Source organism: Nostoc sp., assembly GCF_036916575.1.
In the GTDB taxonomy this organism is placed as follows: domain Bacteria; phylum Cyanobacteriota; class Cyanobacteriia; order Cyanobacteriales; family Nostocaceae; genus Nostoc.
On sequence record NZ_JBALGC010000147.1, the window covers coordinates 1 to 57,671 of the forward strand.

A 57,671-nucleotide genomic window follows, 5' to 3' on the forward strand; every position below is an offset into this window, starting at 1 on the left:
ATGGCAGTTCCTATCAAAACAAGCGCACGCATTACACCTCTACCATCTCACCTTTTATTTTTATTTCTAGGAATAATAAAAAGTGGGATGCTCCCTTCTTATTCTGCCATGTTTGTAACTTTTCTCACAGAAGATTTATATTTACTATTGTTGGATTAAGAGATAATAATTTGTGAGATTCACTGAGTACAATATTACTTTTAATACTACCAAAAAGTGCATTGGCAATAGGTGCAACTTCCTTTCGTGAAAATTGACTTAATGATTCTGTTGCCAAGAAAGCGGGTGCGATCGCGAATATGTTCGAGCAGTTTAGCAGCCCGTTCTGAATCTCCCAAAACCATTGCAAAATGGCATACTGAGTTTTTAGTTTATCTTGGCTTTGTTGCCCAAAGAATATTGTGGCATAGAGCCGAAGTAAGACGTTATATGAACAGGAAATTATATAACTACCCTTGCCACTTTTTTAAAGTGAATATCAAGTTTGACAACTTGTCTTTTGACGGAGAGCGCAACTTCATTTAAAGTGCCGCACTAGAGGAGTGCTGAGTACTGAGTACTGAGCAAAGAAGAAGAGAAAACAATTTCTTCTTTATTCTTCAAAATCTTTATTTTTACACTCATGACTCAGAACTCAGGACTTTTTTTATGCTAGATTTGTTGCTTATCTCAATCCTGGGGTTCCTGGGGAGTTTTGGGCATTGCTTTGGGATGTGTGGCCCTTTAACAGTGGCGTTTTCCTTGTCTCATCAGCCGAAACGGACATCATCTTTAGAAAAGTCCGACACTTGGCAACAGCAATTAAAATTTCATCTCCTGTTAAACTTGGGGCGGATGTTGAGCTATGCTCTAGTCGGTGCTGGCATTGGGGCGCTAGGTTCGGTATTGCTGCAAGGTGGACAGCTAGCGGGTGTTGGCAGCGACTTCCGGCGCTGGATGGCAATTATAACTGGTGTGATGCTGATTTGGTTTGGCTTAGGACAAGTAAAACCCGATTTGCTGCCGCGCATTCCCGTGTTACATCCCCTCTTGCAGGGTAGTTTACACGATCGCCTCAGCACAGCAATGGTTAAACTTTCCTTCAAAATCAAATGGTGGACGCCAATGCTTTTAGGAATGACTTGGGGTTTAATGCCCTGTGGTTTCCTGTATGCTGCCCAAATTAAAGCTGCTGAAACTGGCAATTTATGGATGGGTGGGGCAACTATGTTGGCTTTTGGACTGGGAACCCTGCCCACGATGCTAGGTGTAGGCGTCTCCACCTCTTTGGTAAGTAAAGACAGGCGCAGTCAGTTGTTTCGATTAGGTGGTTGGGTGACACTCACCATTGGCGTCATCACCTTGCTGCGGACTGGTGACACAATGGTAGATTACACCGGACACGCCGCTTTGTTTTGCTTAATTTTGGCGTTAATTGCACGTCCCATTAGTGGGTTGTGGGCTTCACCACTGCGTTACCGCCGCGCCTTGGGGGTGGGAGCTTTTGTGCTTTCTGTGGTTCACACCGCTCACATGATAGAACACTCATTGCAATGGAATTTTGCCGCTTTTGATTTTATGCCGCCAGAATTTCAGTGGGGTATGGCTGCGGGTGCTGTAGCATTGGTATTAATGTCCCCCGCCGCTTTTACGAGTTGGGAATCCTTGCAGAAATCTTTGGGCAAGCGTTGGCGACAGATTCATCTATTGGGTGTGCCAGCCTTGCTCTTGAGTGCAATTCATGCTGTGTTGATTGGTTCCCATTACCTGGGTTCCTTGCAATCAACTTGGGGAAATAAATTAGCGGCAGTACTGATGGGAATTGTTACTCTTGGTGTCTTGCTAGTACGTTCGCGCTTTTTTTGGTCAAAGTTAGCCGTAGAAAAGTTTTATGTTCCCCCAACCAAATCGCGGTAAATTATCTTTGTTTTCTGGCTCCATCCCAACGAGTCAAAAACAGAGACATTACCCATTCAAAGGCATTTCCTGGCATCAAGGAACAATAAAGTATTTATTATTCCTGAGTTGCTTAGTCATTTCAATAACTAATCTTTACCCTGCTGCTGCTCATCAGGTAGAAGTAGCAGCAGATGTCGGTGGCACCCTCCACATTGAACCAAATGATAACCCCCGGGCTGGAGAATCCTCCCAAGTCTGGTTTGCACTTACCCGCAAAGGTGGAAAGGTGATTCCCTTGGCACAGTGTAATTGTCAATTGGCTGTTTATGCCGAACCCTATGCAGCCGGAGAGCCACCACTCCTAGAACCACAGTTAGAATCTGTGGCAGCTGAACGTTATCAAGGTATCCCAGGTGCGGAAGTTGTCTTTCCCAAGCCAGGTATTTATGAGTTGCAACTAAATGGTAAACCAGTCTCTGGGGCAAGATTCAAACCGTTTAAGTTCAAATTTGAAGTTACTGTGGCAGGCGGGTCTACACAAGATACACAAAATCAGCGAGATGTCAATGGCGATTTAGGAGAAGGTGAATCTCAGAATTTACCACTTTGGGCGATCGCACTCCCAATCCTCGGATTTATCGGCATCTTGGTTGTCGTACTACGAAGCATGAGAGGGAGTGGGGAGTAGGGAGACATCTTTCTTTGTGTCTTTTTTTGTGTGAGTCAGTTCACCAGATCGTTTGCATATGAGGGTAGGTCATAATTTTTGCATCACAAGTTACCAGAGGAATTTTATATTGCCTGGCGATCGCAACTAGAATTCTGTCTGCTGGATCTTTATGAAAATTATCTGGTAGCTGTGTACTAGCGATCGCATCTAGAGGATTTAAAGACTCTATGATAATGCCTGAGTGTGTTTGCGCCAACGCATACCATTCATCAATCGGCAAGGGTAACGTTAGTTTTCCAATACTGAACTTGATTGCAATCTCCCATGCTGAAATAGCAGACACCAGCAAGCCACTTTGTGGTTCTTCTGAATCAATTGCGGCTTGCGCCTGACTCGATAACTGACTTGGATCGTGCAGTAACCAAAGCCAAATATGAGTATCTAACAAAATCATTCGCCTAAGGTTTCCCAAAGTTCCGGCATAGATTCGTCAAAATCTTTTGCAATCACAATCGTCATTCCTCGCAATGGGTAGCGATCAGTAGAAGTTCGTTTTGCTTAACAAGGCACAATGCGAGCAACTGGAATGCCATCACGAGTAACCACAACTTCAGTTTGAGTCGCTGCCACCTCATCAAGTAGCGCTGTGAAGGTAGTGTCTGTGTCTTGAATATTGAGGTACTTCATCTGGCAAATTTTGTGCGATCGCTTTTACGCCTTAATTCTAAGCGATTCTTTGTGCAACTGCCTTGAGACATTTTCGTGTCTACCCTTTCTGTCTGCCTTCCTTGTAATCTGGTTAATAATATACAAGTGTTGGCGGCTGCAATTCCCCCAACACTTATAATTGTTTACTTTTAATTTCTTTTACCGATGTCGCTTTTGATGCCACTGCCACGCATCAGCAACAATATCTTTGATCGATGGGTACTGAGGTTGCCAGCCTAAGATTGTTCTGGCTTTCTCGCTGGTGCCAATGAGAATTGGGGGATCGCCAGGACGGCGATCGCGTTCCTCGACTGGTATGGAAATTCCTGTCACCTGTTCGGCTGCTGCAATTACTTCTCTGACAGAGAAACCGCTGCCATTACCTAAATTGAAAACTTCGCTATCGCCACCTTTTAATAAATATTCCAATCCTAAAATATGGGCATCTGCTAAGTCGTTAACGTGAATATAATCTCGAATACAAGTACCATCGGGCGTGGGGTAATCGGTGCCGAAAATTGAGATGGATTCTCGTTTGCCTAAAGCTGTCATCAGCACCAAGGGAATCAAATGGGTTTCTGGGTTATGATCCTCGCCGAGTAAGCCACTGGGATTAGCACCAGCAGCATTAAAATAGCGGAAACGCACTGATTGGAAACCGTAAGCAACATCAAAATCAGAGAGAATCCGCTCTACCATCAGCTTTGTAGCGCCATAGGGATTAATCGGATTTTGGGGATGGGTTTCTGGAATAGGTACAAATTCCGGTACACCATAGGTGGCGCAGGTAGAAGAAAAAACAAATTTCTTTACAGATGCCGTCAGCATCGCTTCTAACAGGGTGAAAGTACCAAGGACGTTATTGCGGTAATATTTAGCCGGGTCAGTCACCGATTCTCCTACGTAGGCATAGGCAGAAAAGTGCATCACAGCCGCAATATCATGGGTTTTAAATAGGTGATCTAGCAAGGCGCGATCGCCTGTATCCCCTACTATCAGTTCTACCTCTAAAACCCTTTCTACCAGGTCACGATGCCCATAGACCAGATTATCTAGTATGACAACGTTATAACCCGCTTGCTTCAAAGCAAGCACTGTATGAGAACCAATATATCCAGCTCCCCCCGTTACCAAAATCGTAGGCTTTCCAGGCGACATAGTTTTTCCTTTTGAGTGGATTACTCAATTAATTTAGTTTACCGGTGTCACATTACTCTTCTGGAAAATTATAAATAATAGACGCAGTGTCAAAAAATTGCACTAAAATCACTACGACGGTAGTCTTTGGGTGTGAGGTTTGAGATATTTTAAGTCAAACAGTGCGATTACAACTTGACAATAAAATAAATCCATTTCCCGAAACCTCTAGTTTGACCTTTACGGGTGACGCTCCTAGCGTCGCGATCGCTAAGAAGTCTCTAGTTGTTTTATTCAGGGAAACCATACATAGCAGTTCCTTTTGGGGAGCCACTTCTTCAACTAGGGTTCCTCCGGTTGAAGAAGTGGCGTGGAAACCCCGTTCAAAGCGGACTGCCTCACCACCACACTGGCTCACCGCACCAGAAAATTTGAGAGTTAATCTATGTTTCTATTGCTAAGTCGGGTACTGCTGTGGCTGCTGATTGGCACTATCGTATATTCTCTGTTCCAGCGATTTTATCCCTCTGGAACTTTTGTCGGGCGATTGATCTTAGTCGTTATCTTGGTAATCATAGCCCTATCATTTGTTAACCCCAATGAACCAGCTGTAGCGTCTTTATCGAGGCTGCTGTCTTTTCCACTTAAGCCTCTAGGAGCCTCTGTTTTACTAATGATTTTTGCAGCTCAGAGAATCAAAGGAGGCGGGATAGACAAACCAGGAGGATACTTGATCGGTTGGGCACTGACGATTCTGCTGTTAGCAAGTACACCAGCAGTCGCTTATTTACTTTATCGGGCACCTCTAGCAATGTCAGGTGAAACCTATGTAGCAACTGCTGCACCAACATCTGGGACACTGGTGGCACTAGGGCAACCAACCACCACAACAAACATCTCAGATGTGACAGGCGATCGCATTTTTTCTTATAATTTGAGAGTGCCTCCCTATGTATTACAAGGAAGTCCTCAAGATATTCGCGCCCGCGGTTTACGTCTTGAAGACTTTGTACCGAATGCGGAAACGTTGCAATTGACAACCAGAACTTGGGAAACTTATCTCTTTGAAATTTACAGGTTCTTGCGTGTTCAGCGGTAATAAAGTAAAAAAGAAAAACTAAAAAGGTGACAAGACCACGCCCTAGTACCGCATTCCCCACAGGGTAGCGGTACTAGTAGCTAGATTAATTGAGGCTGTGATTGCCACCAGAACACCAAGAGTTTAAGTAGACCTTACCATTCGGCTTTGGGCGAAAGGGAAGGGCAATAACTATCCAGTTAAAAGAGGTAACAAAAGCGTAAATTAAAAGCGATATTCCCTCTACATAGCTGCCTTCTGGACTAGCAGTTAATCTAGGATGATAAAGTTGCAAAATTGCTTTAATGGCAAAATCTCGACGAATCGCTAAACTCAGTGCTTACCTACGACCCTATTGGCAAGAAGTGTCCTTGGGGATTCTCGCTTTGTTGTCTGTCAATGCACTGGGCGTTTATATCCCTTGGTTGATTCGTGCTGGTGTTGATAAACTCTCGACAACCTTCAGCTGGAACCAAATACTACATTACGTAGTTATCATTGTCTTGCTCAGTTCGGCGATGTGGCTAATGCGGATGGCATCCCGCATTTGGCTATTTGGGGTAGGGCGTCAGGTGGAATTTGACCTAAAACAACGGATTTTTGAACACTTACTCAAGTTAGAGCCGGCTTATTTTGCCAGTAATACTGCTGGTGATTTGATTAGTCGAGCTACCAGTGATGTAGACAATATCAAGCGGTTATTGGGTTTTGCGGTTTTGAGTTTGGCAAATACGGTGTTTGCCTACGCCCTGACACTGCCAGTAATGCTGGCGATTAGTGTGGATCTTACACTAGCCTCCCTGGCAGTGTACCCTTTTATGTTCTTGTTGGTGAGTCTGTTTAGCGATCGCTTACGCAAACAACAAGCAGCAGTCCAAGAGCAACTCTCTGACATCAGCGAACTCATCCAAGAGGATATCAGTGGCATTGCCTTGATTAAAATTTATGCCCAAGAAGCAAACGAGCGTCGAGCCTTTGCTAAGAAAAATCAGCAGCTATTAGCTGCTAACTTGGAATTGGCAAAAAGCCGAAATACACTGTTTCCGCTAATTGGCGGGCTAGCTAATATCAGTTCGCTGGTAATCATTTGGCTAGGGACAGCCCGGATGTCTTCTGGGACCCTTGAGGTTGGCGACTTTTTAGCACTGTTACTCTATGTAGAGCGTCTAGTTTTCCCTACTGCCCTTTTAGGATTCACAATTACTGCTTACCAACGGGGTGAGGTTAGTATTGACCGTCTTGAATCTATTCTCTCTGTCACACCGAAAATTCAAGACACAGCCGATGCTATACATTTACCAGTGGCAGAATTTAAAGGGGAACTGACAGCTAAAAATCTCACCTACAATTATCCTGGTTCCACTACTCCAGCTTTAGCAAATGTTAACTTTACCATTCATCCGGGAGAAACCGTGGCAATTGTTGGGGCAATTGGTTCGGGGAAATCCACTTTGGCGAATGCTTTGCCACGTTTGTTAGATATTGAATCAGGACAATTGTTTTTAGATGGGCTGGATATTACTAAGATAGCTTTGGCTTCTTTACGAAGTGCGATCGCTTACGTTCCTCAAGATAGCTTTCTATTTAGCACTACAATCAAAAATAATATCCGCTACGGTGATCCACTTTGCGAACAAGAGCAGGTAGAATCTGTCGCTAAACTTGCCCAAATTGAATCAGAAATTAACAATTTTCCGCAGCAATACGAAACTCTTGTTGGTGAACGCGGTATTACTCTTTCTGGCGGTCAGCGACAACGTACTGCCTTAGCTAGGGCGATGCTGGTTAATGCTCCAGTGTTAATTTTGGATGATGCCCTCTCTAGTGTGGATAATCAAACAGCTACGCAAATCCTCAAAAATCTCTCTGGTGGTACAGAGCGCAAAACAGTAATTTTTATTACTCATCAATTATCGGCGGCGGCAGCTGCTGACCGAATTTTTGTGATGGAAAAAGGAAGAATTGTTCAGATAGGCAATCATTCACAACTGGTGCAACAACAGGGTCTGTACAGAACTTTGTGGAGTCAGCATCAAGTTGAGGAATTACTGCACTAGTACCGCAAGGCGGAAGTCACTCATTCAAAAGTATTATGAAATAAGCTCTTTAGGGCTTTTCAATGGTCTGCTTATTTACGCTGTGCTGTACTAGTACAATATTTAACATTACAGCTATTTTACAGCAGTTTTCATGTATTTGAACCACATCTGTTGTAGGGGCACAGCATTGCTGTGCCCGTAGAGCGTGGTCTATTTACCTGAAAATAGCTGTAAGTTAATTGAACCACAGATTTTTATCGGGACACGGCATTGCCCATAGGTGTCAACTTAAGTGTGTTTCTGCACCGCTTCAAGGCACAGAGTTCATCATTAAAATTCCGATTCTGATCAAGTCTGTTTGATGGTAATTTGGTCTATCCATAGCCACAGCATCTGTTGAAACAATAAACCGACACGGATATTGCCTCCAGGTTCTCCACCATCTTGATCGTCGCTGGGTGCAATATCAACAAAGTCGTATGCTGGACTACCGATATTTTTAAGCGCAGTAATCAGTTTTTGGTAAGTCTGGTTGGCGTTAACAACGTTATCATTGATTGGCCCGTTGTTATCCTGAACTTCAATTGAACCTATTTTCTAGATTAGTCTTTTTCCTAATAGAGTTCAGTTAAGATAAGTTTTAAGTTGGGTAAAGGTGAGCATCCCACTTGGGAAGAAATACCAGGATAAAAGAAAATCACGGCTACATTTGCGGCCGATTAGATACCGTCTTAAATGTCAAGTCTTAATCATTACTGGTAGCGATGCCTACGGCGGCAAGCTACGCAGCCCGTTATCAGAAGACTTTTGCAATAATCGTGGTTTTGCATAACTTGATGAAGCTAGTGTAATCTGGCGTGATTACTACGTTAGTTTTTTTAGGTATGTGGGTAGTATAAATTACCGAAAAAACTAATTTGGCATATGGTAATGTTCAAAACTAAATTATCAGAATCCCCTGCTTCGGGGGAGTTTTACACCTTGAAGTTAATGTATCGCCATATTGGGGCGATCGCAGCTCTAATTTTAATTAGCTTACTAAGTTCATTGAATGGAACACCAGTCGATCATGTCATCTCTAACCCCTGGGAAGGCTTTCTCTGGGGACTGGCAGATCCAGTAATTGGTTTGGATTGTTTAGCTGGTATTGTTGCTATTGGCTTACTCTCATCTGTGTTTGTTCATGGCGCTGTAATCGCTGGATGTTTTGTCTTAGCAGCAGTCTTGGGCATTGTAATTCATTTATTCCAGCTAAATTTACCAGGCACAGAGATAGCCATCGCCATTTCTACCATCGTTTTTGGTACTATGCTGATGATGCCAAATCAACCAAACTTTATGGTACTTGCTTTGGTGGGCGTTAGTGCTGGTTTATTTCAGGGTTACGCTGATGCGGAACCTCTTATTGGGACAGGAATAATGCCACTAGTTGCCTATATACTAGGCATTACCTTAACTCTGTTTGCGGTTGCCATGAGTGCCAGAGAAATTGGTGGTGCGATGGGTATGGGAGAAATAAACCGAATTTTACCCTGGAAAATTAGCATTGCTGGCTTTGCTTTCTGTGCGATCGGCATCGTGTTTTTGAGCAATTCAATAATTTAAATCACTATTTCAATTCAGTGGAATACATTGATTTGTGGGGGCGTACACTTAGCTGTGCGCCTCCACTGCGTGTTCATGGTAACTGAAACTTCAGGGATTTCCAAATAAAAAATACTCAACTACTTCTTGTGGGGTGGGCGTCTCGCCCGCCCGTAGCCAAACGCGGGCTTTTGTGCCTACCTCACAAGATTGGATAATTTATTTGTTGGAAATCTTTTACCTCTGGAAGTTGTCCACAAGCAGCACAGCATTTTAGTGAATAAGCTGATGCACCTCTGCGCTAATCTAGAGGCTATATCTAATTAAAGCTTATGACACCTGAAGAAATTGCGGCTACGCTAAGAGAATTATTTGACACAGCAACTATTAATGCGAACGCTCCTGGATCGTGGCAAGTAGACACTTCTAGTTTTCGGCTGTTGGTGCTGCTTTCCGAAGATAATACTTGGCTGCGAGTTTTACTGCCTATTGTGCCCGCAGAGTCAGGGCAACCATTTTTAGAACAGTTCCTAGAAGCCAACTTTGATGACACTCAGGAAGTACGTTACGCTTTGCATGAAGGGGTAATTTGGGGGGTATTTCAACATAACAGTGGCACTTTAGTGAGTGCAGATTTGTCCAATGCAATTAACCGACTTGTATCTCTCCATCAGGCTGGATTAAATAATGTCTTTAATCGATTAATTGAAAGCCGTATGCGGCAAATTATTCAGGCAGCAAAACAACAAGGACAATCTCTGCAAGCTACTATGCAAAGCTTGGAACGCTTTTACGCAGAAGGATTAATGGGCGAAATAAATCAAACCTCAGAGGCGCGAGAAGAAGTTCTAGCTGTTTGGCGGCGTCGGTTAGAACGCCTATGGAATGAGGGTTGATTTAAATTTTTAATAGGCATTTATATCCACGCCACGTTTCCATATCAAACCAATTTACAGATATACCTATTCATCATGGATATCATTGAAATCCTCAAAGAAGACTATCAAAGATTCCCAGTAAATCAAACTTACAGCATTTACGCTCCAGATGTTTATTTTCAAGACCCACTGAATAAGTTTCGTGGCGTTAAACGCTACAAACTGATGATTAATTTCATCGAGACTGTGTTTTTAGATCCCAAAATGGACTTACATAACATTCAACGTTTAGGAGACGCAATAAAAACTGAGTGGACACTCAGTTGGAACACCCCTCTCCCCTGGAAACCACGAATCTCTATTCCTGGTTGGAGTGAATTAGGTCTTAACTCTGATGGTTTGATTGTCTCCCATGTCGATTATTGGCATTGTTCACGCTTAGACGTGGTAAAGCAGCATTTCTTTGCTGCAAAAATGTAAACAATTAAGGCTTGCTCTAATTTCCTCCTTTTGTTCTCCCCTCTGTCTGCAAGGGTATGCTCAGAGCGGCCGCATCTTGTCAATAAGAGTACTCTATTATCAATAGACTAAAAAATCATCTCAATAATCTTTAGTAAAAATGCACTTTTCTGCATATACTATTAAGTTTTTCTCCGATAAACTATTGAGATAAATATTAATATCTATCCTACAAACCAGTAATTGCGAGGGTAAGATTAAGCAGGAGTCAATCAATTTTGGATTTTGGATGAGAGGATGAGAGGATTTTTTCCGCCCACACTCGAAGAAGCTCAAAGTCAAAAGTAATTAATTAATTAATTTTGAATGAGTGACCTTTGACCTTTGACTTCCTCAAGGGGGCGGTGAACCAAATAGTTCTTTGTTCTTTAATCTAAAATCTAAAATTGGCAGTCAAAAATATAAAACTTTTTGTATTATTTGCTGCATAATAATCTAAAAATAAAATTATTTAGTTACAGAATTCATACAAATATCTTGATTTAACATTTAGTTAAAGAAGATATCCAAATAGCAACTATTCTCATCTGTACTTACCTGAACAAAAGTATTTAATTACCAATTTATAACGTGAGAGCAGAGAAATTATGGTTGAAGTTAATCTGAATAAATTAGCAATGAACCAAATACAATTAGAGTCTCAAAACTTAAAACCAAAAAAAATATTGGTTGTTGATGACCACCAAATGATTTTAACTGGAACCCTCGATGTATTGAAGCGGCAATATCCAGACACGGAATTTCTTCAAGTTAAAACTGCACGAGATGCTTTGGAAGAAATAGCTCAGATTCAAGCAAAACAGGAAGATATAGAGCAAGAAAAAGCACTTTTAAATTTGATTGTGGTAGATTTATCGATTCCTGCTAGCCAGGGAATTACTGCGACTACTGATACTGGAATTGAACTGATCAAGCAGCTACTCAAACAATATCCAGAGCAGAGTTTTTTGGTACAAAGCAGTTATGTTAAAGCTTTGGTGCGGATAAAACATGAAATCGACAACCATCAAGGGGGATTTGCGATCGCAGATAAAAATTTGCCCGAATCGGAAATGTTAATCCGCACGAGTTTAGCACTTCAAGGGGGAACCCATACTAAAGATATTAAAACAGCAATTGAATTGAAACCAGAATGGTTGCAAGTTTTGCGTCTGGCATTTGACGAAGGATTGATGGATAAACCTATAGCTGACCGTATGTATAAATCTGAACGTGCTATTCGTAATTACTGGACGAAAATCCAGGATGTGCTTGGTGTGTACCCGGAAGACTGTAAGGAATGTGGAAAAAGTTTGAGAATCCAAACAGAAATCCGTGCGCGTGAAGAAGGATTAATTGATTAGGAGATGAGAGTAAATGCCTAGAGATTGGGATAAAATTACTACAGAATTAAAAATATGGCGCTATGCAGCACTGCCAGGAATTATTGTGTTGATACTGGTTATCTTTGCTCGTATGGCTGGTTCATTACAAGTTCTAGAATGGATGTTATTCGATACATTTTTACGTCTGCGTCCACCCGAATCTGTTGATGAACATGTGGTAATTATTGGTATTGATGAAGATGATATTGCTAAAACCGGACGATATCCTATACCCGATGGTGAAATTGCAGATTTACTAAACAAGCTGGAAACTTACAAACCTCGTGCGATCGGACTTGACCTTTTCAAGAACGTTCCTGTTGAACCAGGTTATAATAAACTTGTGAAAACTTTTCAGGATAATCCAAATATATTTGGTATCGAAAAAGTTCAGAAACCTCAGATTCCAGCACCAAATTTTATTCCTCAAGAAAGGACTGGGATAGTAGATATTCACAGTGATAATGATGGCAAAAATAGACGCTATATTTTATGGACACCAAACCCCAATAATATTCAAGAAGACCGTTTTTCTCTAGGTTTTAAACTCGCTCAATTTTACTTACAATCACGGGGAATCAATGATGAAAATGCTAAAAAAGACCCAGAGACAATACGGTTTGGTAATACTGAATTACCCCGTGTAGTACCAAATTTTAGTGGATATGTTGATCAAGAAAGTACAGGTGAACTACAAATATTAATCAACTTTCGGCGCCAAAATCAGCCATTTCGCATTCTTTCACTCAATGATATTAAAACAGATAAAACCAAAAAAGGTAAGATTGACCCTAGTTGGTTGTGTGACAAGATTATTATTGTTGGTAATTTATCTCCTAGTGTAGGAGATAATTTGTATACATTAGCAATTCCTGGAAGGAAAATAACTGGTCAAATATATGGAGTTGAGTACCACGCACACGTAACTAGCCAAATTGTTAATGCTGTTTTAAACAATCGCCCGATGTTCAAATCTTGGGCAGAACCTTGGGAATATATATGGATAATAATTTGGGGAATTACTCCGATCGCAATTGGACGCTTTACCCAATCTATTATGAAAAATCTGTTGGCTGTAACAGTAGTGGGTTTGTGCGTTGCTGGTAGTGGTTACATCAGTTTGCTATTGTGGGGAGTTTGGGTTCCCGTGGTTCCAAGTTTGCTAACTTTGGCAATAAATGGTGTGGGATTGAGTGCATTTGCATTCTTTCAGCATGATAAACTTTTACGTGAAAAAAATGACCAACAAAAGCGCACAATTGAATATACATTTAATCTTATTCATAATGGGCCATTGCAAACCCTCGCCAACGGATTACAACAATTAAGGAAGCAGAATTTACCCAATGAGCCATTAATTTATCAGTTTGAAAAGCTCAATTCTGAGATTCGTGAAATTGGTGAGTATTTAAGGGTGGAAGCACTGACGACTCATGAAAGTTTAAGATTAGGAAGTGGATTAAAAATAGATTTAAATCGTCAGATACACGATTTGTTTTACGAAGTATATTCCAGCACTCTCAAACGCGACGATCTAGAATATTTAAAAACTCTTAAAATAAAAACGCGCACATTTGAACCAATTAATGATAAATACTTAAGTATGGAACTCAAGAGGGAACTATGCTTATTTTTAGAAGAAAATTTGTGTAATGTGGGTAAACATGCACGAGGAGTAAAGTGTATAGAAGCATCTGGGATTTGCGTAGACGGGGAATACTCACTCTGTATCAAAGATGATGGTTCTGGGTTAACTGCACTCAGCGAAAACAAAGGTACAAAACAGTCTCAAAGCCTTGCCAGAAAATTAAACGGAAGCTTTAAACGCGAGACTGTCAAACCAGGAGGTACAGTGTGTAAATTGATTTGGAAATTAACTACAAATGTCCAGCAAGTAAATACTCAAAAACCTGATTTTAAATCTTGGATTTTAAAAAGTTTTCATATTCCCTAGCTTGATAATTAACTAACATCAACACAAAAAACTAAGAAATATCTATGAAACTTCGTAATTTTTCGTTGTTTCAATCGTTGTCTTCAAAAGCGAACCAACGCCGACTGGTAAGTATTTTTACTTTAAGCTTGTTTTTGTGGACTATACCAGAAGCGAATGCAAAATTCAAACCCCGCACTCGCAAAACTCCTAGAGAATACTCTGGTCGTGGTGGTTCGCGAGGTTGTCCTGGTGATATCGGAATTCCTCTGACTTTACTAGCACCGCAGACTTATGTGGGTGAAACTGCATCCAAGCGTCCTACATTTGCGTGGTTTATGTCAACAGCACGTACTGTTGATTTTATGTTGTTTGAGTTAAAGCCAAATCAAAAACCGCAGATAGTAATGAAAACAGAGAAATTGAATTCATTACCAGGAGTGAATAAATTTGTAGTTTCTTCTACGCAACCGCAACTTACGGTAGGAAAAGAGTATTTCTGGCAAATTTCGATGCTTTGTCCAAGTGGTTTAACTTTTGTACGTGCAGAGTTTGAAGTTGTGAACAGACCTTTGCCACTTAAAAGAAGCATTAAATCTACTAATAATTCAACTCAAAAAGTTGCCGATTTGGCAGAGCAAGGACTTTGGTATGATGCGTTTGCAGAAGCACTTAAATATTCCAGTCAGGATAAATTAGGAGAATTAGGTTCTAATTTAATTCAAGAATTAATTGAGCATGAAAGCATAGAAGACCAGCCTAATGTCAGCGAAACAATTAATAGGCGCATCAAGAATTTGCAACTGATTTATCAGCAATAACGTTGATTGCGTAGACGCTCCGCGGCTTGTCGTCAGACATCGCGTTATTTTTAGAGATGTTGCATTGCAATATCTCTAGATAATTAAACCCAATTACCAATCAAAATGAACGGCGACCAAAATGCCGGACTTGCAAACTCCGATTCTTCTCCAGTTAACTTTATCATCTTAATTTGTGCTTGACGTAAAGCTTCAACTTTTGTCATTCCTGGCTTTTTTAAATTACGATAGAACTCTGCAATTAAAAGCGCTGTTGATTTATCCTGGACTGACCATAATGAAGCAACTGCACTTTTAACACCAACTTGTAATGCAACTCCAGCTAAACCCAATGTAGCGCGATCGTCTCCTAGTGCTGTTTGACAGGCTGTGAGTACTAATAATTCTAACGTATTTGCTTTACCACGAAGGTTACTTAAAGCAGCTTCGAGTTCGCTAATTGTGAGTTTCCGGTTATTTCCAGTGATGATAAATGTATCTTCAGGAATTGTTCCAAATTGCGCGTGACTGACTATATGAACAACAGGGAAAATGTTTTTATTACCTAGTTCTGTTCTCAAAGTTTCTGGAGCAAATTTTGCATCAATAAAAAATATACTATTGGGAAAAACTTGTTTAACGGCTTCGATTTCCTTCTCAGCATAATCTAATGCTTGAAATTCTTGTCGATCTATAATTGCTGCTTTCGTTAAACCTAGACTAGAGCTTTTTCTATGTGGCGATCGCTCGATTTTGGCAAAGTCAAGCGAATACTAGGAGTTATTCCAACTGCGTATTGTTCGATTAAATATTTTTGTGCTTGAGCATCGAAAAGTGCAGCCATTGGAATACTACGTAGAAAGCCATCTTGAACAAATACTAATGTTTGAATATTTGCTGCTTTTAAATCTTTTACAAAAGGACGAATTATCAAATCGTACAGTTGACTTGCTAAAGTGCGATCGTAGCCATCAGGACGAGCTTGACCCAAAATTAGTGACTTTTGAAATGCTTTAATCTGCTTTTGTAATTCTTCTTTTTGGATGATTTTATTGCTTGCTTGCACCCAACGAACCAACGTTTCTCCTGGTTGAGTTTTCCTTGGCGGTAAGGTGAGCAGCAATGCTATCTTATCATCAAAAATAATTGAACTCAAAACTGCGGTGTTCTTATCTATTATTTCATCTACTCTCTGAGGATTGAGTACATTAACAATGCAATCACCACCAAAGTAATTTTGTAATTCAGCTAATTTTAATGAATCAATTGTTTCTAAAGCATTAGATACACCAGATTTTGATATATCTGACTTCACCGAGGCTTGCAATATTTGCTGAAGCTGAAATTCTGCCAGTTCGCGGTACAAAGGTTGAACAACATCACGAAAGTCAAATTGAACATCTCGTGTACTTGTAATAATGTCGCTGCGAATTGCTTCTAAAGTTTTAAATGCTCTTTGGTATGCTTCTAGTGATTCTTTTTCTTGATTCTGCTTTTTCAAGATTCTTCCTGCTTGCCATTCCCATAAATACAAGCTATCTTTTGCTGCTAATTTTTGGTCTGCTGCTATTAACACTTGCTTAGTATACTTGAGTGCTCGCACTTCATCACCTTGACATTCCCAGAAATGTCCTAATGCACCGTAAGCATATGATTCAACACGAGAATTTTTAATTTTTTGACTGACAGTAACTGCTTTATTTAAAATATTAATAGATTCTGTATTTGATAGTTTACCTAACTCACCTGTTTTTGAGCATTGGGTAATGGAAGAAGTAATTTTGAAATCACTTGGTAATAAAGCTAAATCAATTGCCGCGTAGGCTTTTGTAGAGGAATCCGTAACTTTGTCAGTTAAACTTACAGCTTTTTGAATTTTATCATCTACTGTCGCACTAAGGATAAGATTAAAATCGTGGCTTCTATAACTAACTTTAATTGTGTTGAGTAAAGCTTGCAGTTGACCAAGAAAATTATTTTGTTTGTGTGCTAACTCCAGACTAATATTAAAATATTTGATTGATTTGTTAAAATATTCTATGGCATTTTGTTGAAATTCTCCTGCTTTGTTACCATTAGTTTGTTCTGCGGACTTTGCCCGTATATACCAAAGTTGTCCTAAATTGACATAGACATTTCCCAAACTGTTATTAATGAGAATTTCGTATCCAGAATCTTTAACTTTTGCTGCATCTTCTAAATATTGAATCGCTAAATCATAATTCCCCACTAAACGCAGTGCTTCACCCAAAATACCCAATCCTGCAACTTCTGTATGACTATCTTTGTTTGTAAAAGCAATTTGTAATGCACTATTAACTTCACAGGGTTGTTTTTTATCTGACTTAATATCAAATTTATTACTGCACAATAAGGAAATTGCTTTTGTTGCTTGTCCTTGGTTGTTGTATGTCTGCGCTAGTTCCGTTAGTATTCGTCCTACTTGGGGCAAATTTTTTGCTGCACCATAGTAGGTTATTGCTTCATTGAAAAATGCGATCGCCTCTTTTGTATCATCTAATTGCTGATATGCCCTAGCAAGATTTTCGCTGACAATTGCTGCATTCTTAGCATTGTCAGCTTTTTTATAAGCATCTAAAGCTTTCTGGCAAGTCTCTATAGCACCTCGAATATCTCCTGCTTCATAACTTTTAACACCTTGTTCCACCTGTTGGCTAATATCAGCAGTTTGTGCAGTTACGATATTTCTCATCAAAGGTACGTGAGTGAACCAAGTAAAAAATATGAAGCTGCACAAGAAGAGAAATCCGAGAAATCGACGCTTGTTCAATTGGCAATCGCAATTTGACACAGCCTAACTCCTGCAATATATTAAGCTTTATCCTGTAGCAACGTATGAGTGGGCAGCACACGCTGCCCTAGAATTTTTCTTATCGCCCAATCACTTGCCTTTGAGCAATATAAGTATCTAAATTGGCAATTAAGTTTGTATACTGTAAATATTGAGCGTAGCAAGTAGATTTGGCTATGTAAGGGCTATTGTAGCAGTTTTGTACCACAATATACGCTTGCCGCGATTGTTCGTTCCTAAAAATTATGACTTCTTGTAGTGAAAATTGATCAAGTTGTTCGCGGGTAATCGTTTGTGCATTTGCTGGCATTTGTATGCTCAAAGAAATTCCGAAAATAGCCAAAGAAGCTAGTAAACTTTTAACATGATTGAAATGCAAAGTCATGGTGAATGTACCTCATTTTTAGAAAATTAAGACGTTGGCAGTAACTAGAGACAATTCCGGCTAACTCAACAAATATTGACATTAAAGTTATTTAATGGAATTGCTACTAGAAAGAATTGGAAATAAACACAGTGGTTGGAAAACGATTAAATCCTTTCAATTTGGTATCTTTTGTTTATTAATCGTTCCTGATAGTTTCTAGATTAAACTGATTTTCAAAATAAATCCTTCAACTTGTTGCTCACATAGTTGCAGATTTCAGCCAAGTAGATTGCATAAAACTGCAATCCCAAATAAGCAAAATATTTCTGTCATCAATCCTTACCAAGAGAAAATTACAAATCTCTTCTGTAAATAGCGATATACTACTTAATAAAATTAATTATTTTAATCACAGCTTATGGTTACGCGATCGCTACAGCGTCAAGTTATTATTATGCAACTATCCCCATTGAGAACGATACAATCTTTTAATGAAACTACTGCGAGCAACAAAAAATTCTTCAATCTGTGTTTGAAAATAGCAAGTATATGGAGTTTATTTGGAATAGTCGCATTTGTTCAAACTCCTGTTTTTGCCCAAAGTGCGATGGGCGAAGCCCCGCCTTCGGTGATCGCACCTGACAACACATTAGGAGCTGAAAATTCCAAAGTTGTAACTAATTTTAATCTTAATGGTTTACCAGTTGAAGTAATTACTGGTGGTGCAACTCGCAAAATTAACCTATTTCATAGTTTCCGAGAGTTTAACGTCAGCAAGGGACGTAGTGCTTATTTTTTGAGTCCTAGTGCAGATATCCAAAATATTTTGGCAAGGGTAACGGGTGGAAACCGCTCTGAGATATTGGGTAGATTGGGTACTTTCCAGATTATTAACGGTAATATAGCTGCTTCTAATGCCAATTTATTCTTGATAAATTCCAATGGAATTATTTTTGGTCAGGATGCGAGTTTGGATTTACAAGGTTCGTTTGCAGCGACTACAGCTAATGCGATCGCATTTGGGGAGAGAGGAAATTTTAGTGCGACAAATCCAGAAGTACCGCAACTGTTGACAATTAATCCAAGTGCATTATTTTTTAACCAAATTAACCGCAGCGAAATAATCAACCGTAGTCGTAAAGCTGAAACATTGGGAATAACTATACCGAGAAGTTTTTACCTAGTTGGTGGGGATATCACATTTGATGGTAGTTTTGCTGGTTCGGTAGGAAATCGTTTGGAATTAGGTGCAGTTGCAGGAACGGGAACTGTTGAATTGATTGGTAGCGGAAATCAAATGCAGTTAGCTTTTCCAGAAGGTTTATCGAGAGGAGATATTCTCCTGAAAAATAATTCCTTGGCTTTTACAACTGGAGGAGGTGCAATTTCTGTTAATGGTCGTAATATAAGCCTTTATGGGAATAGTTTTATTAGTTCAACACTTCAAGCTGGGGAAGGTACAATTGGTGTCTTTGGAGAAGATGTCGTCGTTAATGCAACTGGCAATTTGACGCTGGATAATATTAGTGATGTGACAAGTCGGGGTTTGGAAAATTCTTTGGGTAGTACTGGAAATATTGCCATTAATGCCCAATCTATTCGTCTGAAAAACCAAAGTCTAATTGATAGTAATGGACCAAGAGACCGAGGAAATATCATTTTAAATGTAAAAGATGATGTCAGCCTCGATAATAGTGTTATTACCACCAGTGGAATCTTCAATCCTGTAGGTAGATCTGGTGATATTACAATTGCATCTCGAAATATTAATTTAAGCAACCAATCTTTCATTAATTCTGACAATATTGGAATAGGAGAAGGTGGAAAGATAACCTTAAAAGCTCAAGAATATATTTCACTTAACAATGGAAGTCATATTTCCAGCAGTTCCTCTGCATCTACTTTTGGTAGGGTGAATAGTCAACCTAGTGGTGATATTGAAATTAAAACGATAAATCTTATACTTGATGGAAATAATACTATTCTAAGTTCTTCAAACCTTGATCAGGGAAGGGGTGGCAACATTCGTGTTGTTGCTGATGACTCAATTTTCTTAAATGGTTTGGCGTCAATTTCATCTTCCAGCACTGGTCAACGTGATAGTGGAAATATCGAACTGAAAACGCGATCGCTTACACTTTCCAACGGTGGAAAAATTGGTACAGAAGCATCGGGACGTGGTAATAGTGGAAATTTACTAGTTAATGCTTCAGACTTTGTTAATTTAAGCGGTATCACAACGTTTACTAACCCACTAACAGAAAAATTAGATTTCATAGGAAGTGGATTAACAACCAGTGCTTTCGGTGCTGGTAATGGAGAACAATTGACTATAAATACAAGAAAATTGAGCATTAACGATGGTGGATATATTACTACCACAAGTAATCAATCTGGTCGTGGAGGAAATTTGATCATAAATGCCAAAGATTCTGTAGAAGTTGTGGGACGCTCACCCAATCTTGCAAGCCGTGTTGCTACCAGTACACTTGGTTCTGGAGATGCAGGAGATATGAAAGTTAACACTCCTCAGTTACTTGTACGAGATGGTGCGGAAGTATTATCTAATGCCAGAGGAACAGGTAACGCAGGTATGATGACCATCAACGCCTCGCGCATCCGTTTAGACAACCAAGCTTCTCTCAACACCAACACCCGCAGCCCAAATAAAGACCCCAACCGCGAACAAGCGACAATCAACCTCAACACCCAAAATTTAAACCTGCGTCGCAACAGCAAGATCACTGCCAATGCCACAGGCGAAAACGTCATCGGTGGTAACATTAACATCGACACTGATTTATTAATTGCCCTCGAAAATAGCCGTATTAGCGCCAACTCAGATAACTCTCGCGGTGGTCGAGTAAGAATCAACGCTCAAGGCGTATTTGTCGGTACTCAATCCAGCGATGTGTCGAAATACATCACAGCCAGATCGGGAGTAGGTTTATCAGGAACTGTTAATGTTAACTCCCCCGACAACAGCGTAATTCAAAATAACCTCATTGAACTTCCAACTAATGCGATCAACACCAACGCACTCATTGCTAATAGCTGCATAGCCCGTGCAAATAGAAAACAAGAAAACAGTTTTATCATTACAGGTGGAGGTGCTTTACCCAACCGTCCTGGTGATGTATCAATGTCCAACTATTCCACAGATAGAGTGCGTGGTGTCAATAATGAAAATACATCGCGTCCTTGGAAAAAAGGCGATGCAATTGTCGAACCAACTGGTGTGTATCGACTTTCAAATGGTCAATTAGTAATGAGTCGAGAATGCCAAAATAATTGATAAAGCATCCTACTAGAAACGTTGCTGAATTGAAGTATAAATTAGTATGCAGAGATATTACATATAACGTCTCTGCTCGGTGGTTGTCCGTGGTAAGCAGATATATTGGCAATTCCCAATATCATTTTTATGTTTCGTGTAAAAGCTGAGGACGAAACAAACACTTAAAAAGGTTGATAGCGCAGTGAGAAATTAAATCCATTATCTTGCAGTGAGTCACCTTTATTATCGACTCCAAATAGGGGGATTGCGTAGTCTGCACGTAAATTTAATCCTTGAAATGGTTGCCATCGCAAACCTAAACCTAAGCTAGTAAGGGTTTGAGGACTAGGATTACTAACGCTATTATTCCACCCCGTACCAAAATCGAAAAATGGTACTAACTGTAGGGTATTAGTGTTAGATGTCAGGGGAATACGAGCTTCAATAGAGGCAATTATCCCATTGTCGGTAACGACTTGATTCTGGTTATATCCGCGGACTGTTTCAACTCCACCGATGCTAAATTTTTCTAAGGAAAGTAGAGAGTCACCAGTTAATTGCGCGTCAATTTTTGCTAGTATTATCACACGAGGAGATAATCTTTGCACCCATTGAAATTGTCCCAACCAGGTAAAAAATTGCCCGTCTGTACCTGTAACATTTACCGTAGCGTCGAATGCATTTATACCTATACTAAATTGCGATCGCGCAGCTAAAACCCTATCTGCATCTCGCTGTAACCAATCTTGAGAAAATCGAATTGCTGTAATTTTTGATTCTCCTTCTTCGGGGCCTTCGGAAAATGAGAAAGGGATATCATCTAGTAAGAATGTCTGACTGCGGCGTAAATCGAATGCTAAACCAAGGGCAAATTCGCTCTCTGGAGTGCGCTGTAACGGTTGACGAACGTTAAATGAAAGGGTACGACTTTCGCTGCGAATATCTAAATCACGGAAGTCGTCTTCAATAATTTTACTATCGCTGTTGTTATAGCGGACACCAATTGTTCCATTTAAAGCGTTAAAAGGAACGTTGTAGCTGATATCGTAGAGGTTTAACCCTTTGGTAATTCCATATTCAGCGTAGAATTTATCACCTAAACCCAGTAAGTTTTCATGTTCGATGAATACACTTCCTTGTTCGGAACCAATGCTGGGAGATTGGCTATTAGCAACTTCCATCCCAGCGTGAAATGCAGGTGCTTCCTTGAGTTGCAAGCGTAAAATGTTGCTTCCAGGGGTACTTCCGGCTGTCAGTTCGGCGTTAACCCGCGCAATTAAGGGGTCAATTTGCAATAATTGCAATGCTTGTTCGAGTCGTTTCTGATTAAGGGGTGTCTGCGTAGCGCGAGCAATTCGAGAACACACATACCCTTTTTGAAGCCTTTGCAATCCGCTTAATTCTATAGCTTCCAATTCTCCTTCAACTATTTGGATTTTAATGATACCACTGTTAAGATTTTGGTTGTTAAGGAGAAATGCACCACTGGTGATGTAGCCTTCTTTGATGTAGAGTTGGGTGATTTGTGATCGCAATTCTAACAACTGCTCGAATGTGATGTTTTGGTTTTCTAACGGTTGTTTTAATTTGGTAAGTTCTTCTTTTAAAACAGTATTGCCTATAATTTGAATTTCTTTCACAAAAAAGCTTTCACGTGTGGAAAAATTTGTATCCAATGGATTATCAATTGGATTTGGAGACAGAATGGGATTACTAGGAAATGGAGGAGTAGAAAAAGTTGGTGATGGTGTCGGTTGGGGAATTGTTTGTTCGACTTTACCAGGAGTATTAGGAGGAATAGTTACACCCGATGGAGGTGTAGATTGGGCAAATAACAAATGGGAATTACTAATCAATGAAAAAAATGTTAAAATAATTACTCTAACTCGAAGAGATAAATTCATTTTTATTTTTTTGAATTGATTTTTTAATTTCTACAGCAGATTGCAACTTGGTGAGGTACAGATTATCGTAGGGAACATGGCTGTGCCCCTAACCGTGTACTTCATTTACCTGCAATACGCTGTAACCCGCTTTTGTCACTCTCCGAAAACAAAAATCAAAAGGAATGTTTAAAACTTTGACTGGGACTGGGTTTGTGAATTTATTTCCTAATATGATAAACGTTATCATTGCTTTAGACTGAAACCCTTGTGCAGCAAGTATTTCAGATTTTTATCTATGGAAAGTGACAGAAGAGGGGTAAATGATGATGCGATCGCAGTCTTGTTTACCTTGGGCTGCGCCAAGGCGATTCCCGTCGTTAGCGCAGCCTCTTCTCTACGAGAGGCTATGCCAACGAGTCCTCGATGTCTTGCGATAGCGCAGTTCAAGGTAGAAAAGGGCTTGTCAGTAGACATCGCTCTTTTTCGTTTATCTACCCCTAATTTTTCCCATTCGGACGCTGAATAATCGTCTCTAAAACCCGTCGCTTGGCCTTTGGATCAATACCTACTAAGCGCACGTACTCACCGCTATATTCTGCCAAAGTTGATTCCAAGTTTGAGATTGCATCAGATTCTGCATCGATGTGGCTATGAGCACAACTTTGCCAAGAACCTGTGCCAAAACGCCGCTCATCTACGTGTTCAATACTAATTTTGTAACCTTGAGCCAATAATTGCCGAATCTGTCCTTGTATCTCTAGGGTCAAGTGTGGACTCGATACTTCTTGTTTCTGGAATCCATTAGTTTTTGCTGCTTGGGTTGCGCTATTGCTTAACGGCTGACTAATTGGTGTTACAGCAGGTGGTGCAGATTGAGAATTTCTACCCCGATTGAGTCGATTGTAATCATCAACCAAATGGGAATTTTCTACCCGTTTTTGTTCACCAACCAGGAAGTTACCAGACTCGATTAAGTGAGACAGGCTGAAATTTGGCTTTTTAAATTCTGGTGGGCCTTTAACGCTATTAACCACACTCAAGGATATCTGCTCAAAACCTACTTGATGGATATAGTTGCGGATTTGTTCGTCATAAATGCGCGATCGCAAAGCGCTAAAAAAGTCAATAGACTGATTGACAAAAGTATCAACTAGCTGTTCAACTTCCCGCTGTGACAGTCCATCTGATTCAAAAATCCCCTTGACAATTCCCACCTTGTCGTCTCTGTCTGGTTCCCAGTAGAATTTCTCCATCCGTCCATCCCGAATTAACGGTGCATAGAGGGTAGAAAAATCATTACCTGTGACAATAATCGGCACACGATGTAAAGGCGTGGAATCATAGCTTCCAGGCAACTGTACATCTGTGGGATTATCAGCAATATTCATCAGTGTCGCATTCACTAACTGCGTATTCACAGTATATTGAGTGCCTTCATCAAAGCGTCCAGCCCCGGCATCTAAATCGTTAATCATTAGTACACACATTTTGCCGCGTACTTTGATCAGTTCCGCTGTTTCCCGATAGCGCAGCCGAATCAACCGCGCTGGATCTCCTGCATCTGGACTTTCCAATTCGCCGCCAGATATGTTAGTCACTTCGATACCCATTTTCTCGAAGACTAATTGACATTGAAATGTTTTGCCTTCTCCTTTACGTCCATGAATACCCAAAATCACGGGAACTCGCACGCCAGGAAGCTTTAGAAAGTTTTTGGTGATGTGGACAGCCAGTTTGTCCAGAAAGCGGGGAGCGATGTAGTAACCCATGAGCTTGTCTTATAAATAATTAACACTTCTAAAGTTCATGTTAAGTTTTTTTTGAGGATAGCGATCGCTTAAAAATCAACTTTGAATGCTTGAAACCCAATCATTACATTTAGCGTTTTCTGTCAATGCGTAAATTATAGTAATAAAATTTACCGATTTCTGAAAAGACAGACCTTGATAAATAATAAATTTTATCAAAACATTCATTTATGAAACTATATACTTAATACAAATTTTTATATTTAAATAAAGAAAATTAACTGATTCAATTTAGCCAATAAAACTTTGATTTTTGGTGAATTTGTGCAATTTTTGAATAATCATTTTCAATAAAACTTGATAACTATTTGCAATTAAGATGTCATTTCCTATAGAGTTAATAATCAGGTAGGTAAGAAGATTTCTTATTGACTTGTAATAGATATCTGCGTTCTTGACGACAATTGCATAAGTGATTTTGGTGTGAGTAAGTATGAAATTTAACAAAAATTCTGGAATCAACTGGCTGCGTTTTGCAGGCATACTAGCCCTATGCTGGGTAATGCAGTCAAATAAAGTGCGGTCGCAACCAGCACCAATTGCTAACATTCCGCAACTAAGTGAACTAAAACTTCCAGCTACAAATGCTTCAAAGTTACTTTCTCAAGCCCCAATTCAAATCACAGGTGTCAAAATTAACACTACTGATAAAGGTTTAGAAGTAATTTTACAAACATCTCAAAGCGAACAGTTGCAAGTAGTCAATCAAAGTTCAGGCAATAGTTTTATTGTTGATATTCCCAATGCACAGCTAAGTTTAACAACAGGAAATACATTCAGCCAAAACAACCCAGCCAATGGCATAGCTTCAGTCACACTCACAAATCAGGATGCAAATACGATCCGTGTGATCGTGATAGGTGCAACAACTTTGCCAGTTGTTGAGTTGTCTGATAGTCCTAATGAAGGTTTGATTTTTGAGGTGGCATCAGTTGCATCTTCTGTGCAGCCACAACCACAATCCAAAACGCCACCAACTTCAGCAGAAAATCAGCCCACGAGCGAAACTCAACCAAGTAAACCATCGGCAGAAAGTGATGAGCCGATTGAATTGGTGGTAACAGGTGAGCAAGATGGGTATCGCGTGCCAAATGCTTCAACTGCAACCAAGACTGACACGCCCTTGCGTGATATTCCTCACTCGATTCAGGTGATTCCTCGTCAGTTGATTGAAGACCGTCAGGCAACTAGAATTGGCGACGTTCTGAGAAATGTGAGCGGCATCCAACAACCCACGAGTGGTTCGCGTAGCGGTCATTTTGATATCTTTTTCATTCGTGGTTTTAGTAGCGCTAATGAGGGCGTTTTGCGAGATGGACTTAGAGATAGAACAAATTCACGTATTGGTTCGCCAACCATTAATTTAGAACGTATCGAAGTCCTCAAAGGCCCTGTCGCCGCCCTTTACGGTCAAGGTGGTTTGGGTGGCACAATTAATCTAGTCTCGAAACAGCCCCTTAGCGAACCCTATTACGCTATTTCCGCATCGGCGGGAAATTACGATTTTTATCGGGGGACGCTCGATTTTTCTGGGCCGCTGAACCCAGAAAAAACCTTACTGTATCGTCTGACAGCGGCAGCAGAGACTTCTGGGAGTTTTATTGATTTCGTCAACAGCGAGCAGTACTTTATCTCTCCTGTTTTGACTTGGTTGATTAGTAAGAACACAACACTCACTCTGACCACAGAGTACACAGCTGCGCCGCGCAAAGATGAATTTGGTATCCCTGCGATCGGAACAGTAGCACCTAATCCCAACGGTCGCATTCCTCGCAATCGTTTTATTGGCGAACCTGATGATGCAGACAATCGCTACGCACTCCGAGTTGGCTACAACTTTGAGCATCGCTTCAGTAACAACTGGCAATTCCGCAATGCTTTTCGAGCAACGTTTTTCACAACATCTGCACCAGAGGTTTTTCCTTCTTCCTTAGCTTCAAATAACCGCGATCTTCAGAGAACATTTTCTCAACCAGGTGAATTCAGTAACACGGATGATTACAACTTAGATACATACGTCACTGGCAAGTTTGCGACGGGTAGCATCGCGCATCAACTGCTCATTGGCTTGGATTTATTTCGAGAGGTTAACCGATATGACGGTTCGACTCGCGCGATCGCACCACTCGATCTGTTTAATCCAGTCTACGGTAGCCTGCCAGGAGCAGTAATTTCTAGAACTAGTAATCAACAAACGCAACAGGCTTTGGGTATTTACATTCAAGACCAGATTGCCCTAGCAGATAATCTTAAACTTTTATTGGGAGGTCGTCTTGATATCTTGAATCAAAAACAAAATAACTTTCTCACTACCAGTAAAACTTTTCAACAAAACGAAGGCTTTAGCCCACGCGTCGGGATTGTTTATCAGCCAATTACGCCACTTTCGCTTTATGCTAGCTACGGTCGCTCGATTACTCAGGTAGTCGGAACCACGTTCGACACTACCCTATTTGAGCCGGAACGTGGCACGCAATACGAGGTAGGTGTTAAAGCCGATTTGAATGACAGAGTTTCTGCGGTTCTAGCATTCTACGACCTAACCCGCGCTAATGTCTCAACTCCCGATCTTAGAGATACTCGGTTTTCCATTCAAACTGGCGAACAACGCTCTCGCGGGATTGAATTCGATTTATCGGGTGAGATTTCCCCAGGATGGAATATTTTTGCTAGTGCTGCTTATACTGATACTGAAATTACTTCAGACAATTTCTTTAGAGTTGGCAATAGCTTGGCAAACATTCCTAAATTTAGCGCCAGCTTGTGGACAACTTACGAAATTCAGAAAGGAGATTGGCGCGGTCTAGGCTTTGGTTTAGGACTTTATTATGTGGGCGATCGCCAAGGAGATTTGGCAAATTCCTTTGAGTTACCGAGTTATGTACGTACCGATGCTGCCATTTACTACAAGCAAGGAAGATTGCGGACAGCCCTGAATTTCAAGAATTTGTTTGACATTGAATATTTTGAAAATGCTGGTAGCAGCGCCCGAGTTAATCCTGGTGAACCATTCACAGTGGTGGGAACAGTAGGGTTTGAATTTTGATTTGAGGTAATTTAGGAGCATTCACCATAAATCAAGACGACTTTCAAACTAATTCCTGTTGTTACAGGATTTAGTATGCAGTGCGATCACTACAAACATAGAACTTACGCAAAAACCCTCTCAAACTCTCGTTTCTCCGTGACCTCTGTGTTCTCTGTGGTAGCCTGCGGCAAGCCGCTTTGCGTCTACGTTTTCCGTTACCTGTGCGTAAGTCCTAAAACAGAAAAATCTCAAACAGTAAACGATGTAAATAGTTGAGCGGTGGTGTCAGGAATATGAAATTAAACAAAAAAGATGGAATAAGCTGGGTGCAATTTGTCGGAATATTGGTATTGTCCTGGATGATGCAATCTGGTGTGGTGCGAGGTCTAACGACAAGCTGCTTTGCATCTACGCAACCAGCACCAATTATTAAAATCCCGTACCTGAGTGAGATTGACCATCCACTCACCAGTGCCGAAAAACTTTTACAGTCTCCAACATCACAATTAGTTCAGATTACGGGAGTCAAAGCTAATCCCACCGATAAAGGTGTAGAGATTATTTTACAAACTGCTTTTGGGCAACAGTTGCAAGTTACAAATCGCAGTACTGGTAATAATTTTATTGTCGATGTATCTGGTGGGCAATTGCGTTTACCTTCGGGCGAGGCTTTCACATTTCATTCAGAAAAACCGCTCGCGGGAGTTACAGAGATAACAGTAACTAATATTAACACGAATACTGTACGATTGACGGTGGTAGGTGAGAAGGCTTTGCCTACAGTTGAGTTATTTGATGATAATGCCGGGCTAGTTTTTGCGGTAGCATCAGAGGCAACGGCGACTTCTCCACAACAGCCACCCGAAACACCTCAAGCTAGTCAGCCACAAAACCAGACACAGCCAAGTCAACCGTCAACTAGTGGTGATGAACCGATTGAGTTGGTGGTCACAGGCGAACAAGATGGATACAATGTGCCAGATGCCTCAACTGCTACTCGAACCGATACACCTGTGCGGGATATTCCTCAGTCGATTCAGGTAGTTCCCCAGCAGGTACTAAAGGATCAACAAGTCATTCAAGCTTCAGAGGCGTTGCGTAACGTTAGTGGTGTCCAACAGTCAATACCATCTGGCGGCAGTGCTGAAGACATATTTTCCATTCGTGGTTTTGAGCAAAGCGTTAATCTACGGGATGGTTTTAGAGACACTGACCAGAAATTGGTGGAAACCGCTAATTTAGAACGCATCGAGGTACTCAAAGGACCCGCTTCAGTACTGTACGGCAATGTAGACCCCGGTGGAGCGATCAACTTTGTCACCAAACAACCACTCAGAGATCCTTTTTATTCTTTGGGAGTGCAAGCCGGAAGTTTTGGTCTAGTTCGACCGACTGTGGATCTATCAGGGCCGTTAAACCCAGAGCGTACACTGCTCTATCGGTTAAATGCGGTTTATCAGCATGGCGGGTATTTTCGGGACTTAGACCAAGAAATTGAACGTTATTTTGTCTCGCCTGTATTGAGTTGGAAAATTGACGATCGCACGAACCTGACCCTGGAATTTGAACATTTAGATGAAAAGCGACCTCTTGATGACGGACTGATTGCCTTTGGTAGAGGAGTTGCAAATATTCCCTTTGATCGGGTTCTAAATGAAAGGGATGATAATTTCAGCCGAACACAGGACACGGTGGGATACCGTTTAGAACATGATTTGAGCGAAGACTTGAAGCTTCGCAGTCGGTTTCGATTCACTGTAAGTGACTCCCGATACCGTAGTGCTTCCGCTGGAAGCTTAAACGAGCAGACTGGGGAACTGAGTAGAAACTGGGCTGATATCCCGGTTAATTTCAAGAACTATTTGCTGCAAAATGATTTAGTTGGGAAGTTTTCTACTGGCTCGGTCAAGCACACGCTTCTGTTTGGTGTTGATTTGGAAAGGACAACAAATAATATCGATTATCACGTTGCTCCTGCTCCTAGCATTAATATCTTTAACCCCGTTTATGGAACCGTTCCTCGTCCCAATCGAGATCAGCTTCCAGTAGTTTATGCGATCAATAATCAAACAAATTTTTTGGGCATCTTCTTGCAAGATCAAGTGGCGCTCACTGACAATTTAAAATTGCTGCTGGGAGGACGCTTCGATTTAGTTGATCAAAAGTCTACTTCAGATCAACAAGATGATGCCTTTACACCACGAGTTGGGATCGTCTACCAACCGATTCAACCGATTTCCCTCTACGCTAGCTTCAGTAAATCATTCCAACCCAATTCAGGAACTCGTGTTGATGGTTCACTGCTCCCACCAGAACGTGGGACTCAGTATGAAGCAGGTATCAAAGGTGAATTTCTTAACAATCGGTTGACAACAACCCTAGCTGCCTACGAAATCACCAAGAGTAATGTCGCTACAACCGATCCTAACAATACAAATTTTGTTATTCCGGTTGGAGAGCAGAGAAGTCGCGGCATTGAGTTGGACATTGCAGGCGAGATTCTTCCCGGCTGGAATATCATCGCCTCTTACGCCAACACCGATGCCAAAGTTACAAAAAGCAACAATGGGCAACAAGGAAACCAACTCTACAACGTACCATATAACGCTGCTTCTTTGTGGACAACCTATGAACTTCAAACCGGGAATTGGAAAGGGCTAGGCTTTGGCTTGGGTTTGTTCTACGCTGGCGATCGCCAAGGGGATCTGGCTAACGACTTTAAAGTAGATAGCTACTTGCGTACTGATGCCAGCATTTTTTATCGGCGAAATAACTTGAGGCTTGGTCTGAACTTCAAGAATCTTTTTAATGTTGACTACATTGAAGCTAGCCGAACTAGAACCACTGTTAACCCTGGTGCGCCGTTGACGGTACAAGGCACGATTTCGTGGGAGTTTTGAACCTGGATTTCTCACCTTTTCTCCCTAGAAAAGGTTCGGTATTAATTTGTATTGACAGTGGTGTAAGGAGTATAAAAGTGAACAAAAATAATCGGTTAAACTTCCTGAGATTGGCAGCAGTACTAACACTATGCTGGATGATGCAACCTACTGCGGTGCAAGGTCTGACGACAAGATGCTTCTTTACGAGACGCTTCGCGAATGGATCTACGCAACCAGCACCAATTACTAAAATCCCGTACCTGAGTGAGATTGACCATCCTTTAACCAGTGCCGAAAAACTTGTACAGTCCCCAACACCAGAATTAGTTCAAATTACAGGAGTCAAAGCTAATCCCACTGCTAAAGGTGTGGAGATAATTTTACAGACTTCCCTTGGGCAACAGTTACAGGTCATAAACCGTAGCACTGGTAATAATTTTATTGCTGATATTCCCAATGCTCAACTAAGTTTATCTACTGGTGAGGCTTACACATTCCGCTCGGAAAAACCATTAGCGGGAATTACTGAAATTACAGTTACAAACTTAGATGCCAATACTATCCGAGTGACAGTGACGGGGGAAGCTAGTGTGCCAGTAGTTGAGTTGTCTGATAGTCCCACTGAAGGGTTGATTTTTGAGGTGGCATCTTCCACGCAATCACCACCAGCCGAAAATCAGCCCACGAGTGAAATTCAACCAAGTCAACCATCAGCACAGCGTGATGAACCAATTGAGTTGGTAGTGACGGGTGAGCAAGATGGGTATAAAGTGCCTAATGCGACAACTGCGACGAAAACTGACACGCCTATCCGTGACATTCCCGCCTCAATTCAGGTTATCCCGCGGCAAGTGCTGGAGGATCAACGAGTGACGCGACCGAGGGAAGCAGTTCAGAACGTCAGTGGGGTGACTCCTAGCGGATCAGGTTCTCAATCTACGGTTGGTGAAACTTTTATTTTCCGAGGGTTTGCGGCGGCCGACACTGGTAGTACTTTTGTCAATGGTTTTAAGCGATCCGGCTTCTATTCTCGTGATATAGATGTCGCAAACATTGAACAAATTGAGCTTCTCAAAGGACCAGCATCCGTCCTTTATGGTCAGGGCGAACCTGGTGGTCTTCTCAATATCACAACCAAGCAACCTCTTGCAGAACCTTATTATGCAGTTGAAGGAACCATTGGTAACTTTGATTTTTACCGTCCGACATTTGATATTTCCGGTCCACTCAACGCCGACAAAACGATTCGCTATCGCTTGAATGGAGCTTATGAAAACTCTGGTAGCTATGTTGATTTTGTGAAAACGGAGCAGGTATTATTAGCACCCGTGATTAGTTTTGAACTGGGCAAGAATACAACTTTGACCTTGGAAGCGGAATATCTCGATCTCTCCAAAGTAGAGTACTTGGGTATTCCGGCGGTTGGTTCTGTTCTTAAGAGTCCCTTTGGACGAGTTCCTCGCTCTCGATTTTTAGATAACCCAGATTTCAAGCTAGAACGTGATTTTGTTGGGCTTGGTTATCGCTTTCAACACAAATTCAACGAGAACTGGTCAATCCGCAATGGGTTCAGAGCCGAACTTGAACATTTTGATGAGCCTTTTTCCTATATTTTAGGACTGCAACCAGACAATCGAACGGTAAATCGTGCCTTTGCCCTCACTGAAGCTCATTCAGAGACTTACTTTTTACAAACAGATGTGATTGGGAGGATTCAAACTGGCACTATTAAGCAGGATTTGCTCTTCGGTGTGGAGTTAGGGCAAACTGATTTTATCAGAGATGGCTTCACCCCAACTGCCGCTTTGCCAACTATCGATTTATTTAACCCGAACTATAACCAACCTGACATTCAACGTGGCGCGACGAAAACCTTTGCAGAGAGACGGCATCAAGACTTGCTTGGTGTCTATGCTCAAGATTTAATCTCAATCGGAGACAAAGTAAAAATTTTGCTGGGCGGACGCTTTGATATTGCGGCTGCCTCCCAAAAGGACAGGCTAACTGGTGTTTCACTCGATCAGGAAAATAGCGCCTTCAGTCCTCGTGTGGGAGTAGTTTATCAACCCCTGCCGCCAATTTCTTTATATGCCAGTTATAGCCGATCTTTCCAACCCTCTCGTGCGTCCTCCAGAAACGGAGATAGCAAACCATTTGAGCCAACTGAAGGTGAACAATTTGAAGTCGGGGTGAAGACAGAATTTCTCGATGGCAGACTTGCAGCAACACTGGCGGCTTACCAACTTACGAAACAAAACATTGTCGTCACCGATCCAGACAATCCGCGATTTAGCCTCCAGCTAGGTGAACAACGCAGCCGGGGCATTGAGTTTGATGTCGCTGGAGAAATCTTGTCAGGTTGGAAAATCATTGCCAGTTATACCTATATTGATCCTGAAATTACTGAAGATACCAGACCAGGGTACAAGGGAGATCAACCGAATAATGTTGCCCGAAACAGTGCTTCTTTATGGACAACCTATGAAATTCAAACTGGAGGTTTGAAAGGTTTTGGATTTGCAGGCGGATTGTTTTTTGTGGGCGATCGCCAGGGAGACTTACCCAATACGTTTACATTACCCAGCTATGTGCGAACGGATGCAGCAATCTTTTACCGTCATGATAACTGGCGAGTCGGGCTGAATTTTAAGAATTTGTTTGATATTTACTATTTTGAAAGCGCTAATAGTAGAAACGGTGTGTTTCCTGGCGCGCCGTTTACAGTTCTGGGAACAGTTTCGTGGCAGTTCTAACGTCCAAAAATTTACTCCTTAATGACAAAACCCCAGTATGAATTATGAAAGCAGTTGCAAACTGCTTAAACCACAAGCTTTTCCGTGTTCCTGGCAATGTTGCCAGGATGGAAAATCATTGCCAGTTATACCTATGTAGTCTCAAAGGACTAGCCCTTTCAAGGTGACTTGTAAAATCCTTTTTTTCTTTCAGCGCCCTCTGCGCTGGGGCGGTTTAAAAGTAATTTATTTAACCGCCCCAGGCACAGAGAACACAGAGTCAAGAGATTAAAGAGGAATTTCTTAACCAAAGCTTTTATCCACCTTGAAAGGTTTATCTCAAAGAACTTGGCTTTGGTTTGGGATTATTCTACGTGGGCAATCGCCAGGCAGATTTAGACAATTCCTTTAGACATAGAGGTAAAATTAATTCTGCGTAGACATCTAAGGGGATTTTGCACATTTGGGATGCTCCCGTTTTAGAGAGGGCGAGAAATTAGCAATCAATTATTTTCCGTGAATTCGGGCAGTCGTTGATTGAATTCGGGCAGTCATTTATTGAATTTGGGCAACCACCAAGAATTTACAGCAGAATCTCTGTTCAAAGAGGTGATACCAATTCACTAAAATAATGAAACAAATGTAAACCCTCAAAGCCTTGCTGCATCTAAGTTATTGAATTGCGTTAGCGCAGCGTAAAGCCTTCTCTTCTCTTTGAGAGACGAAGACAGCCAACGAGAGGCTTGTCTGCGACACGCTCCGCGTAGCTTGCTTGGACGTAGGAGTACGCCAACGGCATAGCTTCTCTTCTCTTTCAGAAACGAAGACAGCCAACGAGAGGCTGCGCCAACGCTTAGAGCGAGTCCGCGTCCCTTGCGCGTCTCGTAGAGAGCGTCATTGCGAATTGCCAATTGTGAATTGGTATGAGCTGTTTACAATTGTAGGCTCCATCAGTTGCGAGTTTTGACTTCTGCGATCGCTCTTGCCTGATTCATTATTGTCAACATTATCTGTATGCTTAATAAATATAATTCTCATTTAAATGCAGCATAGAGGTAATGGTAGTAACAATTTCACACCAAGTTTACTGGGAACTCTTTGATGAAAATGCCGATAATATCAGTAAATTTGACCCTAATGATGACTTAGACATTATTTACAACTATCCTCAGCAATTAGGTCAAGGTTACTCACGATTTATTTGGCTACGCCAAGGAATCGAGTTAAACATTGGCAACTACCACAACTTCGATGGAATAATTACTCATCTTCCGGAACGGGAACATCCCCTAGAATACAATTTTCAACTCTGTGGAAGTTATACAATTCCATTTTTCTCTGTTAATACCAAAAAATATGGTTTTTACGGTAGTGGAATTGCACCGCAAGAATATTGTAAATCATCTCCAGGAAAGCAGATAGAAATTAATGTTCACATAGAACCAGAGGTTTTTCGTTCATTTATTGGCGATTAATCGGGAGATTTACCAACAGAATTACAGCATTTAATTGCAGAAGAAAATCGGATTTATTACCAAAATTCTGGAAAAATTACTCCTCAGATGCAAGCCTGCTTACAGCAAATTTTACAATGTCCTTACTACGGCATTACTAAACGCATGTACTTGGAAGCAAGAGTTTTGGATCTAATGGTGTTATTAGTGGAACAAGAGATAGAAGCGCGAAAAGGTAAAAATTCGACTCATTCTCTGAAATCAGATGATTTAGAACGTCTATACCACGCCAAAGAAATTTTATTACAAAATCTTGACAATCCTCTTTCTTTGGTAGATTTGTCACGACAAGTAGGTTTGAATGAATGTACTTTTAAGCGGGGTTTCCGTCTCACCTTTGGCACAACTGCTTTTCACTACTTACATCATTACCGCCTCGAAAAAGCACGACAACTATTGCAAACAGGAGATATGAATGTTGTAGAAGTAGCGCGAATAGTGGGTTTTGCTAGTCGCAGTTATTTTGCATCTGCTTTTAGAAAAAAATTTGGAGTTAATCCTAAAGAATACCTAACTATCCGAAAGAATTCCCGCTAGCGTTCAAAAAATTCCCTCTAACGACCATAGTTCACTTTCACACACTAAAGCACTCCTGTAAGCTTCTTAATGGGACTTAAACAAAAAACATCCATAAAATAGCCTCAAATCTATATACACAAAGACTTTGACATCGTTAGGCTTAGTTTCTTGATATATCTGGGTTTGAGCCATTTTTGAGTATTTGGTGTATTTCTCTTACCCTGTATGGGTTTGAGGCTTGTTTGTCCCGAAAAAATGTTTAAGTCCCGCTAGTTATTTCCTGACTGAGGCGGCTATCTTCTATAAGCAAGATAGATTCCGGGCAGCAGTTAATGTTAAGAATTTGTTTGACGTTGACTATTTAGAATCTTCTCAGGGGAATCGGCTGAATCTTTATTATGGCGATCCGTTGACGGTGCAGGGCACAATTTCTTGGGAGTTTTGACGGGAGCCTCAGCTTTCGGTTACTGCTTTGCTGAGTTGTTTATGCTAAAAGACACTATTTCTTAACAATAGTTGAGAGTATGACCATTCATCTAAGAGAGAGAAAATAATATTAAGTTGGGGCGATCGCTCAAATTCCTGTATTCTCCTATATAGAGCTAGATACAAATAATTATCAACTAGCAAGCTGTATTTGGAAAATCTGGTTGGGTGTGGAGTGATGATAAATCAGTTGCAACAAGTGGTGTTGATCGTAAGTACCCTGTTTGTCTTGGGTATTCAGGCTGGGTTGGCACAAACGCTACAGCAGAAATCTACTATTGCTAATATCCTTAGTATCCGCAAACTTAAACGGACGCTCACTAGCGCCGAAATGTTAGTGCAGTCGCCTGCACCACAAAACCTCCTTTCGCCAGGGGCAAAACAGGGGGGTGAAATTGTGCCAATAACGGGGGTGAAAGCTAATCCCACTGATAAAGGTGTGGAAGTGATTTTAGAGACACCTGTTGGGAATCAACTGCAAGTGACAAATCGCAGTACTGGCAGCAATTTTATTGTTGATGTATCTGGGGGTCAATTACGTTTACCTTCGGGAGAGGCGTTCACATTCCGTTCGGAAAAACCACTTGCGGGAATTACTCAAATAATAGTAACAAATATTGATGCAAATACTGTGCGAGTCACAGTGATAGGTGAGAAGGCTTTGCCTACAGTTGAGTTATATGATGATAATGCAGGTCTGATTTTTGCAGTAGCAACTACAGCTACGGCGACTTCTGGACAACAGCCACCTCAAGCGCAGCAGCCCCAAAGCGAGACACAGCCAAAACCATCAGCTTCTGGTGATGAGCCGATTGAGTTGGTGGTGACAGGGGAGCAAGATGGATATCGCGTTCCCAATGCCTCAACTGCCACCAAAACCGATACACCCCTGCGCGATGTACCTCAATCGATTCAGGTTATACCGCAACAAGTAATTCAAGACCAGCAAGCCAACCGACTAGTTGATGCAATCAAAAACGTACCAGGCGTGGTACAGGGAGGAAGCTCTCCGCGCACCTCCAGTGACAGTTTTTTGATTCGGGGTTTTAACGTTGCGGATATCTTGAAAGATGGACTTCAGGATCGTACATTAACCTCTATTGGCTACGATCCAGTTACAGTTGACCGCATCGAAGTTCTCAAAGGACCTGCCTCAGTTCTGTTTGGGCAAGGGCAGCTAGGGGGCATTGTTAATGTCGTCACGAAATAGCCCCTGCGGGAACCCTACTACTTCCTGGAAGGCTCTGCTGGGAGTTTCAATTCTTATCGAGGGGCGATTGATCTATCAGGTCCAGTGAATGCTAATAAAACAGTGCTGTATCGTTTAGGAGTTGCCGCCCGGACGAGCGAAAGCTTTCTTGATTTCTATGACCAACAGCGGTACAACGTGGCACCCTCTTTGACCTGGCAGATCAACGACAGAGCCAAGCTCACCCTGGCAGCAGAGTATTACGAAGCGAAAGGACCCATCGATTTAGGTATTCCAGCCCAAGGCACTGTCCTGCCGAATCCTAACGGTAAGATTCCGCGCAATCGCGTCGTCGGTGAACCTGGAATTGAGGATTTCAATAGTCGAGCCTATCGAGTTGGTTATGACTTTGGGTATCGCTTTAGCGATAACTGGCAACTGCGGAGTGCCTTCCGCACCTCATTTCTCCGTCAAGATAGGGACTTCATTACTGGCAACCTAGCAGCCGATCAACGTACTTTTGCTCGATTTTACAACACAGCGAGCTTCAATGATGATGTCTACAATTTCGATACTTATGCGGTCGGCAAGTTTGCTACTGGCAGTATCCGGCATCAAGTAGTAACAGGATTCAATCTATCCAGAGAAGATACGTTTGTCACCAATTCTGGTAGTGCGATCGCATCCCTCGATCTATTCAATCCCCAATACGGTAGTCAGCCAGCCAGACCTACCGCCCGTCTCTTAGACTATCGCATCAGAAATGACGCACTGGGACTTTATATTCAAGATCAAATCACATTGTTAGATAATCTCAAGGTACTGTTGGGTGGACGTTTCGACATTGCCAATAACGATTATCAACGCTTAGATATTGTGCTGGGTGGTTTCCAACAAAATGAAGCATTTAGTCCCAGAGTTGGCATTGTCTACCAACCGATTCCAGCCGTTTCTCTCTACGCCAGCTACAGCAGATCATTTTTACAAGCAGGATTTATCAGTCGGGCACAAGCCGAGCCAGAGCGCGGTACTCAATACAAAGTGGGCGTTAAGGCGGATTTGAATAACCGTCTTGCTGCAACTCTGGCATTCTATGACCTGACGCGCACCAACTTGCCCACCCAAGATCCCAATAACCCATTGCTCTCTATTCTGATAGGAGAACAGCGCAGCCGAGGTATAGAGTTTGATGTCACAGGAGAAATCTTGCCGGGATGGAACATGATCACGGGCTATGCTTATACCGATGCCGAAATTACCAAAGACAATACACTTACAGTGGGCAATCAGTTGAACAACGTTCCAAAAAACGCTTTCAACCTGTGGACAACCTACGAAATTCAAAGGGGCAACTACAAGGGATTGGGGGTTGGGTTGGGATTCTACTTTGCAGGCGACAGGCAGGGAGATTTAGCCAACACGTTTCAATTGCCGAGTTATAGCAATCGCCAAAGCCGTTAGGACAGTTTGCGGAAAACGCGTTTTCAACAGCGTACTTTGTGATTTTATTGCTGTCCTAAGCTCACTGTCCGTTGCTATATTTCCGCACCGATGCTTCTATCTTCTATAAACGAGAAGGATTGCGGGTGGGACTCAATTTCAAGAATTTGTTTAATATCGATTATTTTGAATCTGCCCAGACTCAGAATCGCGTTTTCTATGGCGATCCGTTCACAGTGCAGGGCACGATTTCTTGGGAGTTTTAACACATACAGCTATCCAACATTTTAGGCGATACTCTTTATGTCACTTCTCTACTCTAGGCTACGCCTTAAACGTAGCTATGCCGTAGGCTTTATGCGATCGCATTAGTTCAATATCGATTATTTTGACTCTGCCTCGTTTTGGGATCGCGTTTTCTATGGTGATCCGTTCACGGTACAGGGCACGATTTCCTGGGAGTTTTGACCAAACAAGGCAAAAGAAAGAAAAAGAAAATTTGTGTTTCGCGCAGCCGGAAGCAACTTCTGTCGTCTTGGAAGTAACTTCTGCCATGACGAAACCGTGTTTCGCGCAGCCAAAAGCAGCTTCTGTGGTCTCGGAAGTAACTTCTGCCGTGACGAAACCGTGTTTCGCGCAGCCAAAAGCAGCTTCTGTGGTCTCGGAAGTAACTTCTGCCGTGACGAAACCGTGTTTCGCGCAGCCAAAAGCAGCTTCCGTCATCCCGGAAGTAACTTCTGCCGTGACAAAACCGTGTTTCGCGCAGCCGGAAGTAACTTCTGCCTTGACGTTTGTTCCAGCAGGCTACAAATTATTTTTTTAACAATAACCAATAATTTTACGTATGACAATTTGGGAAACAATTGTCCACTGTAGAGTTATGAGAAGTTTAAAAAATGAGTATCAATCTTGCCTATCCAAGATCCCAACAACTCATTGTTAACTTCTTGGGAGTTTTGACCATTTATAGGCTTCTGGTTGCTCCATTGTTTGTTAAGCACTCTCTGTTGATAGACATTATTTCTTAATAAATAGTTGAGAGCATTACCATCACTATTTGTCTTAAGCAGAGAAAATAATCTGAATTTGCAGCGATCGCTCAAATTCCTGTATTCTCCTATATAGAGCTAGATACAAATAATTATCAACTAGCAAGCTGTATTTGGAAAATCTGGTTGGGTGTGGAGTAATGATAAATCAGTTGCAACAAGTGGTGTTGATCGTAAGTACCTTGTTCGTGTTGGGCATTCAGGCTGGGTTGGCACAAACGCCAGAGCAGAAATCTGCCTTAGCTAATATCCCTAGTATCCGCGAACTCAAACGGACGCTCACTAGCGCCGAAATGTTAGTGCAGTCGCCAGTATTAGAAATTGTGCAAGTTACTGGAGTTAAGGCAAATCCCACCGATAAAGGTGTGGAGGTGATTTTACAGACAACTAGAGGCGAACAATTACAACTAATAAATCGCAGTACTGGCAATAACTTTATTGTAGATGTTCCCAGTGCTCAACTACGCCTGCCTAGTGGCGATGGATTTACATTTCGTTCCCAAAAACCACTTGCGGGTATTACCCAGATAACGGTAACAAATTTTGATGCCAACACGATTCGGATAACAGTGACGGGTGAGGCAGGTGTGCCAACTGTTGAATTGTTTGACAGTCCCAATGAGGGTCTGATTTTCAGCGTAGCCAGTACTGCACCTCGAGCGCAACAGCCGATGCAACCACAAACACAACAATCACCTACACAACAACAACCGCAAAACCAGACACAGCCAGAACCATCAGCTAGTGGTGATGAGCCGATTGAGCTTGTGGTGACGGGTGAACAAGATGGATATCGCGCACAGGATGCGTCAACTGCAACTAAGACAGATACTCCTCTACGTGATATTCCGGCTTCAGTTCAAGTTATTCCCCGCCAGATAATTGAAGACCGTGCTGTTACCCAAGTTAATCAAGCACTGCAAAATGTGAGTGGTGTCAATGCTTCTGCCTATCAAGGCGTTACCGATCAAATTAATATTCGCGGTTTTGATACTGGTAGCTATTTTAAAAATGGTAGTGCAAACCCTTTTCAATATGACCTGGTTACAACAGATAATTTAGAGCGGATTGAGGTATTAAAAGGGCCTGCGGGTGTTTTGTTTGGACAGGGTTCTCCCGGTGGAATCGTCAACCTAGTCACCAAAAAGCCACTGAACGAACCTTACTACAACTTATCATTCTCGGCAGGTAGTTTCGGTTTGTATCGACCTTCCTTAGATATTTCTGGGCCATTAAACGCAGATAAAACCCTTTTATATCGCTTTGTCGGCTCTTACGAGCAAACCCTCAGTTTCCGCGATGGAGTCAACCGCGAGAGTTATTTCTTTACGCCAACCGTGCAGTGGAACATTTCACCCGCGACAAAATTAACACTAGAGTTCGAGTTTATCGATGCTGATACTTCAGCTGACCCAGGTATTCCTTCTGTTGGTCGTGGGATTGCAGCGATTCCAATCTCGCGCTATTTCAGTGAAACCGATGGGATAAACGAACCTTTTGGTAAAAATAGTGTTCGCAAGTATAACTTGACTACCACATTAGATCATCAGTTTAACCAGAATTGGTCAGTTCGCAATACCTTCTTTGCTAAGTGGTTTGATCTCGGTCGCCTCTATCCACTATACACAGGTTTGAATGAAACAACCGGAGAGTTGACGCGTCGTACCTATGCTGGGGAGGGTCTTTACCGCAGTTATTTCAATAACTTAGATATTCTAGGTAACTTTAAGACTGGTTCGATACAGCATAAGTTGTTAACTGGGTTTGAGTATGGCAAGGAAATTAATACAGACTTGAAGTTTGGAGTTGGTGAAAGTGGTTCGTATCCATCGATTAATATCTTTAATCCCATTCGTTCCCCTGAGAGATATTCTCTGGACACACTTCCTATTACGACTAATCGTGATGAAAACAATACAACTTATGGTTTCTACCTCCAAGACCAGATTGCTTTTACTGATAATTTGAAGTTGTTGCTAGGCGGACGATTCGACAGTTTTGAACGAAATCAATTTGACCGATTGAATTCAACACCCACTGAAGCTAATTTCTCTGCTTTCAGTCCCAGAGTCGGAATTGTCTACCAACCCTTACAACCTGTATCGTTGTATGCCTCCTTTACAAAAGGTTTTGAGCCGAGTTATGCCACTCTAGCAAGTGGGGATGTTCCTCCACCCCAAAAGTCAACACAATATGAAGTGGGAACCAAATTAGACTTTGGCAAATTTGGTGGAACCCTGGCTTTCTATGACATTACAGAGACTAATATTCCCACAGCCGATCCGAATAACCCAGACTTCTCTGTTTTGACCGGAGAAGTGAAAAGCCGAGGGATTGAACTTGATGTATCTGGTGAAATTTTACCAGGATTAAATATGATTGCTGCCTATGCCTACAATGATGCTTTTGTCAGTAATGACAATAGTACTCCTGTAGGAAATCGGTTTGCCAATGCGCCCCGTAATACTGCCAGTTTATGGACAACTTATCAACTCCAGAGAGGAAATTTAAAAGGCTTGGGATTTGGTTTAGGCGTTTATTATGTAGGCGATCGCGCCGGCGACCTTGCCAACACCTACGTAATTCCTAGCTATCTTCGCTTCGACAGTTCAATTTTCTACCGACGAGAGAACTGGCGAGTGCAACTGAACTTCCGTAATTTGTTTAACACAGAATATTATCTAGGCTCACCAAATAGCGATCGCTTAGGTGTGATTCCTGGAGCACCTTTTAGTGTTGTGGGAACGATTTCTATACAGTTTTGAGAGGAAACCAATTTAACCAAGCATCCCAACTTTCTACTAGTTGGGCAAATTCTGCATAACCTGCTGCTCTGGGATGAGCGCCGTCATTAGCTCTTGCTTCATCTATCCAGATATTTGATTTTTCCAATATTGGAAAGACATCTAAATAAGGTACATTTAGTTCTTTGCAAATTAAAGTCAAATGTTGGGTTAAATCGGCGTTTCTCTGCCTTCTTTCATGGTCTTCTGGTTCTGCATATGGTGCTGGCCCAATCATTAAAATAGGATAGAACTGTTGTGCTTTACTTAAAATTTCATGAGCATTTTTGAGAGAATCTGCCAAGTTTACACGAGTTTTAGCATTTTCTACTCTGGTGTCATTTAATCCAAAAGAAAATACAACTCTACCATCATATTCTTTTGGCAAACGAAGTGATACTTCCTGTAACCAACGATTTGCTATATCAATACTCGTATCACGTCTGATTCCTAAATTATAGTAAGTAATGTCATAACCTCTTTTATTAGCATTAGCACATATTCTGCCTGTCCAACCAAGACATTCTGGGTCGCCAGTACCATTAACAAAAGAGTCACCAACAAAACAAATTCTTACTTCTGGTAGATGCTGTAATTCCATTTCCTAGCTTTTTAAAAAACATAGAGGCACACTAAGGAAAACGCAGAGAATAACTCCGCGCCCCTACCCTGCGGGAAGGCGAAGCGCCTATGCGTAAACCTCTGCGTGCTTTTGCGTTTCAAAACAAATCTAGTAAATAGGAGAGGCAGATAATTCTACCTCTCCTATTGCATAAACCAATTACTTAAAGCTTGCTAACTTTAGTATCTGTTGGTGTTGGGTTTGTGAACAAGAAAGCTGAGAATTTGGCACTGCTTAATGTTGTCAAAACCCACAACACGGATATAGCTGGTGTTGAATTGAGAACGACATGCTTGAACTTCGCTCAGTACTTCTTGAGTGGATCTAGCACCAAACAAAGGTAGCTTCCACATTGTCCAATATAATTCTGTTGGCACAGAAGTTTCGTTAAATTCGATCGCTGGAATGTAACCTTGATTCAAAATGTACTGGATCTGCTTGGAAATTTGAGCGTCAGACAAGGGAGGCAGATAAGAAAGGGTTTCGTAACGACGCTCTTTTGGTAAAGTTTGCATAGCTTTTGATAATGGGTTGCGATTTTTTACTACTAGGTTGACCGAACTAATTGGATAAGTTATCCAAATTCGGATCTGAAGTTGCTTGCTTTTCTGGTTGCAGACTGGGGTTAGATGTGTCTAATCGTGTGATCCGTTCTAAATGCTGGCGACGCTGTTCCATGTTGGCTTGCTGAATGCCAGTGCGAACCATTTCCGGTAAAAATTCCATGATTTCTTCGGCAATGTGTTCCCTGACAGTCATGATTCGCAAAGCCAAATCTGGTTTTTCTCGCAACAGTTGCTCAATGTATGATTCACCATCCTGAATTTTGCCAGACGAAAAGTTATGCAACCAAAGTTCTAATGGAGGATTTGTTTCGCCTAGCTGTGCCAGTACTGTCCTTAGAGCCTGATAAGTCAGGTAGCTTTGGAGAGTCTTGGCTGTGTCCTTCGCAATTTGCTTAAGATTCATGCTTGACCCCAGCCCTAAAGAGTTATGAGTTTTGAGTTATGAGTTATGGATTAATGCAAATCCTAACTCTTAACTCTTAACTCTTAACTGTTAACCCAGATCAGACGGTATCCATTGCTTCAAACTCGAACTTGATTTCTTTCCACAGTTCGCAAGCAGCAGCCAGTTCAGGAGACCACTTGGCAGCTTCACGGATGATATCGTTACCTTCACGAGCCAAGTTACGGCCTTCGTTACGAGCTTGAATAACTGCTTCCAAGGCGACGCGATTAGCGGTTGCACCAGGAGCGTTACCCCAAGGGTGTCCCAGAGTACCACCACCGAACTGTAGTACAGAGTCATCACCAAAGATTTCTACCAGTGCGGGCATGTGCCATACGTGGATACCACCAGAAGCAACTGCCATTACACCAGGTAGAGAAGCCCAGTCTTGGGTAAAGTAGATACCACGAGCTTTGTCTTGCTCAATGTAGTTTTCACGCAACAGGTCAACGAAGCCCATTGTGATGCCGCGTTCACCTTCTAACTTACCAACTACGGTGCCGGTGTGGATGTGGTCACCACCAGACAGACGTAGGGCTTTAGCCAATACACGGAAGTGGATACCGTGGTTCTTTTGACGGTCAATTACAGCGTGCATAGCACGGTGAATGTGCAGCAATAGACCGTTATCACGACACCAACGAGCCAATGTGGTGTTGGCGGTGAAACCTGCGGTGAGGTAGTCATGCATGATGATGGGCATTTTGAGTTCTTTCGCGTACTCAGCCCGCTTCAGCATTTCTTCACAGGTGGGGGCGGTGACGTTTAGGTAGTGACCTTTAATTTCACCGGTTTCTGCTTGAGCTTTGTTGATAGCTTCAGCGACGAACAAGAAGCGATCGCGCCATCTTTGGAATGGTGCAGAGTTGATGTTTTCGTCGTCTTTGGTAAAGTCCAAACCACCGCGCAAGCACTCGTATACAGCACGTCCATAGTTCTTAGCGGAAAGACCCAATTTGGGCTTAATGGTACAACCCAACAAAGGACGACCGTATTTGTTTAATTTGTCGCGCTCAACTTGGATACCGTGGGGAGGCCCTTGGAAGGTTTTAATGTAAGCTACTGGAAAGCGGATGTCTTCTAGACGTAGTGCCCGCAGAGCTTTGAAACCAAATACGTTACCGACAATTGAGGTCAACACGTTGGTTACAGAGCCTTCTTCAAACAAGTCCAGAGGATAGGCAACGTAGCAGATGTACTGGTTGTCTTCGCCTCGAACTGGTTCGATATCGTAGCAACGACCTTTGTAGCGATCAAGGTCGGTGAGCAAGTCTGTCCACACAGTTGTCCAAGTACCTGTGGAAGACTCAGCCGCTACAGCCGCACCTGCTTCTTCAGGAGGAACACCAGGCTGGGGTGTCATACGAAACGCAGCTAGAAGATCGGTATCTTTTGGTGTGTAATCCGGTGTGTAATAAGTTAGTCTGTAATCTTGAACCCCGGCTTTATACCCAGATTTGCTCTGAGTCCTCGTTTGAGCGTAAGACATATTTTATCCTTCCCTGAAATCACTCTTTTTAATTATCAAATCACGTTTTGTGCAACTTCCCCTCATTCCGCTCTTTCCCCCTTGAGCGGGGAGAAGATCAGGAAAAATTTTTGTTAAGGGTTGTCTTTGGCAAAAGGTAGCAGTTTTTTTGCGGCTGACACTTTGGTAGCGGTGGTAGCCCTCCTCACCAGTGTTATCCCCTTCTAGGGTACACGACCTAGTGCTTCTACTGTTCCCTCTTGCTACGAATCAAAATTTTTTACCTCTTCTTTGCACCCAACTAAACCTTCTCAATTTCACCAAAACTCCCGCTTTTCGCAGTTAGCATTTAGATAATTTCCCTAAAAATCGGGGTATTCAGGGGATTGGGCTGACTAGCACGCATTCTTGCCTTTACACTCCTCATATCTTTTCCGTTGATGGAAAAGATACCATAAAAGAATTTACTTGACAGAGATTTAGCAGAGTGGTGAGTGAAAGATAAAAAATTGCACACCACGTAATTTGTAACTTGTCTCACAATATATCAAGAATTCGATAAGTTATTCTTTGAAAGTTTTTAACTTAACTATATGAATTTGTTATTACATAAAGATTTAAACATTTTGTTACAAATACTTTACAAAGTGTCATCAATACCTGTAAGGAAGGTTTTGAGGAGTGGGAAGCAGGGAGCAAAGGGGAAAGAAGTAATTTTTAATTCTCCCCCTTGCACCCAGCAAGAACTGCCCCTCTGCCTTTTCTGCCGAATCGCCATTGAATTTAAGAAAAATTGCCTATGACGTTTAAAAAATCTCAGGTAGGGGAACACTGAAATTAATCCAAAGCCAGTTTAGGTAAAGGCTATGGGTACTGTCTCCAAAGGAAATGTCACCGTGGTATTGTTTTGCAAGCGTACTAGTTTATTGATTACTTCTATCTTGCTAGGGTTGATAGCTTTGCCAAGTATGGGATGGGCACAAAAAACCCCTGACATTAATTCATCTGATGTAACCCCTACTTACCCACCTTCCCCACCGCCACCGCAAGTAGAACCTTTGCCCAATGAGCAAGGAGTGCAAGAACATTCGCCAGAAACCGATTATCGTGTTGGTAATTTACTGGAAGATTTTACAGGCAATCTTTGGGTAGGTTCTTGGCGGGGACTATCGCGGATTGACCCTAAAACTGGCAAGATTGTTTCTCGTGTTAGTTTACCGAATGTTGCCATTGGTGCTTTAGCCCAAGACAAAGTAGGACGCTTGTGGGTGGGAAGTTATGAGGGAGTGATCCGAGTAGACCCCCGTACTAGCAAAATCACCGCGCAGAATTTATTTTTGCCTTCTAAACGAGTTTTGTCGCTGTTACTTGACAAGCGGGGTTATTTGTGGACTGGAACCGATAGTGGTTTAGCTTTAATTAGTCCCGACCAAGGCTTGATTATGACAACATTAAAAAATCTGCCTGGTGTCAGCGCTAACACCCTGACTTTAGATGCTGAAGGTCAACTATGGGTTGGCACCCTTGATGGATTGGTGCGGGTAAATACTGCTAGTGCTGCGATTATGAAGCGGATTGCCGATTTACCAGGGACGACTGTACAAGCTTTAGCTATTAGTCCAGAAGGATTAATTTGGGCGGGAATGCCGAATAATTTGCTCGTTATTAACCCAAAAACTGGTGCAGTGTTGCGGTCTGTAACTCGCCTGCGTGGGCGTAACGTGACAGTGGTACGTTTTGCTAAAGATGGTAGTGTTTGGGTTGGGACTAATAATGGTTTGTTAAGATTAAATCCAAATACAGGAGCTGTGTTAGACCCAGAAGTTGCTGGACTCCCTTCTAGTCGGGTTCTTGCCCTTGCACCTGACATCTGCAATAAATTATGGATTGGCACTAGTGAAGGTCTAGCTTGGTTAATGCCTAAAACAAACAGCGCAAAATCCCATTTTGCTTTCAGTCGCGCTGTTAAATAAGAAGTTAGGAGTTAAAAGTTAGGAGTTAAGAGTTAGAAGTTATGAATTAAATTAAACTCTTAACTATTGACTCATAATTCCTAACTTTATTTCTCACTCCAAACTCCTAACTCTTAATTCCTAACTCCTAACTCCTAACTCTTAAAAAATGGCAATCACTACCCAGCAATTAATTCAATGGAAACAACAGGGACGTTTAATTGTGGCGTTGACCGCCTGGGATTATGCGATCGCTCAACTCCTCGACGCAGCTGGTGTAGACTTAATTCTGGTGGGTGACTCTATGGCAGTAGTTCTAGGGTATGAAACAACACTGCCAATAACTTTGGATGAGATTATATACCACGCCAAAGCTGTGCGTCGAGGAGTTAAACGCGCATTAGTGGTTGTAGATTTACCATTTTTGACGTATCAAGAAAGTCTGCAACAAGCAATGCACTCAGCTGGGCGGGTACTGAAGGAAACAGGCGCTCAAGCGGTAAAATTGGAAGGTGGCTATCCAGCGATCGCAGAAACTGTGGCTCGTTTAGTAGAAGCCGGAATTCCAGTAATGGGTCATGTAGGTTTGACACCGCAATCAATACATCAACTTGGTTTGCGACAACAGGGAAAGAGCCAGGAAACGGGAGAAAGAATTTTAAATGAAGCGATCGCTCTGCAACAAGCCGGGGTATTTTCTCTAGTGTTAGAGCATATCCCCGCAGATTTAGCAACGCAGATTTCACAAAAACTGAGCATTCCCACAATTGGTATTGGTGCAGGACCTCACTGCGATGGACAAGTTTTAGTTACCTCAGATGTAATCGGACTTGCCGAGAAGCATCCACCTTTTGCCAAAGTTTACACAAACTTGCGGGAGACGATTACCAAAGCCGTGCAAGATTATGCTGTAGAAGTGCGTGATCGGAAATTTCCATCATAGTAAAATTTGAGTTGAGTCCAAATTGGCGCAAAAGCTGAGAGACATGGGTGTGAATCCAAAAGAGTAAGCCTCAACTTGAATAAATCTTGCTTTCTTTTATTTGCTTGCTCAATTCGCTGCTTAATTGAGCAAATCCGCACCCTCACAAGGGCATTCCGACTCGGTTGGTAAAGTCGCCATTAGCCCAGATTGGCAAAACTCTTGCCAGTGGTAGTTGGGACAAAACTATCAAAATTTGGCGGCTCAAGTAGTGAGTGCTGAGTTAGGAGTTTTGAATATTATCGCAGATTAATCAAGATTATCTGGATCTATGCCGAGCGATCGCAATTTTTCCGCTAACCGTTGAATCTTCTCTTGTGGCGTAGGATATCTTTTTCCTGACTGATCATACCAATAAAGCCATTCTCTGGTTACACCGGAATAATTGTCGCGATCGCAGCCAATTCCTAAGCCAATTTCCGGCAACCAAATAGGATTTCCTGCTTGCAATTTATACTTGCCATTCACTAATTTATGCACTTCAAAACGCGGTTTGCGGCGACGACGAGAAGAATAAATTACGTAATAAAGTATACCTAAATCAGCATATTCATTTAATTTAGTGGTGTACTCTTTATGATAAGTTTGAGAAACCACCTCTAGCACTAAAGTCGGTAAAACTTTTTCATCCCATAACACATAACTGGGACGCAATTCCTCATCATAAAACCGCTCTACCCCTAAGCTCAAAAACCCATCTGGTACAATTGGCGGTTTATCAGGGTGATAATAAATACCCATATCTATGCCAAAAAACCAGTCCATGCGTTCTGCCCAAAGTATTAGCAGTATTGCCTTCAATAAGCCTGGAATTAATTCTTGCAGTTCATTATCCACAGGCGTTTCGTCAGAGTCGGGTAGTTCTTCGGCTGAGGGCAAGTACCGTGGCAGGTTGTATTCTAACATGGCTATTCCCTAATACTTACCAAAATTATAGCTATTAACTCTGATTATTCTTCTCTTGCTGGACTCATTGGACAATAGATAGGTATAGGTACTAGCAAGTGATCTGTACACAACTCCAATTTATAATTCGTAATCGATAAAAATTAACCTAAACTAAAATTAAGATGACTTGTTCCTGAATGTGGGAAAAACTATGGTTAATACCTATGACAAGATTTTCAATGCTGCATTGTCTTTACCTCCAGGGTTAAGAGCAATGCTTGTTGAACATTTATTTAAAAGTCTGGATGCAGAAAATCAATTAAAAATTGATACTCTATAGGCAAAGGAGGGGCAGAAATGTCCAAAATATTTGTTATTGATTCAGAAAAACGTCCACTAGATCCAATTCATCCAACGCAGGCGTTAGATTTGGATATTGCACAAGTCCAGCAATCAGTACAGCAAACGCCATCAAATCAATAAAGTGCAGAAAAGCGATGTCTGGCAGCCGCTTTGCGTCTACGCATCTTAATTAACGTGATTGCTATCTCAATTAGAAATATCAGCTAAAAACCGCATACTTGGAAGTGTAGCAATGGTACAACAAGTCACACCAGGAACCACCATCGAAGTCATCTACCCGGAAAGCGACGGACAGCCAATGGCGGATAATACAGAACAATTTGCATGGATTGTCAAAATTAAAGAAAATTTAGAAATCCTATTTGCATCGCCAGCTGATGTATTTATCGCTGGAGATTTGTTTTGGTATCCAGTTAAAGGAAACCCTAATATTAAACAAGCACCCGATACGATGGTAGTCTTTGGCAGACCAAAAGGAAAACGGGGTTCCTATTTACAATGGAATGAAGATAATATATCCCCACAGGTAGTATTTGAAATTCTATCGCCAGGTAACACCCTCAAAGAAATGACCAAAAAACTACAGTTTTACCAGCGTTACGGGGTGGAAGAATATTATATTTATGATCCGGATAAGAATGATTTAAATGGCTTGCTCCGTTCTGAGGATAGTTTTGAAGTCATCGAAGAGATAAATGGCTGGGTAAGTCCGCGTTTGGGAATCTATTTTACACTAACATCAGACACATTGGAAATTTTTTCTCCCACTGGACAAAAGTTTTTGACCCCCGTAGAAATTGACCAGTTACGGGAACAGGAACGCCAACGTGCAGAACAGGAACGCCAACGTGCAGAACAGGAACGCCAACGTGCAGAACAGGAACGCCAAGCAAAGGAAGCGGCTTTACAAGAATTAGAAAAAGAGCGCGATCGCTATCAAGAGTTGTTAGCTAAACTCAAAGAAAAGGGAATTGACACAGGTAATTTGTAATTGCTGCTGTTGATGGTGCTTCAATTGTTGCGCGGGAAATTAAATCCTATAAGCGCTCTTTTGCAGCATCATAAAATTGAAAATTGATGACACTTTGGGGAGTAGTTGCAACAGCAATGAAGTCAACAATTTCGTCGTAAACTTTAGTTGTATTTACAAAAGTAGTCATGAGTTTGCCTCTTTTTATTTAATTTTACTTCTGTGATGCTGATGGATACTTATGATATAGGAATTAAAAATTTAACTATGGAAAAACAACCCATACAAGTAATTGGAGGTGGACTAGCTGGAACTGAAGCAGCTTGGCAAATAGCCCAAGCTGGAGTACCAGTAATTCTCCATGAAATGCGTCCAAAACGCTTCAGTCCTGCTCATCATACAGAACATTTAGCAGAATTAGTGTGTAGTAATTCCTTTGGGGCAATGGCAAGCGATCGCGCGGCAGGATTATTGCACGAAGAATTACGTCAACTTGGCTCTATCGTCATCTCGAAAGCTGATGAACACGCCGTTCCTGCGGGTGGGGCGCTAGCTGTAGACAGGGGACAATTTGGCCAAGACTTGACTCAAACTTTAGCTAGTCATCCTTTAATTGAATTTCATCGTGGTGAAGTGTCTGCGATTCCAGAAGGAATTGTAGTTTTGGCGACTGGGCCTTTAACCAGCCCAGACTTGGCAGAAGATTTGCGTCGCTTTACCGGGATGGAATACCTCAGTTTTTTTGATGCGGCTAGTCCGATTATTGTGGGAGAATCGATTAACCGTGATATTGCCTTTATGGCATCACGTTATGACAAAGGTGAAGCCGCTTATCTCAACTGCCCAATGAATAAAGAGCAGTACTTGCAGTTTCGAGAAGAACTTTGTAAAGGTGAACAAACAGAACTCAAAGATTTTGAACGGGAAACGGCAAAATTTTTTGAAGCTTGTTTACCCATTGAAGAACTAGCACAGCGGGGGGAAGATACCATGCGCTACGGCCCCCTCAAGCCAGTAGGACTGTCAGATACTCGCACAGGGGAACGTCCTTATGCTGTGGTGCAATTGCGACAAGAAGATAAAGCCGGTCAACTGTGGAACATGGTAGGATTCCAAACTAACCTGCGTTGGGGTGAGCAAAAGCGAATATTTCAGCTAATTCCAAGTTTGGAAAAGGCGGAGTTTGTGCGGCTGGGAGTGATGCACCGCAACACTTTTATTAATGCTCCTCAGTTAATGCATCCGACTCTGCAATTTAAAGAGCGTCCGACATTGTTAGCTGCTGGCCAGTTGATTGGTACTGAAGGCTACACCGCAGCCTCTGCGGGTGGCTGCTTGGCGGGAATTAATGCAGCGCGGTTAGCTTTGGGTAAAAAACCTTTGATTTTACCAGCAACAACAATGATGGGTGCGTTATTGGAATTTATTAGTTCCGCTTCGCCGAAGCATTTCCAACCAATGCCGCCCAACTTTGGGATTTTTCCGGAACTGGGTGCGAAAATTAAAAGTAAACAAGAGCGTTATGGACGTTACCGCGATCGCTCTTTAACTGATCTAGCAAACTGGAAAGCTAATCATAATTAACGAGTATGGGGAGCCACTGCGTTGTCGGGGTTCCCCTGGTTGAAGCTTGACAGTATAATCGAGCATTGTTTGAATCAAGCGATGGCGATCGTGCGCCCATCAGTTTTTGCCCCCGCCGCCACTTCATACATCAGCTGTTCAACTAACTAAGAATTTTTTTAGAAACATCATCAGGTGATGTCTAACGTGAAGTACGCTTCTACGTGTAGTTTATTCAATACCTAATTTTAAATTTATTTTTTTTAATAAAACTTAAAATAGGTTTATTATCCTTTAAAATCTTTTGCAGAGATTTAGGTAAGATATATGGCTGATATTGTTGATATTGCAGTTACGGCTGAGTCTTTCAAAACACTGGTAGCGGCTGTACAAGCTGCTGGTTTAGTAGAAACATTAAAAAGTCCTGGCCCATTCACTGTCTTTGCACCAAATGACGATGCTTTTGCCAAGTTACCAGCGGGAACTATCCAAACTCTGTTACAGAATATTCCCCAGCTAACGCGGATTCTAAAGTATCATGTCGTTCCAGGAAAGCTGCTACAAGCTGATTTGGCACAACTCGGTACGGTTAATTCTGTGGAAGGTTCACCGATTAAAATTGATTCTTCTGATGGTTTTGAAGTGAAAAATGCCACAGTTTTAGCAGCAGATATCGAAGCTGATAATGGTGTAGTACACGTTATCGATACGGTAATTTTACCGGGTTAATTTAGCTAGGGTGGGTCTTTTCCACCCTACTTATCCAAAATCTTTATAATTAACTAACTATTGGTAGTATTAGAACGCAACTCAACAGTTTAATTTATGTTATATTTGCAATGTGATTACTCACTGATATCTTAATGTTGATTTCGTTATCTGAAAATACAATAAATTAAATTCTAAAAACGCTAACATCTATCCCAACAAATTAATGCTCGATTTCAACACCTTAACTGAGTTCTCTCGTGGCAACTGCGTAAATATTTGTGCATTTCTCGTACCAGCGAACTTGCTTGTCACAATTTTAACGATCAGCCTAGTAGCGTTACGTCGCCCATCGCATCAAGTGTGGCAATCTGCTGGAATTGCTAGCTTTTTCGCTTCTATAATGATACTTCACGTATATACTTGGTTCATGATTGGCGTGGTCATGGCTCCTACTTATATCTTGATGTGGCTAGCAATCACCTGTCTACTGACTAATTTGGCAGCAATTCTTTTTCAAAGACGCTACAGTAATAACCCTAGTTTTTCCAACAACGCCTGAAATCTACAGATACTCTCCATAGCACTATTTCTCCAACTCGCTGGTGCAACTGTGCGTAGACACTTCTTCGGCTTGTCGTTAGACATTGCTATCTACAATTATTTTATAGCAACAACACGGCAATTTTACCCTTTTTGAGTATGTCTGCCAATAATTGTAATGGTGCAAGGGCTAACTTTTATACTGAGTTGCGGAAAACCGGAATGATATATGTGATATCATGTCAAGTCTAATCACTTACGATATGTCCGAAGCGAGTGCAACGTTCGCGCAGCGTCTCGTAGAGAAGTGGAACGTTCGCAATGACAACTAATCAGCCGGACATAATATCACATTAATAATCTGAGCAAGAACACTTACGAAAAAGATTTTCCGGCTATATCATCTTTTGGCGTTGTATATTTCTGGGATGAATTGAGATTTTTGACAAGGCACTTATACCAATTCACAATTCGCAATTCGCAATGACGCTCGCGGACTCGCTAACGCAATTAAAAAACTTAGATGCAGCAAAGCTTTCAGGGGTTATATCATGTTCGCCTAATTAGTTATAATTCACGCATCTGTGCAAAAACCAGGAAACCCTCTCTCCCCCTGCTCCCTGCCCCCTTGCGGTCTTAATGATAAGTCTTTAACCGGACATGATATTACATCTGTATCAGATTTTTGGTGAAATGGTATTACAAGTAATAAAATGCCCAGCCGTCAATGAAAGCCCTCTGTTTCGTAAGCGCCAAAGTACGTAGGGTAATGCCTTCAAATCAAAAGAAACGGTTGGGGATTTTATTTTTTGGATCTCCCTTAATTGGTGATGGTAAATTTTCTCGCGACTGTAGCGCTACTAGGCTGTTTTGCCATCCACTTTTGAGGTGAAAAACATCTTTCTTCTGACGGGGCGATCGCTTGAAAACAGTCAAAACTTCAGTGATCCCTAATAACCCAAGTTGCGGGTTATCAAGTACAAACTTACTATTTCAGGCGATCGCGCATTTCAAAGGGGAGCGACGCGAAAAAGCTGCGGCACAATTAAAGCTCTGCTGTGAAAAACGCCCATTATCGTTGTGGGATGCTGAGTATGGTTGTGCCAGTTTCGTCAAATAGACGGCTGACCGATTCAGTTATCAGTCATCAAGTATCCGCATTATCAGATAACAAGTTTGTTTGTCACTGCTACCAATTAACAATCAGAAGGTTCAGCTAAAAACCTCTGATTTCAGCCGTGAATAAATTTATCTTACTGCTACCAATTAACAATCAGAAGGTTTAACTAAAAACCTCTGATTTTAAGCCGTGAATAAATTTATCTTACTGCTACCAATTAACAATCAGAAGGTTCAACTAAAAACCTCTGATTTTCCACAGTGAATAAACTGATCTCACTGCTAACAATCAAGAATTAGAGGAGAGAGTACCTCTACCAAGTGCAGACTATACTCCATTTTTTTACCAGACCTTCAAGTCACGCCGTCATGACTGGCGGTTGGACACGCGATTTAGACAATTATGTACAAACGATTTTGGAGGAAAAAACATGGATATTGATCGGTTAGCTAAGAATACACAGTTTTCTAAAACAGATCAGCTATCAGAACCTAATATTTCAGAGAAAAATATCACATTTGAGTACCAAATTTCTGCCAAACCTAGTTGGCAATGGTGGGTTATCTATCGCGGCGTAATGCCAGATTGGAATAATCTCAATAAAAATATAAAAAAAGATGAAAACTGGAAGTACTTTTCGCCTGACAACCCTGATCAGAAAGGCACAGTTAGCTTTGATTACGACTTTAAACCAGGTGCCATCTACACGTTAGCTCTATTCAAAGACGAAACAGAAAATGCCTATGACTTGGCTGATTACGTTGAATTTTGGGTTGACCAAAAAGACAATACCCTCTCTAACCTTAAAATTTCGGAAGATAAAAAAACTATCACATTTGACTTCCAGATTTCTGCCGAACCTAGTTGGCAATGGTGGGTTATCTATCGCGGCGTGATGCCAGATTGGAATAATCTCAATAAAAATATAAAAAAAGATGAAAACTGGCAATGGGTTGACAGTAACAAAACTGGTAAGAAAGGTCCAGTAGTTGACTTTAAATACGAATTTACACCAGGTGCCATCTACACGTTAGCTCTATTCAAAGATGAAACAGAAAATGCCTATGACTTGGCTGATTACTATACATTTCGCGTTCCGCCAGAAGACGATAAGCTCTCTAACCTTAAGACTTCGGAGAATACTATCACATTTGACTACCAGATTTCTGCCGAACCTAATTGGCAATGGTGGGTTATCTATCGCGGCGTAATGCCAGATTGGAATAATCTCAATAAAAATATAAAAAAAGATGAAAACTGGAAGTACTTTTCGCCTGACAACCCTGATCAGAAAGGCACAGTTAGCTTTGATTACGACTTTAAACTAGGTGCCATCTACACGTTAGCTCTATTCAAAGACGAAACAGAAAATGCCTATGACTTGGCTGATTACATTGAATTCTCCGTCCCTACTCCCGTCCCTACTCCTTGGACTGTAGTGGAAGGTGAGAATTCATATTGTTATTGTGCATGTAATAGCACTGCTGATAACAAACAAAAGCATGACTCCAGCCATACGATGAATATCGAACCGGAGGCACCTTATTTCTATGCAGTTCTCACTAAAGACGATGACACTGTTGACTTCCCATATGGTGCAGTACTGAAAATTGAAGGACCTGATGGAACCAAATATGATCGCGATATTCAAGAAGAAAACCAACTGGTGATCATGTCCGATTCTTCAGTTCGATGTCTTATTGTCAAAGACCCCAAGCCTGGTGATTGGAAGATGACAATGACCGTGCCTGAAGGCGTAGGATTCCATTGTGAATGCAATACGGTTCCGTCTAAAGACCCATATAAAACGATAACGAATGCCCTCAGTCAGACAAATCAGCTTCAGAAACGGGATTCGTCCAATAACGATAGTTTGGGGTGGAAAGCCGGAGCGGCAACAGGCTTGCTCATCGGCGCAAGTTTCGGCTCATATATTCCGGCAGTAGGAACACTTGCGGGAGGGTTTTTTGGAGCGATAGTTGGAGCGATAGGTGGAAAGCTATATGAGTGGGTGTCCGAACGATCCGATGAGCCAGTAAGCGATGTAGCTGGTGATATGGAATCGCTAGCAGAATCTAACTCCACTGCTGCTACCGGAGAAATTCTTCTATTAGATGCTAATGCGGATCACGACACTAAAGTTACCTATGAAGCAAGGAAGTCTATACTGTATAAAGAGGTGGAGATAAGTAAGTATGCAAAGAAATATACTTCACTAGTCGGTGAGGAAAACGTGCGCTCTAATGTGCAAAATAAACTGAAGAATCCATCCATTATCTATTGTACCGCTTCAGGGCATGGATTGATTACTGCCTTGAAGGGTTGGGGACCTAATATAATTCAATCGGCGATTCTTGAAATCGATAAGTATGAACCTGCTGAAGCAAAGAACAAAATCTTCCACTTCCAAGCCTGTTGTTGTGGATACCCAGGTGGTAAACCCGACTCCACGAATATATGTATAACACCCGAAACAGATCCTGCACTGTCTGGACTCGGAGCAGATTTAGTAAAGAATGGAGCAAAAGCTTTTTTTGGCTATAGGAAACCATACATGGGTAGTCCTGACATACGGTGGCGGAACGCAATTGCCAAATGCGATGTTGAAATCGATCTTAAGCTCATATTAGGAAAGACCGCTGAAGAAGCCTATGAAGCAGCTATAACTATGTACAAACGCACTTTGAAGAAATTCTTAAAAAGCGAGAATGCTATTCCCGACAGCGTGTTAGGTGCACTGAAACACAATATGGAGAATTTAGTAGCTCCCAGCACCAATTCAATCTTTGGGGACAAAAACGCCAAATTGTAACGATGAGAAGCATAAAGAGGGTAGTATGCTGTTCTTGTACTCGAAAAATCACTTACTATTCTCGCTTCATGACTACTAAATAAATCTCAAAAATCGAGTCAATAGCGTTAATAATTGAACATTGAAACGAGGGAAATCTTATGAATTCAATGAAAGAAAGTGACGATTCAAATTTACCAATTGGGTTTCATAAAGAATCCAAAGAAATGATTATGAGGAGAGATGTAATTGACCAGCCTGATATTCTTCAACCGATAAACGAACTCGACAAGTCCCAGCAAACAAAATTAATAATAGCACGTTGGAAGG

52 protein-coding genes (1 of these 52 running past the window's edge) are annotated in these 57,671 nt (G+C 41.7%); 33 read left to right on the forward strand and 19 right to left on the reverse strand.

The window, feature by feature from the left end; genetic code table 11:
* Nucleotides 1-246: 246 nt before the first annotated feature.
* From V7L29_RS32865 to V7L29_RS32875, 3 genes are all read left to right on the forward strand, one after another.
* Nucleotides 247-525 (forward strand): hypothetical protein, encoded by a 279-nt coding sequence (locus tag V7L29_RS32865; RefSeq protein ID WP_334738117.1) that lies wholly within the window; start codon nt 247-249, stop codon nt 523-525.
* Nucleotides 526-648: 123 nt separating this feature from the next.
* The gene (locus tag V7L29_RS32870; RefSeq protein WP_334689985.1) at nt 649-1,896 is read left to right on the forward strand and encodes an urease accessory protein UreH domain-containing protein; all 1,248 of its coding nucleotides are present in this window, start codon (nt 649-651) and stop codon (nt 1,894-1,896) included.
* On the forward strand, nt 1,871-2,566 hold the full coding sequence (locus tag V7L29_RS32875; protein ID WP_334738118.1) for a hypothetical protein: 696 nt from the start codon (nt 1,871-1,873) through the stop codon (nt 2,564-2,566). The genes V7L29_RS32870 and V7L29_RS32875 overlap by 26 nt, the downstream gene beginning before the upstream one ends.
* 40 nt (nt 2,567-2,606) lie before the next feature.
* On the opposite strand, the gene V7L29_RS32880 is transcribed toward V7L29_RS32875, so the two are convergent.
* The 4 genes from V7L29_RS32880 to V7L29_RS32895 form a co-directional block, all read right to left on the reverse strand.
* Nucleotides 2,607-3,002, reverse strand: a complete 396-nt coding sequence (locus tag V7L29_RS32880) for a type II toxin-antitoxin system VapC family toxin (protein ID WP_334738119.1) — start codon at nt 3,000-3,002, stop codon at nt 2,607-2,609.
* 104 nt (nt 3,003-3,106) lie between these two features.
* Nucleotides 3,107-3,235 carry a type II toxin-antitoxin system Phd/YefM family antitoxin gene (locus tag V7L29_RS32885; RefSeq protein ID WP_334689982.1) on the reverse strand — a complete coding sequence of 43 codons (129 nt, stop codon included), beginning with the start codon at nt 3,233-3,235 and terminating at the stop codon, nt 3,107-3,109.
* 180 nt (nt 3,236-3,415) lie between these two features.
* Nucleotides 3,416-4,414, reverse strand: coding sequence for a UDP-glucose 4-epimerase GalE (gene galE, locus V7L29_RS32890; RefSeq protein WP_334689981.1), 999 nt, complete (start codon nt 4,412-4,414; stop codon nt 3,416-3,418).
* A gap of 154 nt (nt 4,415-4,568) precedes the next feature.
* Entirely contained in the window at nt 4,569-4,811 is a 243-nt protein-coding gene (locus tag V7L29_RS32895) for a hypothetical protein (protein ID WP_334689980.1), read from the reverse strand.
* Between the two features lie 27 nt (nt 4,812-4,838).
* On the opposite strand from V7L29_RS32895, the gene V7L29_RS32900 reads away from it, so the two are divergent.
* Nucleotides 4,839-5,492: a hypothetical protein gene (locus V7L29_RS32900; protein ID WP_334738120.1), complete on the forward strand. Its 654-nt coding sequence runs from the start codon at nt 4,839-4,841 to the stop codon at nt 5,490-5,492.
* A gap of 85 nt (nt 5,493-5,577) precedes the next feature.
* Here the strand turns inward: V7L29_RS32900 and V7L29_RS32905 are convergent, their stop codons facing one another.
* Nucleotides 5,578-5,766, reverse strand: coding sequence for a hypothetical protein (locus V7L29_RS32905; protein ID WP_334738121.1), 189 nt, complete (start codon nt 5,764-5,766; stop codon nt 5,578-5,580).
* Between the two features lie 10 nt (nt 5,767-5,776).
* On the opposite strand from V7L29_RS32905, the gene V7L29_RS32910 reads away from it, so the two are divergent.
* The 7 genes from V7L29_RS32910 (at nt 5,777) to V7L29_RS32940 (ending at nt 14,609) form a co-directional block, all read left to right on the forward strand.
* Nucleotides 5,777-7,528, forward strand: a complete 1,752-nt coding sequence (locus V7L29_RS32910; RefSeq protein ID WP_334738122.1) for an ABC transporter ATP-binding protein — start codon at nt 5,777-5,779, stop codon at nt 7,526-7,528.
* A gap of 912 nt (nt 7,529-8,440) precedes the next feature.
* Nucleotides 8,441-9,115, forward strand: a complete 675-nt coding sequence (locus V7L29_RS32915) for a HupE/UreJ family protein (RefSeq protein WP_334738123.1) — start codon at nt 8,441-8,443, stop codon at nt 9,113-9,115.
* A 311-nt stretch (nt 9,116-9,426) separates the two neighbouring features.
* Nucleotides 9,427-9,990 carry a leucine zipper domain-containing protein gene (locus tag V7L29_RS32920; protein ID WP_334689975.1) on the forward strand — a complete coding sequence of 188 codons (564 nt, stop codon included), beginning with the start codon at nt 9,427-9,429 and terminating at the stop codon, nt 9,988-9,990.
* 75 nt (nt 9,991-10,065) lie between these two features.
* Nucleotides 10,066-10,452 carry a DUF2358 domain-containing protein gene (locus tag V7L29_RS32925; protein ID WP_334689974.1) on the forward strand — a complete coding sequence of 129 codons (387 nt, stop codon included), beginning with the start codon at nt 10,066-10,068 and terminating at the stop codon, nt 10,450-10,452.
* A 626-nt stretch (nt 10,453-11,078) separates the two neighbouring features.
* Nucleotides 11,079-11,834 carry a DNA-binding response regulator gene (locus tag V7L29_RS32930; RefSeq protein WP_442944308.1) on the forward strand — a complete coding sequence of 252 codons (756 nt, stop codon included), beginning with the start codon at nt 11,079-11,081 and terminating at the stop codon, nt 11,832-11,834.
* A 13-nt stretch (nt 11,835-11,847) separates the two neighbouring features.
* Complete coding sequence (locus V7L29_RS32935) at nt 11,848-13,809, forward strand: sensor histidine kinase (RefSeq protein WP_334738124.1); 1,962 nt, start codon at nt 11,848-11,850, stop codon at nt 13,807-13,809.
* A 44-nt stretch (nt 13,810-13,853) separates the two neighbouring features.
* Nucleotides 13,854-14,609 (forward strand): DUF928 domain-containing protein, encoded by a 756-nt coding sequence (locus V7L29_RS32940; RefSeq protein WP_334738125.1) that lies wholly within the window; start codon nt 13,854-13,856, stop codon nt 14,607-14,609.
* Between the two features lie 83 nt (nt 14,610-14,692).
* On the opposite strand, the gene V7L29_RS32945 is transcribed toward V7L29_RS32940, so the two are convergent.
* From V7L29_RS32945 to V7L29_RS32955, 3 genes are all read right to left on the reverse strand, one after another.
* Nucleotides 14,693-15,340: a CHAT domain-containing protein gene (locus tag V7L29_RS32945; protein ID WP_334738191.1), complete on the reverse strand. Its 648-nt coding sequence runs from the start codon at nt 15,338-15,340 to the stop codon at nt 14,693-14,695.
* Nucleotides 15,304-17,301: a tetratricopeptide repeat protein gene (locus tag V7L29_RS32950; RefSeq protein ID WP_334738126.1), complete on the reverse strand. Its 1,998-nt coding sequence runs from the start codon at nt 17,299-17,301 to the stop codon at nt 15,304-15,306. The genes V7L29_RS32945 and V7L29_RS32950 overlap by 37 nt, the downstream gene beginning before the upstream one ends.
* A gap of 178 nt (nt 17,302-17,479) precedes the next feature.
* Nucleotides 17,480-17,785 carry a hypothetical protein gene (locus V7L29_RS32955; RefSeq protein WP_334738127.1) on the reverse strand — a complete coding sequence of 102 codons (306 nt, stop codon included), beginning with the start codon at nt 17,783-17,785 and terminating at the stop codon, nt 17,480-17,482.
* 589 nt (nt 17,786-18,374) lie between these two features.
* Between V7L29_RS32955 and V7L29_RS32960 the strand changes: the two genes are divergently transcribed.
* Nucleotides 18,375-21,062, forward strand: a complete 2,688-nt coding sequence (locus tag V7L29_RS32960; protein WP_334738128.1) for a two-partner secretion domain-containing protein — start codon at nt 18,375-18,377, stop codon at nt 21,060-21,062.
* A 164-nt stretch (nt 21,063-21,226) separates the two neighbouring features.
* Here the strand turns inward: V7L29_RS32960 and V7L29_RS32965 are convergent, their stop codons facing one another.
* The 3 genes from V7L29_RS32965 to V7L29_RS32975 all read right to left on the reverse strand — a co-directional run bounded on the left by V7L29_RS32965 (nt 21,227) and on the right by V7L29_RS32975 (nt 24,699).
* Nucleotides 21,227-22,948: a ShlB/FhaC/HecB family hemolysin secretion/activation protein gene (locus V7L29_RS32965; protein ID WP_334738129.1), complete on the reverse strand. Its 1,722-nt coding sequence runs from the start codon at nt 22,946-22,948 to the stop codon at nt 21,227-21,229.
* A gap of 225 nt (nt 22,949-23,173) precedes the next feature.
* Nucleotides 23,174-23,404 (reverse strand): hypothetical protein, encoded by a 231-nt coding sequence (locus V7L29_RS32970; protein WP_334738130.1) that lies wholly within the window; start codon nt 23,402-23,404, stop codon nt 23,174-23,176.
* A gap of 23 nt (nt 23,405-23,427) precedes the next feature.
* Nucleotides 23,428-24,699: a ribulose bisphosphate carboxylase small subunit gene (locus tag V7L29_RS32975; RefSeq protein ID WP_334738131.1), complete on the reverse strand. Its 1,272-nt coding sequence runs from the start codon at nt 24,697-24,699 to the stop codon at nt 23,428-23,430.
* Between the two features lie 472 nt (nt 24,700-25,171).
* On the opposite strand from V7L29_RS32975, the gene V7L29_RS32980 reads away from it, so the two are divergent.
* The 3 genes from V7L29_RS32980 to V7L29_RS32990 all read left to right on the forward strand — a co-directional run bounded on the left by V7L29_RS32980 (nt 25,172) and on the right by V7L29_RS32990 (nt 33,401).
* Nucleotides 25,172-27,784 (forward strand): TonB-dependent siderophore receptor, encoded by a 2,613-nt coding sequence (locus V7L29_RS32980; RefSeq protein WP_334738132.1) that lies wholly within the window; start codon nt 25,172-25,174, stop codon nt 27,782-27,784.
* A 275-nt stretch (nt 27,785-28,059) separates the two neighbouring features.
* Complete coding sequence (locus V7L29_RS32985) at nt 28,060-30,666, forward strand: TonB-dependent siderophore receptor (protein WP_334738133.1); 2,607 nt, start codon at nt 28,060-28,062, stop codon at nt 30,664-30,666.
* A gap of 77 nt (nt 30,667-30,743) precedes the next feature.
* Nucleotides 30,744-33,401 (forward strand): TonB-dependent siderophore receptor, encoded by a 2,658-nt coding sequence (locus V7L29_RS32990; protein WP_334738134.1) that lies wholly within the window; start codon nt 30,744-30,746, stop codon nt 33,399-33,401.
* Between the two features lie 629 nt (nt 33,402-34,030).
* Here the strand turns inward: V7L29_RS32990 and V7L29_RS32995 are convergent.
* On the reverse strand, nt 34,031-34,291 hold the full coding sequence (locus V7L29_RS32995; RefSeq protein ID WP_334738135.1) for a hypothetical protein: 261 nt from the start codon (nt 34,289-34,291) through the stop codon (nt 34,031-34,033).
* Between the two features lie 147 nt (nt 34,292-34,438).
* On the opposite strand from V7L29_RS32995, the gene V7L29_RS33000 reads away from it, so the two are divergent.
* The 6 genes from V7L29_RS33000 (at nt 34,439) to V7L29_RS33025 (ending at nt 38,794) form a co-directional block, all read left to right on the forward strand.
* Nucleotides 34,439-34,855 carry a hypothetical protein gene (locus V7L29_RS33000; protein WP_334738136.1) on the forward strand — a complete coding sequence of 139 codons (417 nt, stop codon included), beginning with the start codon at nt 34,439-34,441 and terminating at the stop codon, nt 34,853-34,855.
* 87 nt (nt 34,856-34,942) lie between these two features.
* Nucleotides 34,943-35,431 (forward strand): helix-turn-helix transcriptional regulator, encoded by a 489-nt coding sequence (locus tag V7L29_RS33005; protein ID WP_334738137.1) that lies wholly within the window; start codon nt 34,943-34,945, stop codon nt 35,429-35,431.
* Nucleotides 35,432-35,651: 220 nt separating this feature from the next.
* Nucleotides 35,652-35,858, forward strand: a complete 207-nt coding sequence (locus tag V7L29_RS33010; protein ID WP_334738138.1) for a hypothetical protein — start codon at nt 35,652-35,654, stop codon at nt 35,856-35,858.
* Between the two features lie 192 nt (nt 35,859-36,050).
* On the forward strand, nt 36,051-37,109 hold the full coding sequence (locus tag V7L29_RS33015) for a TonB-dependent receptor plug domain-containing protein (protein ID WP_334738139.1): 1,059 nt from the start codon (nt 36,051-36,053) through the stop codon (nt 37,107-37,109).
* A 66-nt stretch (nt 37,110-37,175) separates the two neighbouring features.
* Nucleotides 37,176-38,549, forward strand: a complete 1,374-nt coding sequence (locus V7L29_RS33020; protein WP_334738192.1) for a TonB-dependent siderophore receptor — start codon at nt 37,176-37,178, stop codon at nt 38,547-38,549.
* A 71-nt stretch (nt 38,550-38,620) separates the two neighbouring features.
* On the forward strand, nt 38,621-38,794 hold the full coding sequence (locus V7L29_RS33025) for a hypothetical protein (protein ID WP_334738140.1): 174 nt from the start codon (nt 38,621-38,623) through the stop codon (nt 38,792-38,794).
* Between the two features lie 58 nt (nt 38,795-38,852).
* On the opposite strand, the gene V7L29_RS33030 is transcribed toward V7L29_RS33025, so the two are convergent.
* Nucleotides 38,853-39,251 carry a hypothetical protein gene (locus V7L29_RS33030; RefSeq protein ID WP_334738141.1) on the reverse strand — a complete coding sequence of 133 codons (399 nt, stop codon included), beginning with the start codon at nt 39,249-39,251 and terminating at the stop codon, nt 38,853-38,855.
* A gap of 466 nt (nt 39,252-39,717) precedes the next feature.
* Between V7L29_RS33030 and V7L29_RS33035 the strand changes: the two genes are divergently transcribed.
* Complete coding sequence (locus V7L29_RS33035; RefSeq protein ID WP_334738142.1) at nt 39,718-42,342, forward strand: TonB-dependent siderophore receptor; 2,625 nt, start codon at nt 39,718-39,720, stop codon at nt 42,340-42,342.
* On the opposite strand, the gene V7L29_RS33040 is transcribed toward V7L29_RS33035, so the two are convergent.
* From V7L29_RS33040 to V7L29_RS33055, 4 genes are all read right to left on the reverse strand, one after another.
* Nucleotides 42,329-42,961, reverse strand: coding sequence for a GDSL-type esterase/lipase family protein (locus tag V7L29_RS33040; protein ID WP_334738143.1), 633 nt, complete (start codon nt 42,959-42,961; stop codon nt 42,329-42,331). The genes V7L29_RS33035 and V7L29_RS33040 overlap by 14 nt on opposite strands.
* 200 nt (nt 42,962-43,161) lie before the next feature.
* Complete coding sequence (locus tag V7L29_RS33045) at nt 43,162-43,497, reverse strand: ribulose bisphosphate carboxylase small subunit (protein ID WP_334693818.1); 336 nt, start codon at nt 43,495-43,497, stop codon at nt 43,162-43,164.
* 46 nt (nt 43,498-43,543) lie between these two features.
* On the reverse strand, nt 43,544-43,951 hold the full coding sequence (rcbX, locus tag V7L29_RS33050) for a RuBisCO chaperone RbcX (RefSeq protein WP_334693817.1): 408 nt from the start codon (nt 43,949-43,951) through the stop codon (nt 43,544-43,546).
* Nucleotides 43,952-44,051: 100 nt separating this feature from the next.
* Nucleotides 44,052-45,482: a form I ribulose bisphosphate carboxylase large subunit gene (locus tag V7L29_RS33055; protein ID WP_334693816.1), complete on the reverse strand. Its 1,431-nt coding sequence runs from the start codon at nt 45,480-45,482 to the stop codon at nt 44,052-44,054.
* 845 nt (nt 45,483-46,327) lie between these two features.
* On the opposite strand from V7L29_RS33055, the gene V7L29_RS33060 reads away from it, so the two are divergent.
* Both V7L29_RS33060 and panB read left to right on the forward strand, forming a co-directional pair.
* Nucleotides 46,328-47,434: a ligand-binding sensor domain-containing protein gene (locus V7L29_RS33060; protein ID WP_334738144.1), complete on the forward strand. Its 1,107-nt coding sequence runs from the start codon at nt 46,328-46,330 to the stop codon at nt 47,432-47,434.
* Nucleotides 47,435-47,582: 148 nt separating this feature from the next.
* On the forward strand, nt 47,583-48,356 hold the full coding sequence (gene panB, locus V7L29_RS33065) for a 3-methyl-2-oxobutanoate hydroxymethyltransferase (RefSeq protein WP_334738145.1): 774 nt from the start codon (nt 47,583-47,585) through the stop codon (nt 48,354-48,356).
* A 288-nt stretch (nt 48,357-48,644) separates the two neighbouring features.
* On the opposite strand, the gene V7L29_RS33070 is transcribed toward panB, so the two are convergent.
* Nucleotides 48,645-49,301 (reverse strand): Uma2 family endonuclease, encoded by a 657-nt coding sequence (locus V7L29_RS33070; protein WP_334693813.1) that lies wholly within the window; start codon nt 49,299-49,301, stop codon nt 48,645-48,647.
* Between the two features lie 193 nt (nt 49,302-49,494).
* Between V7L29_RS33070 and V7L29_RS33075 the strand changes: the two genes are divergently transcribed.
* From V7L29_RS33075 to V7L29_RS33085, 3 genes are all read left to right on the forward strand, one after another.
* On the forward strand, nt 49,495-49,623 hold the full coding sequence (locus tag V7L29_RS33075; RefSeq protein WP_334693812.1) for an addiction module protein: 129 nt from the start codon (nt 49,495-49,497) through the stop codon (nt 49,621-49,623).
* A 17-nt stretch (nt 49,624-49,640) separates the two neighbouring features.
* A complete protein-coding gene (locus tag V7L29_RS33080; RefSeq protein WP_334693811.1) occupies nt 49,641-49,766 on the forward strand; it encodes a hypothetical protein in 126 nt (41 codons plus the stop codon).
* A 112-nt stretch (nt 49,767-49,878) separates the two neighbouring features.
* Nucleotides 49,879-50,637, forward strand: a complete 759-nt coding sequence (locus tag V7L29_RS33085; RefSeq protein ID WP_334738146.1) for a Uma2 family endonuclease — start codon at nt 49,879-49,881, stop codon at nt 50,635-50,637.
* Nucleotides 50,638-50,683: 46 nt separating this feature from the next.
* Here V7L29_RS33085 and V7L29_RS33090 read toward each other — a convergent pair whose 3' ends face one another.
* Nucleotides 50,684-50,806, reverse strand: a complete 123-nt coding sequence (locus tag V7L29_RS33090) for a hypothetical protein (RefSeq protein ID WP_334738197.1) — start codon at nt 50,804-50,806, stop codon at nt 50,684-50,686.
* Nucleotides 50,807-50,883: 77 nt separating this feature from the next.
* Between V7L29_RS33090 and trmFO the strand changes: the two genes are divergently transcribed.
* The 6 genes from trmFO to V7L29_RS33120 all read left to right on the forward strand — a co-directional run.
* Complete coding sequence (gene trmFO, locus V7L29_RS33095) at nt 50,884-52,200, forward strand: FADH(2)-oxidizing methylenetetrahydrofolate--tRNA-(uracil(54)-C(5))-methyltransferase TrmFO (RefSeq protein WP_334738147.1); 1,317 nt, start codon at nt 50,884-50,886, stop codon at nt 52,198-52,200.
* A 306-nt stretch (nt 52,201-52,506) separates the two neighbouring features.
* On the forward strand, nt 52,507-52,908 hold the full coding sequence (locus V7L29_RS33100; RefSeq protein ID WP_292871282.1) for a fasciclin domain-containing protein: 402 nt from the start codon (nt 52,507-52,509) through the stop codon (nt 52,906-52,908).
* A gap of 205 nt (nt 52,909-53,113) precedes the next feature.
* Nucleotides 53,114-53,449: a hypothetical protein gene (locus tag V7L29_RS33105; protein WP_334738148.1), complete on the forward strand. Its 336-nt coding sequence runs from the start codon at nt 53,114-53,116 to the stop codon at nt 53,447-53,449.
* Nucleotides 53,450-54,352: 903 nt separating this feature from the next.
* Nucleotides 54,353-54,550 carry a hypothetical protein gene (locus tag V7L29_RS33110; protein WP_334738149.1) on the forward strand — a complete coding sequence of 66 codons (198 nt, stop codon included), beginning with the start codon at nt 54,353-54,355 and terminating at the stop codon, nt 54,548-54,550.
* A 430-nt stretch (nt 54,551-54,980) separates the two neighbouring features.
* Nucleotides 54,981-57,362, forward strand: a complete 2,382-nt coding sequence (locus V7L29_RS33115) for a hypothetical protein (RefSeq protein WP_334738150.1) — start codon at nt 54,981-54,983, stop codon at nt 57,360-57,362.
* 140 nt (nt 57,363-57,502) lie between these two features.
* On the forward strand, nt 57,503-57,671 hold the 5' portion of the coding sequence (locus V7L29_RS33120) for a hypothetical protein (protein ID WP_334738151.1). Its footprint extends 161 nt past the window's final position; the window shows 169 of its 330 coding nt (coding positions 1-169); it begins with the start codon at nt 57,503-57,505; its stop codon lies off the right edge, out of view.

What these genes read in the sequence shown, in the direction of transcription:
- V7L29_RS32870 (WP_334689985.1), top strand. Translation starts at nt 649, where the DNA reads ATGCTAGATTTGTTGCTTATCTCAATCCTGGGGTTCCTGGGGAGTTTT.
- V7L29_RS32875 (WP_334738118.1), top strand. Translation starts at nt 1,871, where the DNA reads ATGTTCCCCCAACCAAATCGCGGTAAATTATCTTTGTTTTCTGGCTCC.
- V7L29_RS32880 (WP_334738119.1), bottom strand. Translation starts at nt 3,002, where the DNA reads ATGATTTTGTTAGATACTCATATTTGGCTTTGGTTACTGCACGATCCA.
- V7L29_RS32885 (WP_334689982.1), bottom strand. Translation starts at nt 3,235, where the DNA reads ATGAAGTACCTCAATATTCAAGACACAGACACTACCTTCACAGCGCTA.
- galE (WP_334689981.1), bottom strand. Translation starts at nt 4,414, where the DNA reads ATGTCGCCTGGAAAGCCTACGATTTTGGTAACGGGGGGAGCTGGATAT.
- V7L29_RS32900 (WP_334738120.1), top strand. Translation starts at nt 4,839, where the DNA reads ATGTTTCTATTGCTAAGTCGGGTACTGCTGTGGCTGCTGATTGGCACT.
- V7L29_RS32910 (WP_334738122.1), top strand. Translation starts at nt 5,777, where the DNA reads ATGGCAAAATCTCGACGAATCGCTAAACTCAGTGCTTACCTACGACCC.
- V7L29_RS32915 (WP_334738123.1), top strand. Translation starts at nt 8,441, where the DNA reads ATGTTCAAAACTAAATTATCAGAATCCCCTGCTTCGGGGGAGTTTTAC.
- V7L29_RS32920 (WP_334689975.1), top strand. Translation starts at nt 9,427, where the DNA reads ATGACACCTGAAGAAATTGCGGCTACGCTAAGAGAATTATTTGACACA.
- V7L29_RS32925 (WP_334689974.1), top strand. Translation starts at nt 10,066, where the DNA reads ATGGATATCATTGAAATCCTCAAAGAAGACTATCAAAGATTCCCAGTA.
- V7L29_RS32930 (WP_442944308.1), top strand. Translation starts at nt 11,079, where the DNA reads ATGGTTGAAGTTAATCTGAATAAATTAGCAATGAACCAAATACAATTA.
- V7L29_RS32935 (WP_334738124.1), top strand. Translation starts at nt 11,848, where the DNA reads ATGCCTAGAGATTGGGATAAAATTACTACAGAATTAAAAATATGGCGC.
- V7L29_RS32940 (WP_334738125.1), top strand. Translation starts at nt 13,854, where the DNA reads ATGAAACTTCGTAATTTTTCGTTGTTTCAATCGTTGTCTTCAAAAGCG.
- V7L29_RS32950 (WP_334738126.1), bottom strand. Translation starts at nt 17,301, where the DNA reads ATGAGAAATATCGTAACTGCACAAACTGCTGATATTAGCCAACAGGTG.
- V7L29_RS32955 (WP_334738127.1), bottom strand. Translation starts at nt 17,785, where the DNA reads ATGACTTTGCATTTCAATCATGTTAAAAGTTTACTAGCTTCTTTGGCT.
- V7L29_RS32960 (WP_334738128.1), top strand. Translation starts at nt 18,375, where the DNA reads ATGGGCGAAGCCCCGCCTTCGGTGATCGCACCTGACAACACATTAGGA.
- V7L29_RS32965 (WP_334738129.1), bottom strand. Translation starts at nt 22,948, where the DNA reads ATGAATTTATCTCTTCGAGTTAGAGTAATTATTTTAACATTTTTTTCA.
- V7L29_RS32970 (WP_334738130.1), bottom strand. Translation starts at nt 23,404, where the DNA reads ATGTCTACTGACAAGCCCTTTTCTACCTTGAACTGCGCTATCGCAAGA.
- V7L29_RS32975 (WP_334738131.1), bottom strand. Translation starts at nt 24,699, where the DNA reads ATGGGTTACTACATCGCTCCCCGCTTTCTGGACAAACTGGCTGTCCAC.
- V7L29_RS32980 (WP_334738132.1), top strand. Translation starts at nt 25,172, where the DNA reads ATGAAATTTAACAAAAATTCTGGAATCAACTGGCTGCGTTTTGCAGGC.
- V7L29_RS32985 (WP_334738133.1), top strand. Translation starts at nt 28,060, where the DNA reads ATGAAATTAAACAAAAAAGATGGAATAAGCTGGGTGCAATTTGTCGGA.
- V7L29_RS33000 (WP_334738136.1), top strand. Translation starts at nt 34,439, where the DNA reads ATGGTAGTAACAATTTCACACCAAGTTTACTGGGAACTCTTTGATGAA.
- V7L29_RS33005 (WP_334738137.1), top strand. Translation starts at nt 34,943, where the DNA reads ATGCAAGCCTGCTTACAGCAAATTTTACAATGTCCTTACTACGGCATT.
- V7L29_RS33030 (WP_334738141.1), bottom strand. Translation starts at nt 39,251, where the DNA reads ATGACGGAAGCTGCTTTTGGCTGCGCGAAACACGGTTTCGTCACGGCA.
- V7L29_RS33035 (WP_334738142.1), top strand. Translation starts at nt 39,718, where the DNA reads ATGATAAATCAGTTGCAACAAGTGGTGTTGATCGTAAGTACCTTGTTC.
- V7L29_RS33040 (WP_334738143.1), bottom strand. Translation starts at nt 42,961, where the DNA reads ATGGAATTACAGCATCTACCAGAAGTAAGAATTTGTTTTGTTGGTGAC.
- V7L29_RS33045 (WP_334693818.1), bottom strand. Translation starts at nt 43,497, where the DNA reads ATGCAAACTTTACCAAAAGAGCGTCGTTACGAAACCCTTTCTTATCTG.
- rcbX (WP_334693817.1), bottom strand. Translation starts at nt 43,951, where the DNA reads ATGAATCTTAAGCAAATTGCGAAGGACACAGCCAAGACTCTCCAAAGC.
- V7L29_RS33055 (WP_334693816.1), bottom strand. Translation starts at nt 45,482, where the DNA reads ATGTCTTACGCTCAAACGAGGACTCAGAGCAAATCTGGGTATAAAGCC.
- V7L29_RS33060 (WP_334738144.1), top strand. Translation starts at nt 46,328, where the DNA reads ATGGGTACTGTCTCCAAAGGAAATGTCACCGTGGTATTGTTTTGCAAG.
- panB (WP_334738145.1), top strand. Translation starts at nt 47,583, where the DNA reads ATGGCAATCACTACCCAGCAATTAATTCAATGGAAACAACAGGGACGT.
- V7L29_RS33070 (WP_334693813.1), bottom strand. Translation starts at nt 49,301, where the DNA reads ATGTTAGAATACAACCTGCCACGGTACTTGCCCTCAGCCGAAGAACTA.
- V7L29_RS33075 (WP_334693812.1), top strand. Translation starts at nt 49,495, where the DNA reads ATGGTTAATACCTATGACAAGATTTTCAATGCTGCATTGTCTTTACCT.
- V7L29_RS33080 (WP_334693811.1), top strand. Translation starts at nt 49,641, where the DNA reads ATGTCCAAAATATTTGTTATTGATTCAGAAAAACGTCCACTAGATCCA.
- V7L29_RS33085 (WP_334738146.1), top strand. Translation starts at nt 49,879, where the DNA reads ATGGTACAACAAGTCACACCAGGAACCACCATCGAAGTCATCTACCCG.
- V7L29_RS33090 (WP_334738197.1), bottom strand. Translation starts at nt 50,806, where the DNA reads ATGACTACTTTTGTAAATACAACTAAAGTTTACGACGAAATTGTTGAC.
- trmFO (WP_334738147.1), top strand. Translation starts at nt 50,884, where the DNA reads ATGGAAAAACAACCCATACAAGTAATTGGAGGTGGACTAGCTGGAACT.
- V7L29_RS33100 (WP_292871282.1), top strand. Translation starts at nt 52,507, where the DNA reads ATGGCTGATATTGTTGATATTGCAGTTACGGCTGAGTCTTTCAAAACA.
- V7L29_RS33105 (WP_334738148.1), top strand. Translation starts at nt 53,114, where the DNA reads ATGCTCGATTTCAACACCTTAACTGAGTTCTCTCGTGGCAACTGCGTA.
- V7L29_RS33115 (WP_334738150.1), top strand. Translation starts at nt 54,981, where the DNA reads ATGGATATTGATCGGTTAGCTAAGAATACACAGTTTTCTAAAACAGAT.